General features: G+C 54.4%; 55 protein-coding genes, 5 tRNA genes and 2 pseudogenes (1 of these 62 cut by a window edge). 40 read left to right on the top strand and 22 right to left on the bottom strand.

What is annotated here, in order from left to right; all coding sequences use genetic code 11:
* From RSDT_RS04125 to RSDT_RS04120, 3 genes are all read right to left on the bottom strand, one after another.
* Nucleotides 1–657: the 5' portion of a DsbA family protein gene (locus RSDT_RS04125; protein WP_096399671.1), read on the bottom strand. 144 nt of this gene lie to the left of the window's left edge; 657 of the gene's 801 nt are visible here — the first part of the coding sequence; its start codon is at nt 655–657; its stop codon lies off the left edge, out of view.
* 128 nt (nt 658–785) lie between these two features.
* Nucleotides 786–947 (bottom strand): hypothetical protein, encoded by a 162-nt coding sequence (locus RSDT_RS07065; RefSeq protein ID WP_172414414.1) that lies wholly within the window; start codon nt 945–947, stop codon nt 786–788.
* A gap of 588 nt (nt 948–1,535) precedes the next feature.
* Nucleotides 1,536–1,612 (bottom strand) — tRNA-Met (locus RSDT_RS04120).
* A gap of 323 nt (nt 1,613–1,935) precedes the next feature.
* Here RSDT_RS04120 and RSDT_RS07410 point away from each other — a divergent pair.
* From RSDT_RS07410 to RSDT_RS04085, 11 genes and pseudogenes are all read left to right on the top strand, one after another.
* A pseudogene (locus tag RSDT_RS07410) lies at nt 1,936–2,035 on the top strand (IS1595 family transposase); the annotation flags it as partial.
* A 264-nt stretch (nt 2,036–2,299) separates the two neighbouring features.
* Nucleotides 2,300–3,019 carry a class I SAM-dependent methyltransferase gene (locus tag RSDT_RS04115; RefSeq protein WP_231941771.1) on the top strand — a complete coding sequence of 240 codons (720 nt, stop codon included), beginning with the start codon at nt 2,300–2,302 and terminating at the stop codon, nt 3,017–3,019.
* 257 nt (nt 3,020–3,276) lie between these two features.
* Nucleotides 3,277–3,363: transfer RNA gene (locus RSDT_RS04110), tRNA-Leu, on the top strand.
* Between the two features lie 192 nt (nt 3,364–3,555).
* A pseudogene (locus RSDT_RS04105) lies at nt 3,556–4,004 on the top strand (Arm DNA-binding domain-containing protein).
* Nucleotides 4,005–4,095: 91 nt separating this feature from the next.
* On the top strand, nt 4,096–5,169 hold the full coding sequence (locus RSDT_RS07205; RefSeq protein WP_197702095.1) for an HsdR family type I site-specific deoxyribonuclease: 1,074 nt from the start codon (nt 4,096–4,098) through the stop codon (nt 5,167–5,169).
* Nucleotides 5,162–5,959 (top strand): type I restriction endonuclease subunit R, EcoR124 family, encoded by a 798-nt coding sequence (locus RSDT_RS07200; protein ID WP_197702094.1) that lies wholly within the window; start codon nt 5,162–5,164, stop codon nt 5,957–5,959. The genes RSDT_RS07205 and RSDT_RS07200 overlap by 8 nt, the downstream gene beginning before the upstream one ends.
* A gap of 10 nt (nt 5,960–5,969) precedes the next feature.
* Nucleotides 5,970–6,929 carry a RhuM family protein gene (gene rhuM / locus RSDT_RS04095; protein ID WP_145954808.1) on the top strand — a complete coding sequence of 320 codons (960 nt, stop codon included), beginning with the start codon at nt 5,970–5,972 and terminating at the stop codon, nt 6,927–6,929.
* Nucleotides 6,886–7,056, top strand: a complete 171-nt coding sequence (locus tag RSDT_RS07055; RefSeq protein WP_172414411.1) for a hypothetical protein — start codon at nt 6,886–6,888, stop codon at nt 7,054–7,056. The genes rhuM and RSDT_RS07055 overlap by 44 nt, the downstream gene beginning before the upstream one ends.
* 113 nt (nt 7,057–7,169) lie before the next feature.
* Nucleotides 7,170–7,322, top strand: coding sequence for a DUF1016 N-terminal domain-containing protein (locus tag RSDT_RS07880; protein WP_145954823.1), 153 nt, complete (start codon nt 7,170–7,172; stop codon nt 7,320–7,322).
* A gap of 135 nt (nt 7,323–7,457) precedes the next feature.
* Entirely contained in the window at nt 7,458–7,598 is a 141-nt protein-coding gene (locus tag RSDT_RS07875) for an abortive infection family protein (RefSeq protein WP_197702134.1), read from the top strand.
* A 194-nt stretch (nt 7,599–7,792) separates the two neighbouring features.
* Entirely contained in the window at nt 7,793–8,650 is an 858-nt protein-coding gene (locus tag RSDT_RS04085; RefSeq protein WP_096399669.1) for a polysaccharide deacetylase family protein, read from the top strand.
* Between the two features lie 156 nt (nt 8,651–8,806).
* Here the strand turns inward: RSDT_RS04085 and nspC are convergent, their stop codons facing one another.
* The 5 genes from nspC to RSDT_RS04060 are packed head-to-tail and all read right to left on the bottom strand — an operon-like array spanning nt 8,807 to nt 14,277.
* Nucleotides 8,807–10,021, bottom strand: coding sequence for a carboxynorspermidine decarboxylase (gene nspC, locus RSDT_RS04080; protein WP_096399668.1), 1,215 nt, complete (start codon nt 10,019–10,021; stop codon nt 8,807–8,809).
* A gap of 3 nt (nt 10,022–10,024) precedes the next feature.
* The gene (locus RSDT_RS04075; RefSeq protein ID WP_096399667.1) at nt 10,025–11,227 is read right to left on the bottom strand and encodes a saccharopine dehydrogenase family protein; all 1,203 of its coding nucleotides are present in this window, start codon (nt 11,225–11,227) and stop codon (nt 10,025–10,027) included.
* On the bottom strand, nt 11,227–12,591 hold the full coding sequence (locus RSDT_RS04070) for a histone deacetylase family protein (protein ID WP_096399666.1): 1,365 nt from the start codon (nt 12,589–12,591) through the stop codon (nt 11,227–11,229). Before RSDT_RS04070 ends, RSDT_RS04075 begins: the two co-directional genes overlap by 1 nt.
* 25 nt (nt 12,592–12,616) lie before the next feature.
* Entirely contained in the window at nt 12,617–13,270 is a 654-nt protein-coding gene (gene tmk, locus RSDT_RS04065; RefSeq protein WP_096400506.1) for a dTMP kinase, read from the bottom strand.
* Complete coding sequence (locus RSDT_RS04060; protein ID WP_096399665.1) at nt 13,246–14,277, bottom strand: 3'-5' exoribonuclease YhaM family protein; 1,032 nt, start codon at nt 14,275–14,277, stop codon at nt 13,246–13,248. The genes tmk and RSDT_RS04060 overlap by 25 nt, the downstream gene beginning before the upstream one ends.
* A 59-nt stretch (nt 14,278–14,336) precedes the next feature.
* On the opposite strand from RSDT_RS04060, the gene surE reads away from it, so the two are divergent.
* Complete coding sequence (gene surE, locus RSDT_RS04055; RefSeq protein WP_096399664.1) at nt 14,337–15,101, top strand: 5'/3'-nucleotidase SurE; 765 nt, start codon at nt 14,337–14,339, stop codon at nt 15,099–15,101.
* 28 nt (nt 15,102–15,129) lie between these two features.
* On the opposite strand, the gene RSDT_RS04050 is transcribed toward surE, so the two are convergent.
* Entirely contained in the window at nt 15,130–15,915 is a 786-nt protein-coding gene (locus RSDT_RS04050; protein WP_096399663.1) for an HD domain-containing protein, read from the bottom strand.
* A 274-nt stretch (nt 15,916–16,189) separates the two neighbouring features.
* Between RSDT_RS04050 and RSDT_RS04045 the strand changes: the two genes are divergently transcribed.
* From RSDT_RS04045 to gap, 6 genes are all read left to right on the top strand, one after another.
* Nucleotides 16,190–17,230: a rod shape-determining protein gene (locus RSDT_RS04045; RefSeq protein WP_096399662.1), complete on the top strand. Its 1,041-nt coding sequence runs from the start codon at nt 16,190–16,192 to the stop codon at nt 17,228–17,230.
* Nucleotides 17,230–18,126 carry a rod shape-determining protein MreC gene (mreC, locus tag RSDT_RS04040; RefSeq protein WP_096399661.1) on the top strand — a complete coding sequence of 299 codons (897 nt, stop codon included), beginning with the start codon at nt 17,230–17,232 and terminating at the stop codon, nt 18,124–18,126. The genes RSDT_RS04045 and mreC overlap by 1 nt, the downstream gene beginning before the upstream one ends.
* Entirely contained in the window at nt 18,123–18,599 is a 477-nt protein-coding gene (locus RSDT_RS04035; RefSeq protein ID WP_096399660.1) for a hypothetical protein, read from the top strand. The genes mreC and RSDT_RS04035 overlap by 4 nt, the downstream gene beginning before the upstream one ends.
* 76 nt (nt 18,600–18,675) lie before the next feature.
* Nucleotides 18,676–20,475 (top strand): penicillin-binding protein 2, encoded by a 1,800-nt coding sequence (mrdA, locus tag RSDT_RS04030; protein WP_231941923.1) that lies wholly within the window; start codon nt 18,676–18,678, stop codon nt 20,473–20,475.
* A gap of 37 nt (nt 20,476–20,512) precedes the next feature.
* Nucleotides 20,513–21,619 carry a rod shape-determining protein RodA gene (gene rodA / locus RSDT_RS04025; RefSeq protein ID WP_096399658.1) on the top strand — a complete coding sequence of 369 codons (1,107 nt, stop codon included), beginning with the start codon at nt 20,513–20,515 and terminating at the stop codon, nt 21,617–21,619.
* Between the two features lie 74 nt (nt 21,620–21,693).
* Complete coding sequence (gene gap, locus RSDT_RS04020; protein ID WP_096399657.1) at nt 21,694–22,710, top strand: type I glyceraldehyde-3-phosphate dehydrogenase; 1,017 nt, start codon at nt 21,694–21,696, stop codon at nt 22,708–22,710.
* A gap of 16 nt (nt 22,711–22,726) precedes the next feature.
* Here the strand turns inward: gap and RSDT_RS04015 are convergent, their stop codons facing one another.
* The 4 genes from RSDT_RS04015 to RSDT_RS04000 form a co-directional block, all read right to left on the bottom strand.
* Nucleotides 22,727–24,148, bottom strand: a complete 1,422-nt coding sequence (locus RSDT_RS04015; RefSeq protein ID WP_096399656.1) for a mannose-1-phosphate guanylyltransferase/mannose-6-phosphate isomerase — start codon at nt 24,146–24,148, stop codon at nt 22,727–22,729.
* A 43-nt stretch (nt 24,149–24,191) separates the two neighbouring features.
* Nucleotides 24,192–24,851, bottom strand: coding sequence for an SPOR domain-containing protein (locus tag RSDT_RS04010; RefSeq protein WP_231941769.1), 660 nt, complete (start codon nt 24,849–24,851; stop codon nt 24,192–24,194).
* Entirely contained in the window at nt 24,848–25,507 is a 660-nt protein-coding gene (hypB, locus tag RSDT_RS04005; RefSeq protein ID WP_096399655.1) for a hydrogenase nickel incorporation protein HypB, read from the bottom strand. Before hypB ends, RSDT_RS04010 begins: the two co-directional genes overlap by 4 nt.
* 65 nt (nt 25,508–25,572) lie before the next feature.
* Nucleotides 25,573–25,926, bottom strand: a complete 354-nt coding sequence (locus RSDT_RS04000; protein WP_096399654.1) for a hydrogenase maturation nickel metallochaperone HypA/HybF — start codon at nt 25,924–25,926, stop codon at nt 25,573–25,575.
* Between the two features lie 150 nt (nt 25,927–26,076).
* Between RSDT_RS04000 and uvrA the strand changes: the two genes are divergently transcribed.
* Nucleotides 26,077–29,040, top strand: a complete 2,964-nt coding sequence (uvrA, locus tag RSDT_RS03995; RefSeq protein ID WP_096400502.1) for an excinuclease ABC subunit UvrA — start codon at nt 26,077–26,079, stop codon at nt 29,038–29,040.
* Between the two features lie 59 nt (nt 29,041–29,099).
* On the opposite strand, the gene RSDT_RS03990 is transcribed toward uvrA, so the two are convergent.
* From RSDT_RS03990 to RSDT_RS07195, 3 genes are all read right to left on the bottom strand, one after another.
* Nucleotides 29,100–29,549, bottom strand: a complete 450-nt coding sequence (locus RSDT_RS03990; protein ID WP_096399653.1) for an MOSC domain-containing protein — start codon at nt 29,547–29,549, stop codon at nt 29,100–29,102.
* Nucleotides 29,550–29,571: 22 nt separating this feature from the next.
* On the bottom strand, nt 29,572–30,063 hold the full coding sequence (locus RSDT_RS03985) for a Fur family transcriptional regulator (RefSeq protein ID WP_096399652.1): 492 nt from the start codon (nt 30,061–30,063) through the stop codon (nt 29,572–29,574).
* Between the two features lie 429 nt (nt 30,064–30,492).
* Nucleotides 30,493–30,819, bottom strand: a complete 327-nt coding sequence (locus RSDT_RS07195; RefSeq protein ID WP_197702093.1) for a hypothetical protein — start codon at nt 30,817–30,819, stop codon at nt 30,493–30,495.
* Between the two features lie 113 nt (nt 30,820–30,932).
* On the opposite strand from RSDT_RS07195, the gene RSDT_RS07190 reads away from it, so the two are divergent.
* The 8 genes from RSDT_RS07190 to RSDT_RS03960 all read left to right on the top strand — a co-directional run bounded on the left by RSDT_RS07190 (nt 30,933) and on the right by RSDT_RS03960 (nt 38,282).
* Nucleotides 30,933–31,076 carry a DEAD/DEAH box helicase family protein gene (locus RSDT_RS07190; RefSeq protein ID WP_197702092.1) on the top strand — a complete coding sequence of 48 codons (144 nt, stop codon included), beginning with the start codon at nt 30,933–30,935 and terminating at the stop codon, nt 31,074–31,076.
* Nucleotides 31,057–31,782 (top strand): helicase-related protein, encoded by a 726-nt coding sequence (locus RSDT_RS07185; protein ID WP_197702091.1) that lies wholly within the window; start codon nt 31,057–31,059, stop codon nt 31,780–31,782. Before RSDT_RS07190 ends, RSDT_RS07185 begins: the two co-directional genes overlap by 20 nt.
* Before the next feature lie 56 nt (nt 31,783–31,838).
* Nucleotides 31,839–32,366, top strand: a complete 528-nt coding sequence (locus RSDT_RS07180) for a hypothetical protein (protein WP_197702090.1) — start codon at nt 31,839–31,841, stop codon at nt 32,364–32,366.
* Nucleotides 32,367–32,384: 18 nt separating this feature from the next.
* Complete coding sequence (locus tag RSDT_RS07175) at nt 32,385–33,482, top strand: DUF3883 domain-containing protein (protein ID WP_197702089.1); 1,098 nt, start codon at nt 32,385–32,387, stop codon at nt 33,480–33,482.
* Nucleotides 33,483–33,558: 76 nt separating this feature from the next.
* Nucleotides 33,559–34,122 carry a hypothetical protein gene (locus RSDT_RS03975; protein WP_197702088.1) on the top strand — a complete coding sequence of 188 codons (564 nt, stop codon included), beginning with the start codon at nt 33,559–33,561 and terminating at the stop codon, nt 34,120–34,122.
* Between the two features lie 23 nt (nt 34,123–34,145).
* Nucleotides 34,146–35,066, top strand: a complete 921-nt coding sequence (gene xerD / locus RSDT_RS03970) for a site-specific tyrosine recombinase XerD (RefSeq protein ID WP_096399651.1) — start codon at nt 34,146–34,148, stop codon at nt 35,064–35,066.
* A gap of 62 nt (nt 35,067–35,128) precedes the next feature.
* Entirely contained in the window at nt 35,129–37,765 is a 2,637-nt protein-coding gene (locus RSDT_RS03965; protein ID WP_231941922.1) for a CBS domain-containing protein, read from the top strand.
* Nucleotides 37,734–38,282 carry a methylated-DNA--[protein]-cysteine S-methyltransferase gene (locus RSDT_RS03960; protein ID WP_231941767.1) on the top strand — a complete coding sequence of 183 codons (549 nt, stop codon included), beginning with the start codon at nt 37,734–37,736 and terminating at the stop codon, nt 38,280–38,282. The genes RSDT_RS03965 and RSDT_RS03960 overlap by 32 nt, the downstream gene beginning before the upstream one ends.
* 52 nt (nt 38,283–38,334) lie before the next feature.
* Here RSDT_RS03960 and RSDT_RS03955 read toward each other — a convergent pair whose 3' ends face one another.
* From RSDT_RS03955 to RSDT_RS03945, 3 genes are read right to left on the bottom strand one after another with little or no spacing between them, the layout of a single operon-like run.
* A complete protein-coding gene (locus tag RSDT_RS03955; RefSeq protein ID WP_096399650.1) occupies nt 38,335–40,794 on the bottom strand; it encodes an ATP-binding protein in 2,460 nt (819 codons plus the stop codon).
* A 9-nt stretch (nt 40,795–40,803) separates the two neighbouring features.
* Complete coding sequence (hemC, locus tag RSDT_RS03950) at nt 40,804–41,730, bottom strand: hydroxymethylbilane synthase (protein ID WP_096399649.1); 927 nt, start codon at nt 41,728–41,730, stop codon at nt 40,804–40,806.
* A 53-nt stretch (nt 41,731–41,783) separates the two neighbouring features.
* Nucleotides 41,784–42,029, bottom strand: a complete 246-nt coding sequence (locus RSDT_RS03945) for an FmdB family zinc ribbon protein (RefSeq protein ID WP_096399648.1) — start codon at nt 42,027–42,029, stop codon at nt 41,784–41,786.
* A gap of 394 nt (nt 42,030–42,423) precedes the next feature.
* Between RSDT_RS03945 and RSDT_RS03940 the strand changes: the two genes are divergently transcribed.
* From RSDT_RS03940 to RSDT_RS03915, 6 genes are all read left to right on the top strand, one after another.
* Nucleotides 42,424–43,296, top strand: a complete 873-nt coding sequence (locus RSDT_RS03940; RefSeq protein WP_096399647.1) for an NAD(+)/NADH kinase — start codon at nt 42,424–42,426, stop codon at nt 43,294–43,296.
* A gap of 74 nt (nt 43,297–43,370) precedes the next feature.
* Nucleotides 43,371–44,810 (top strand): Asp-tRNA(Asn)/Glu-tRNA(Gln) amidotransferase subunit GatB, encoded by a 1,440-nt coding sequence (gatB, locus tag RSDT_RS03935; protein ID WP_096399646.1) that lies wholly within the window; start codon nt 43,371–43,373, stop codon nt 44,808–44,810.
* Between the two features lie 140 nt (nt 44,811–44,950).
* Nucleotides 44,951–46,378, top strand: coding sequence for an RNA polymerase factor sigma-54 (gene rpoN / locus RSDT_RS03930; RefSeq protein WP_096399645.1), 1,428 nt, complete (start codon nt 44,951–44,953; stop codon nt 46,376–46,378).
* 28 nt (nt 46,379–46,406) lie between these two features.
* Nucleotides 46,407–46,946, top strand: a complete 540-nt coding sequence (hpf, locus tag RSDT_RS03925) for a ribosome hibernation-promoting factor, HPF/YfiA family (protein WP_096399644.1) — start codon at nt 46,407–46,409, stop codon at nt 46,944–46,946.
* 9 nt (nt 46,947–46,955) lie between these two features.
* Complete coding sequence (gene rapZ / locus RSDT_RS03920) at nt 46,956–47,873, top strand: RNase adapter RapZ (protein WP_096399643.1); 918 nt, start codon at nt 46,956–46,958, stop codon at nt 47,871–47,873.
* Between the two features lie 24 nt (nt 47,874–47,897).
* Complete coding sequence (locus tag RSDT_RS03915) at nt 47,898–48,344, top strand: PTS sugar transporter subunit IIA (RefSeq protein ID WP_096399642.1); 447 nt, start codon at nt 47,898–47,900, stop codon at nt 48,342–48,344.
* Between the two features lie 61 nt (nt 48,345–48,405).
* Here RSDT_RS03915 and ettA read toward each other — a convergent pair whose 3' ends face one another.
* Entirely contained in the window at nt 48,406–50,088 is a 1,683-nt protein-coding gene (ettA, locus tag RSDT_RS03910) for an energy-dependent translational throttle protein EttA (RefSeq protein WP_096399641.1), read from the bottom strand.
* A 199-nt stretch (nt 50,089–50,287) separates the two neighbouring features.
* Between ettA and RSDT_RS03905 the strand changes: the two genes are divergently transcribed.
* A complete protein-coding gene (locus RSDT_RS03905; protein ID WP_096399640.1) occupies nt 50,288–51,205 on the top strand; it encodes a manganese-dependent inorganic pyrophosphatase in 918 nt (305 codons plus the stop codon).
* 52 nt (nt 51,206–51,257) lie between these two features.
* Here RSDT_RS03905 and RSDT_RS03900 read toward each other — a convergent pair whose 3' ends face one another.
* Nucleotides 51,258–51,569: a hypothetical protein gene (locus RSDT_RS03900; RefSeq protein WP_096399639.1), complete on the bottom strand. Its 312-nt coding sequence runs from the start codon at nt 51,567–51,569 to the stop codon at nt 51,258–51,260.
* A 24-nt stretch (nt 51,570–51,593) separates the two neighbouring features.
* On the opposite strand from RSDT_RS03900, the gene hslU reads away from it, so the two are divergent.
* The 5 genes from hslU (at nt 51,594) to RSDT_RS03875 (ending at nt 55,410) form a co-directional block, all read left to right on the top strand.
* Nucleotides 51,594–52,907 (top strand): ATP-dependent protease ATPase subunit HslU, encoded by a 1,314-nt coding sequence (hslU, locus tag RSDT_RS03895; protein ID WP_096399638.1) that lies wholly within the window; start codon nt 51,594–51,596, stop codon nt 52,905–52,907.
* A 209-nt stretch (nt 52,908–53,116) separates the two neighbouring features.
* Nucleotides 53,117–54,136 (top strand): tRNA dihydrouridine synthase, encoded by a 1,020-nt coding sequence (locus RSDT_RS03890; protein WP_096399637.1) that lies wholly within the window; start codon nt 53,117–53,119, stop codon nt 54,134–54,136.
* Nucleotides 54,117–54,956, top strand: coding sequence for a 4-hydroxy-3-methylbut-2-enyl diphosphate reductase (ispH, locus tag RSDT_RS03885; RefSeq protein ID WP_096399636.1), 840 nt, complete (start codon nt 54,117–54,119; stop codon nt 54,954–54,956). Before RSDT_RS03890 ends, ispH begins: the two co-directional genes overlap by 20 nt.
* A gap of 297 nt (nt 54,957–55,253) precedes the next feature.
* Nucleotides 55,254–55,328: transfer RNA gene (locus tag RSDT_RS03880), tRNA-Gln, on the top strand.
* Between the two features lie 5 nt (nt 55,329–55,333).
* Nucleotides 55,334–55,410 (top strand) — tRNA-Glu (locus tag RSDT_RS03875).
* Between the two features lie 224 nt (nt 55,411–55,634).
* Here the strand turns inward: RSDT_RS03875 and RSDT_RS03870 are convergent.
* A complete protein-coding gene (locus RSDT_RS03870; protein ID WP_231941765.1) occupies nt 55,635–56,150 on the bottom strand; it encodes a septal ring lytic transglycosylase RlpA family protein in 516 nt (171 codons plus the stop codon).
* A 407-nt stretch (nt 56,151–56,557) separates the two neighbouring features.
* Here RSDT_RS03870 and RSDT_RS03865 point away from each other — a divergent pair.
* Nucleotides 56,558–56,634 (top strand) — tRNA-Glu (locus RSDT_RS03865).
* Nucleotides 56,635–56,792 lie beyond the last annotated feature (158 nt).

Raw genomic sequence — 56,792 nt, 5'->3', positions numbered from 1 at the left:
CAGCATGTCTGTTATTTTTTTACTTTTCGCATCCCGCTGCATACGTTTCACGTCCACGCCCAGATCTTCTGCTGTTTTTTTTATAAATTCCTCCCCTTCCCTGATCAAACGATCGCGTTTGGCAAAAAGCGTATTATAAAACTGCCAGGATTTTTTTTTGCTCTGTTGCGCTATACCGAGAAAGCAGGCTGCCGCCTGCCCGGCTATGCCATTTGACTCTAGAGGTATATTTTTAAAAATCAGGCTCACATCCTTGCCATATTCTTTCAGCAGCCCGTTGACAGTCACTGATGCCTGTTGACAGAAACGGCAGGTAAAGTCTGAAAACGCGATGATACGCACTTTTGCTTTAGGCGAGCCGAGCACAGGTCGCCCTTCAACTCGCACCCGCTTTTCGATTCCCATGTCTTCGCGCCACTGTGCTTCAAGATTGCGCTTGCGACGCAAATTTGATCCCTGTTGGGCTATATCCAGAACAGATTCGCTGTTGCAGCGCAATACGTCCATGACGATATCCGGCCGTTCGCGAAACACTTTTTCCAGTTGTTTTGTCAGATCGTCGGCACACGCCGGCTTGGGCCAAACGAACACCGCGCCCATCCAACCAAAAAGCGCGAGCAGCAGCGCAAGCGCCTGCCGTTTGCATGTGTGTGGCATATTTCTTTGTCTTTTATCCAGCGTTCTGACACTGTTTGATTGTTAGTGTCTTGAAGAATATACATTCTAAAAGCGCCGCTTCCCTATCCCGCGCATGGGGCCAACGCTCAACAATGTGGCTCAGCGCTTCAATGCCGTCCATAACAATAAGCACCAGCGAAAATCCGCAACGCATCCATAGCGTCCAGCGCCTCTTTTCCATCAGCGGCCGCGGCCTGCGCAAGACGCTTCGCGAGTATGCGCGTGACATTTTTCCCTTCATCCATAAGCAACACTCTGGTAGGCGCCATCTTCCCATCCCTGCTTTTCAACACTTTGCCTTGCGGGCGTTTCGCTCAATGAATATCTTTCGCGTTGATAAATGTCCAGATGCCCTTTCAGAACACTACTTGTCCTCTTTCACGGCATATTTCACTCTTGCCTTTTCGTCATCGAATTTCAGATAGAGTATATCCAATTGAAATTCAAGGAAAATTTTAATATGTCAAAAGCATGTCCACAAAACCAGGCGGCTTGACAGATAACGGATAACATAAAGTAATATGGTGATGTTTGACAACCTATGGGAAAACCCGGCTGAGGGCAAAAATCTTTAAGATCGGTCGATTGATTGTGGCCATAGCACGGATATTATCATGGCACTTGGGTTTCCTCAGAAAGATGCCGGATACATGAATTGCATCTGATATCGTCTCAAAAAATTTTTGACTCGGGGGTGGATCTATACATGCCCTGGAGGTACAAACGTCACGATTTTTGTAACATCTTGAGCTGGATTTGATAAGTTTACCCCGTTTCTCCCCAGAAAATAAGAAGCCCCGGAAGGCCACACTCCGTAGTCTCCCGGGGGCTATGTCAATCCTTATCGGATTCATTCTTGGTAGCAAGGGGGGGATTTGAACCCTCGACACTGCGGGTATGAACCGCATGCTCTAACCAACTGAGCTACCTTGCCGTGCCGCGTCTGAATAATGACGCGTCAAATTGCTTACGCAATCTTTTTTGACTTGACAAGGTTTTTTGTCACTTTTCCAAGGCAATAGAATGAATTTCTAGTGTCTAATTGCTTAAATTTTACTTTTGATCTTATGTACAGAGCCTTGGATCGACATCCGGGCAATGTACAAGTATCTAAAGCCGGAGCCGTCACGGTTTGCAACGCGGGAACGTCGCAATCGTCCCGCTCGCAATGCCCCGCGCAGGCTCCTTGAAACAGCAAAAATCTGTCCATTGTGCTTGTCCGGGATGATAAGGGGGGCAAGGTGACAGTGGAGCACGGGGGAAACCATCGTTTTCGGCTTGTTCAAACGTAATCGGCCGCGTTTACGCGGAGATTGTTTCAAACTGTTCAAAGGGCGCCCTGCAAGGTATTATCCGTTGTTGCCATATGGCGACGTTGCCATCCGGATGTTTTTTATGTACATCTCTCCAGTATGCAAGTTTTTGCCTTCTGCTGCAGGTTTGTTGGGGGGAAATGCCGGAGGCGATTGAAGGAACATCATGCACCGCATATTATCTGTTCTGTCCACAGTGATTTTTATTTTCGCCCTGTTCGGCGCGGCCGTTGGGCAGCGTTTTAACCTGTTTACTCTTGTCGTATAGCCCATATATGCGTGGAGGCTGAGATTGACGGGAAACGGGCATGTCGCAGAATAAAAATCGCTTTATGCAAGCCTCAGGCCGCCTTGCCCTGAAAGCGCGCGCGGATCTTTTGCAAAACAGTCTGGCGGTATGGCCGCGCCGCGGCAAAAGCCTTCTGGAAATAAACTGCGGCGCGGGCTTTTTTTTGCCTATGTTCAGGGACTGTGGCTTTGACGTGACAGGGACGGAGCTTGCGCCTGAATTGCGGGCCCTAGCTCTTGAAAATGTTTCTTTCAAGGCTGACGTGGCGGCAGCGGCTGACGACCACCTGCCCTTTGAGGACGATGCGTTTGATTGGGTCATTCTACATGTGGCTGTTTCAAACACGGCCGGTCTCGCCGCAAGCGTGCGCGAGGCCTTGCGAGTGGCCGCCGGGGGGCTTGCCGTCACGTTCTGGAACGCAGCGTCGTTGCCGTATGTCGCTTACACGCTGTGCGGGTGCAAGGACTTTTTGCCTGCTCCGTCGCACATCTGGTGGCGGGTGTGGCGTTTGTTGAAAAATTTGGATGTCGGCCGCCTGACGTCGCTGAGCGCGTTGGCCGGTCCTGTCTGTACATGGGACAAACAGGGCACGAGCGCCGTTTGCCATGCTTGTCTGCGTGTTTTGCCGTTGTTGGGCGCGTGGTGTCTTATCCGTATGGACATCGCTCCGGCCGGCTTTGTGACGCCGCTTCCATTGCGACTTGAAAAGGCGCGGCTCGTGCAAGCGGATGCTATGTGAATAGTGGATTCGCCATTGGCACATGTCGTTCAAACGAGCACGTTTCTCCAAAGACTGCTATATGGTGTAGTCACAAGATTGACTAGATTTAATAAAAACAGGTAACCCCCAAGCTTTGCTTGGGGCATTTCCTCATTTTAAAGACTTTTTTACATGCCCCTGCCCTGGCAGAAAGCGGCGAACACTAGTAGAGAACATTGCAGACCATTGAACATTTGCTTGTCAAAGATGGTTTGATGGGTTATGCAAGTCAACATGCCGAAGTGGTGGAATTGGCAGACACGCCAGGTTCAGGATCTGGTTCTCGTAAGGGAGTGGGAGTTCGAGTCTCCCCTTCGGCACCAAGAAATAGTCTAAAACAGTCTCAAGAAGCCCGCAATTGCTGAATAAAACGGCAATTCCGGGCTTCTCGTTTGTCCCACGAAATACCAGGATGTACCGTGACAGCTTTCTTTTTTTGGTAGATTCTTTGGTAGAGTGACTTTTAGCGATACCAACGCCGATTTTTATACCAACATGCTGGAGAGGAGGCCGCTATGAACCTGACCGACACGCATATCCGCAACCTGAAGGCCATCGACAAAGTGCAAAAGCTTTCGGACGGCGGCGGCCTGTACCTGCATTGCGCCCCTACCGGCGGAAAACTCTGGCGGCTGGCGTACCGCTTAACGGCAAGCAAAAACTTCTGAGTTTCGGCGCGTACCCCGCCGTTTCACTGAAAGACGCCCGTGCCCAGCGTGACGAAGCCAAGGAACTGCTTGCCAAGGGCATTGACCCCGGCGAGGAAAAGAAAGAGCGCAAAGCGGCCCAAGCCGCCAAAGAGGATGTAGCTTCCGGCTTGACCGAAGCGCTCCAGCCCGTGCGGAACACCAGCCTTGCTCCCGGCCTGAAAAACTGTGGGCGAGGGACGGGGATGCTCCGCAGGGGCTCCCAAGGATATGTCCATTCAAACAAAACGCCGAAAGGCGGAAATGCCGGGCCATGACAATTTTCGTCTCTTGGCGTATCATCCCGTCCCATGCTGAACCCGGAACACATATCCATCTACCCGCGTACTCCAGAAGCAGCTGGAAGACGTGAATGCCCGCATCATCATCACCACAATACAAAAGCTTGATATATTTATTTCTAAAAATAAGGGGCATAGTGTTTTCAAGCAGCGCATGGTTTTGATTTTTGACGAGTGCCACCGTTCACAATTTGGTGATATGCATATCAAGATTGTCAACGCATTCAAAAATTATCACTTATTCGGCTTCACGGGTACGCCAATTTTCACTGTAAATTCCGGCATAGGGGGAAATCCTCTTTTGCGGACCACGGAGCAGGCTTTTGGCGAAAAACTGCACACCTATACCATAGTTAATGCGATTAATGACGGTAATGTGCTGCCTTTCCGCATAGATTATGTCAATACCGTGCAAATGACAGATGGCATAGAGGACAGCCAAATCCGCGCCATTGATATAGAAAGGGCAATGGGGGCACCTGAGCGCATACGGGAAATTGTCTCCTATATCCTTGACCATTTTGATCAAAAAATCAAACGCAACATTTTTTATACCTTGAAAGGCATGCGTGTGGCGGGGTTCAATTCTTTGTTTGCCGTAGCCTCCATTCCTATAGCCATGAAATATTATACGGAATTTCAGCGGCAGCTTTCCTCCTCCGGGCGCAGCCTTGCCTTGGCGACGATTTTTAGCTTCAGCGCCAATGAAGATGATCCTGCCGATAATTTGCCGGATGAGGGCTTTGAGAACGATAAGCTCGATAAGACTTCTCGCGATTTTCTTGAGGTAGCTATAGCTGATTACAATAAAAGGTTTCATGTCAATTATGATACCAGCGCGGACAAATTTCAAAATTACTACAAAGATATATCACAGCGCCTCAAGAATAGAGAAATAGACTTGCTGATAGTGGTCAATATGTTTTTGACGGGCTTTGACGCCACAACCCTCAATACCCTTTGGATAGACAAAAATCTTAAACAACACGGGCTTATTCAGGCTTTTTCCCGCACCAATCGCATACTCAATGCTATCAAAGCCTTTGGGAATATTATCTGCTTTCGTGACTTGAAACAGGCTACAGACGACGCTATTGCACTTTTCGGAGATAAAGAGGCTGGCGGCTTAGTTCTTGCTTAAAACATATAATGATTATTACAATGGCTATAATGATGAAAATGGAGCGCATAAAACTGGATATACTGAATTAATTGATAAACTTACAACTATATATCCTCTTGGCGAACCTATTGCCGGTGAAGAGAATCAAAAGAATTTTATCAGGCTATATGGCGCAATTTTACGGATGAAAAATATTCTTTCTGCTTTTGACGACTTTGCCGGAAATGAAATTTTATCATCTAGGGATTTCCAAGATTATCAAAGTATATATATTGATTTATATCATGAGGTTAATAGGGTTAAAAACTCAGATAAAGAAAATATAAATGATGATATTATATTTGAAATTGAACTTGTAAAACAAATAGAAGTTAATATTGATTACATTCTTATGCTTGTTTTTAAGTATCATGAATATAATTGTAAAGATAAGTCTATAATAATTAACATACAAAAAGCGATTGACTCAAGCATTGAACTTAGAAGTAAAAAAGAATTAATTTTACATTTCATTGAAAAAGTCAATATATCAACAAAAGTTGATGATGAGTGGAAAAAATTCGTTCAAGAACAAAAAGATAATGACCTTGCCGCGCTTATTGCTGATGAACTTCTGAAACCCGAAGAGACTAGAAAGTTTGTTGATAATTCTTTCCGTGACGGCATGTTAAAAGTAACCGGTACAGATATTGATAAAATATTACCTCCAGTATCGCGATTCTCCGGCGGCGGTGAACGAACCGCCAAGAAACAGAATGTTATAGACAGGATGCTGAAGTTTTTTGAAAAATACTTTGGCTTGGTGTGAGAATTTTCTCGTGAAAACAATAAATGACATTAATTTTTCCATGATTATGGAGTGCGGCATGAGCGAAAACACCCCGGATCGTGTGGGAGAACTCATTCTCTATACCACGCCGGACGGCAGTTCCGCTATGCAGCTCAGGCTTGAAAACGGCACGGTGTGGCTCTCGCAAAAAGAAATGGCTCAATTATATCAGGTCAGTGTTCCTGCCATTTCCAAGCTCCTGCGCGCAATTTTCACGGAAGGGGAATTGGACGCCCATGCAGTTATTAACGAAAAGTTAATAACTGCAACTGACCGAAAAAAATACCAAATCAAGCTATACCGTCTGGAAGCTGTTCTGGCCGTTGGCTATCGGGTACGTTCCCAACGGGGTGTCCAGTTCCGCCAGTGGGCCACGGAACATTTGCGGGAATTTTTGGAAAAGGGCTTTCTGCTGGACGATGCCCGTCTCAAAAGCGGCTATCCCCAAGGCGCGGAATATTTTGACGAACTGCTCGCCCGTATTCGGGATATTCGCAGCGCGGAAAAAGTTTTTTATCGTAAGCTGCGGGATATTTTCGCCCTTTCCACTGATTATGCCCAACAAAACCAGGGGGCTTTGCACAAATTTTTCCAGACTGTCCAAAATAAGCTGCACTGGGCCGCAGCCGGAAAAACAGCAGCGGAGATCATCCAAAGCCGCGCCGATGCCGCCGAACCGAATATGGGACTGACCAACTGGACGGGCAATCGAATCCGCAAAGCGGATGTCGGCACAGCCAAATCCTATCTCAATGCCGATGAACTGGATACCTTGAACCGTATCGTGACCATGTTTCTGGATCAGGCGGAATTTCGCGCCCGGCGGCGGCAGGTTGTGTATATGGCTGATTGGGAAACGTGGCTGGATAAATTTCTGGCCGATCAGGAATTGCCTGTTCTTACCCATGCCGGTCGGATCAGCGCGGGATGCCGCCAAAGCTCACGCTGAAAGCCAGTACGAGCTTTTTCATGCCCGACGTATCGACCTGGAGGATGCCGCCGGAGATGACCTTGTGGAGTTGGAAGGCAGAACCGCCGAAATAAGCGGCAATAAAAAACACGGCGGCGCGGTATGAGTGAAAATCTTCCTGAGCAAACCCTGTTCTCCGAAATCTTCTCTCTGATTGAGCAGACCAGAAGCGCGGTCGTCTCTCAGGCCAATTATGCCCTGACCCTGCTTTTCTAGAAAATCGGCAAGCGCGTCAACGAAGAGATTTTGCAAAACAAACGGGCTGATCACGGCAAGCAAATTGTCGTGACACTGGCCCGACAATTGACGGATAAATACGGGCGGAATTTTGAGGAGAAAAATCTTCGCCGCATGCTTCAATTGAAGCTGTAGATAAAGTAAACGAATTTATCGAAAGTTGCTGTAAAACAATTCTCGAAGAGAGCGGCGGTAATATCGTCGAAGATTTGGAATATAAGCCTCAAGTCAAAGCAAGCATGAAAATAACTGTAAAAGCGATATTAGGCAATCTGCCATGGGATAGCAGGGAATATCGTCGCACTGAGAAACGCTTATGGCAGCGGACATGGGAAAAATGCAAGCGGTAAAGGGTTAATGGTGCGCTATGCTAACTTAGCTGTCGGCAGCAGAAGATACATAATTCGTTGACAAATCGTTTCCTCACAGTTATACTATCGCTAAGAGATGAAGTATGGACTTTAAAATATACAGCAAGGGATTTACGGATTATCCCGAAAAGCATTCGGACAAGGGAGAATTGATCATGACTAAATAGTGAGTTATATAGAAAAGACAGAAGTATTTTACAGGTGATGTTCGTGGAGGAACAGGGAAAGACGGCAATGAAGTTTTTGAGGCAATATGTTCTCGCGTCCCTGTGCTGTTGTCTGGCCGTCTCGGCGGCCAACCCTGTCGCCGCCCGCGTGGTAGACGCCGGCGTTATCATAGACCAGCCCATGAATGAAAACCTCTGCGCTCTCACATTTGACGACGGCCCTTCGCGTTTTACGCCCCAACTGCTCGACGCGCTTAGCGATTACGGCATCCCAGCCACATTTTTTTTGGTGGGCAGTATGGCTAAAAAATATCCGTATCTGGTCAGACGCATAGTGGCTGAGGGTCATGAGGTGGGCAATCATTCCTGGTCGCACCCCAATCTGCGCACGGTGTCCCGCGACCGCAAATTGGCGGAAATCGCCCGTACAGACGTCCTGCTGCGCTCCCTTGGGGCAGAGCCTCTTTTTTTACGGCCGCCCTACGGCTCTTTTGACAATTCCACGGTGGAAGTGGCCGAGTCATTGGGGCTTTCTATTATTCTCTGGTCTGTAGACACCAAAGACTGGCGACGACTGCCGGCAAACTATGTCGACCTGCGCAACGGACGCGGCCAAGTCTGCCCGACCGGTGCGTTGCGCGGCATTTTTCTGTTCCACGACACACACAGGGCAACAGTGGACGATCTACCGAGAATTGTTGGACAACTGCGCGCCGGCGGGTGCAGCCGCTTTGTGACGGTCAGTGAATACCTGGACGGTCTATCGAACAGAGAACCCGGCATACTGATGACGCGACGATCCGTGCAAGACATGCAGGGTGAAACGCCCCGGCGGCGCGGCTCAATGCATGGCACAGCCCGTGCCGCCGAACTGCTGCAGATTGAGATTGTACAAAGCCCTGACCCACCCGAACCAGAACAATAAAACACGCTGGCGAAAAACCGGCCGGCGCTCGTGCAGCCGCCTTTGGAGGATGTGTCTCCGCAGCCGGGACAAACGCCGATGCCTTCTTCTTCAGCCCGCGCCGCAAGCCTGGCCTCCGCGTCCTGATATAAAGCGGGCGCTCGCCGATTTCACGTTTTACGAAAGACGGCTTTTGAAATCTTCATAGCCGAATGTGCGCAAAAGACGAAAGCGCAAGCCCTGTGTTGCATCCTCCTCGCACATGCCGACGAAAGGCAAGCGCAGGCCGTTGAAAGTGGTGGTTTTGACCATGCTGTATATGGCCATATCTTCAAAAACCAGACGCTGCCCGATCTGGAGGGGTGCGGCAAAGGCATATTCGCCAAACACATCGCACGCCAGACAGGACTTCCCGGCCAAACGGCAGGTGAAGGCCGTCTCTCCCGCCGCGCCGGCGCGAACTATGCCGTCGGCGGCTTCATACAGCGCCTCCGGTCTGTAAGGCATTTCCAGCACGTCCGGAGTATGACAGGCGGCCGATATGTTCAGCACGGCCACGGGCATGTCGGCTTCCACCACGTCCAGTACAGTTGCGGCAAGCCAGCCGGCGTTCAGTGCAACAGCTTCACCAGGTTCCAGATAGATTTGAGCATGATAACGCTCACGCCATGTTATAAGAGAATCACAGAGCAGATCGAGGTTATAGCCCAGGCGTGTGATGTGATGCCCGCCGCCCAGGTTTATCCATGCGCATGCTGACAGCCAGGTGGAGAACTTCGCTTCCGTCGCCGCCAACGTGCGGGCAAGGGCGTTCGCGTCAAGCTCGCAGAGTGTGTGCAGATGCAGGCCGGAAATTCCGTCAAGCGCGGCCGGGTCAAAATGCCGCAGGCGTATGCCGAGGCGTGAACTAGGCGCACATGGGTCATAACGCGGTGTTGTGACTTCAGAATGCTCCGGATTGATTCTGAGGCCGCACGCGATAGGTTGTGAGCGCCCAATGTTGCCGGCTGTAATCATCGGCCGAAAGCGGCGCCACTGGGCTGCGGAATTAAAAACAATATAATCCGCCAGATGGAGCAGTTCCGCTATTTCTTCATCCGTCCAGGCAGCCGCAAAGGCGTGAACTTCTCCGCCGAATTCTTCGCGTCCAAGACGTGCTTCGTCAACAGAGCTCGCGCACACGCCCCACAAAGGGCCGTTGCCCGCAAAACGCGACAGCAGTGGAAATGCGGCAAAGGCCGCGAACGCTTTCAGCGCGAGCAGAATTTTTGCGCCTGTGCGCCGCTGCACCGTGTCAAGCACGGCCGCGTTGGCCGCAAGACGCGACGCGTCCAGCACAAAACAGGGCGCAGGGACAAGGTTTTTGTCAAACAGCAGCCGTGGGCAGAGCACAGCCTATGCCGCATCCACGCACTGCCAGGGCAGGCCATACGTTGCGAGGTCATGCATGAAAGGATCCGGATCAAACTGTTCCATGTTCCACACGCCGGGTCTGCGCCATGTGCCTTCGGCAATGAGTTTTGTCCCTATCATGGCCGGCACGCCCGTGGTATAGGAAACAGCTTGGGCGCCGACTTCGGCAAAGCAGGCTTCATGATCGCAGGTATTGTAAATGTAAACGTTTTTCTCCTGCCCGTCTTTCAAGCCGCGCATAAGATTGCCGATACAGGTTTTGCCCCTGGTGACAGGGCCGAGCGAAGCCGGATCAGGCAAAAGAGCCGCCAAAAACCGCACAGGGACGATGTCCCGTCCTTCAAAACGGACTGGCGTGGTGCCGGTCATGCCCACATTGCCGAGCACTTTGAGATGGTTCAGGTAATTTTCTGAAAACGTCATCCAAAAGCGCGCCCGCCGCAGGCCCTGCAAATGCGTGACAAGCGATTCCAGCTCTTCATGATACAGCAGAAAGCATTTTTTACGACCTATGCCGTCCGGAAAATCATATTCCATTGACCATGCGAGCGGGTCTGTCTTCACCCATTCGCCGCGTTCCCAATAACGGCCGCGTGCCGTCACCTCGCGAATATTGATCTCCGGGTTGAAGTTGGTGGCAAAAGGCCTGCCGTGATCGCCGTCATTACAGTCAATAATGTCGAGCACATGCACTTCGTCCAGTTTGTGCTTCATAACCCAAGCCGCAAAAACATTGGTCACGCCTGGGTCAAAGCCGGAGCCCAGCAGCGAGGTCAGCCCCGCTTTGCGAAAGCGACCGGCGTACTTCCATTGCCACTTGTATTCAAATTTTGCCGTGTCCTCTGGTTCATAATTGGCTGTATCAATATAATGCGCGCCGCAGGCAAGGCAGGCGTCCATAATATGCAGATTCTGATAGGGCAGCGCCACATTACAAACAATATCCGCCTTGACGGCATGGATGAGACTGTAGAGATCCTGCATATTGTTCGCGTTCACACGGGCTGTGCCCACGCTGACGCCAAGGCGCGCTTGAACGTTTTGCGCCGCTTTTTCACAGCGCGAAAGCGTGCGCGCGGCCAGCGTAATTTTTTCAAAAACGCCTGTTTTTTTTGCAGCTTCGGCGCATTTATGCGCAACAACACTGCCGACGCCGCCCGCGCCGATAATCAGAATATTTGCCATCACGCTTCCTTTTTATTGTGATCAATCATAAGCACATGCGCGTAGCGTGCGCTGCTGTGGCCTTTTTCCGCCAAGGCCGCGCCTTCCTCTCGGCAGCGCGGGCAGGCATGGCGCGGGATGAGAATGCACAGAGAACGCGCCACGCGTTCCGAGCTTGTTTCAATGCGTCCCAGGCCGGAACAGTCCGCGCACAGCCGCCAGCCTTCATGCTGACTTTCGCGCAGCATGTCTGTGTCGTAAAAAATATGTCTGCGCCGCGTCCACCAGCCGTCTTCTTCCTGCCCTTCTGTGGGTCTGACAGGAGGGCGACGATACATCCGCAAGGCCTTGTCGCATATGCCGGCAATACAGCGGCTTGTTTCAGGGCGCTGACGAACGGATTCCGGCCGCCAATCCGGCTCGCGAATGTCTTCAAAAGGCAGCCCCGCCAGCGCGAGGCAAATGCCCATGTTAACATACGGCAACGCACCGCGGATAGCGTACCCGCCTTCCAGCACGGCAATATCCGGATTAAGTGCACGGTTTAAGGCTGCGTAGCCTTGGGCGGAGAGCCGCATGTTGGCCAGGGGGTCGCTGAAGTGATTGTCCTGCCCGGCGGAATTAATGACGAGATCAGGTTTAAATTCAGCAAGAATCGGCAGCACGGCGTTTTTGACGGCGTACAGGTATCCCTCATCCGCCGTCTCCGGCGGCAGGGGAATGTTTATCGTACGGCCAAGGGCTCCCGGACCGCCGCATTCACCCGGAAAGCCGCTGCCGGGATACAAGGTGCGGCCGTCCTGATGCAGGGAAATGAAAAGCGTGTGCGGATCATTCCAGAATATGTCCTGACTGCCGTCACCGTGGTGCACGTCGGTATCCACAATGGCGATGCGCAGGGGACGGCCTTCCGGATGTGGCCAGTGATCGCGGACATATTCCACCATGACGGCTTCATTGTTGATGTTGCAGAAGCCGCGATTGCCGTGGACCACACGCATGGCATGGTGGCCCGGCGGCCGCGCGAGGGCAAAGGCCTTGTCCGCCTTTTTTTCCAGCACAAGACGGGCGGCCGTGACAGCCGCGCCGGCGGAGGCCAGATGCGAATCCGTGCTGACGGCCGCGACGTTCGGCAGACAAAAATGCGCACGCGCCAGATCGGCCTGCTCGGTGAAATTCGGCCGGTATTCGGTGATGCCGGGAATGTCGAAAAGGCCTTCTTCATGTAACTGGTCGCAGGTGTAAAGCAGTCGTTCTTCGCGTTCCGGGTGTGTTGCGGAAATGGCCCAGTCAAAAGCCGGAAAAAAGACCACTCCCAACCGACCGGCATGAGTGGATTCTTCATGCGGCAAAAGCTGCGGAAAGGCGTTTTGTTCAGTGCGCATAAGCTGTGATGATGACGTTGCAGGATTAATCCAGACCCTTGCCGCGCTGCCGCAAGACGTTTTCCACAGCCGAAAGACATTGCAGAACGACGTCGCCAGCCGGTCGCGCCGCATCTATAATGACAAAACGTGAGGATTCTTCGGCAGCAAGGGCAAGGTAACCTTGACGCACAACTTCGTGAAAGGCCTGACTTTCCGCGTCAAAACGCCCTTCGGAAAGCACGGTGCCTTCCTCCCGGTTACGCTGCACGGCCCGCGTAAGGCCGCAGTGTACAGGCAGGTTCAGAAGCAGGGTCAGGTCCGGCAGAAGGCCGCCGGTGGCCATTTCATTAATGCGGCGCAGATGCTCAGGGTTAAGGCCCCGTCCATAGCCCTGATACGCCAGTGTTGAATCAGTATAGCGATCACAGAGCACAATCTGACCAGCCTTCAGCGCCGGGCGTATAACCTCGCGCACATGCTGCGCCCGGTCAGCAAGAAAAAGATAGAGCTCGGCCCGGCAGGAAAGCCCGCTTGTACGGGCGTTCAGCAGAATCGGACGCAGGCTGTGCCCAAGGGTACAGCCGCCGGGCTCACGGGTAAGCAGGGGTTTATACCCGGAGTGCTGCAAATATTCTGCAAGCATGCGTATCACTGTAGATTTGCCGGAACCGTCTATGCCTTCAAAAGAGATAAACATGCTTCCCTCGGCGCTTTTTTGCGGCCTGTGGCGGCTGGGGTTTCAGGCGTGCGCGCGGCCCGGTGCATCTGCCTGCCCAGTGATGACTGCCACGGCGTCCAGTCTTGCCCGTCTTCGCCCAGATGAGCGAACAGACCCCGGCATTGCGCCATTTTGGCGTCCAGATTGTCGGCATGGTGCAGGGCAAAAGCTTCAGGCGTGTGGGGCGGTCGCGCGGCGCCGAATTCCGGTTCGCCGTGATGGCTTAAAATAAGATGTTTCAAATGGCGTTGGAGGTCTTCTTCAAGACCAGAGGCGGCCATATGCGGGACAAGCAGTTCAATGCCCAGTTCCAGATGCCCTAAAAGACGTCCCTCACATGTATAATCGTTGGTGATGCCGCCGGAAAATTCGCGAATTTTGCCGAGGTCGTGAAAAAGCGCGCCGCAGAGCAGCGTTTGCCGGTCTAATTCCGGGTATTGCTCCGCAATGCGCCGGCAAAGTTTGAACACGCTCAACGTGTGCTCCAAAAGACCACCCATGTACGCGTGATGTATGCTTTTGGCCGCCGGGCAAACACGGAAGGCCGAGCGCAGCTCCTGATTTTTGAAAACGGAAAACGCCAGTTTGCGCCAGGGGGAGTAGTGAAATTCTTCCTTTACCAGCGCGAGCAATTCTTCCAGCATGGCGTCAGGATCATACGGTCCGTGCGGCAACAGAGCGGCCTTGTCCGCTTCTTCAGCCTCCCTGGGGGAAAGGATGCGCATCTGATCTACCGTGAGCTGTATCTGTTCACGGTACAGACCGGCCCGACCCTCTGCCCAAACGAGGGAACCTGTGGGGATATTGCTGAACTCGGCGCTTAAAGGATGCCATATTTTGGCTTCCAGGCTGCCGCTGGCGTCGTCCAAGGTCAATCGCCAATAGGGCCCGTTGCGCGACTGGCTCTGAACCGCATGACTGACTACAAACAGACCGCGCGCTTCCGCAGCCGGGGTAATGTCTTTGACGTAACAGCCTTTTTCCATAATACTCTTCCATTGTGCAGTTTACGCATATATTTTCCTTCTTTCCGAGGTATTGTCAAATGGACGTTCTTTTGACCAACGACGACGGCATCCGCGCCAGAGGCATCAGAGCGCTCTATGCGGCGCTGCTGGAATCCGGCCACAATGTGCGTGTGGTTGCGCCCATGCGTCAGCAGTCAGGCGTGGGGCATTCTCTCACGGTTTTTGAGCCTGTGCGCGTCGTGGAAATTGTGGAGCCCGCCTTTTTCGGTCTCGGCGTGTACGGCACTCCTACAGACTGCGTCAAGCTGGCGCTGGCGCGTCTGTTGCCCCAAAAACCGGATCTTGTCATCTCGGGCATCAACGCCGGCCCTAATGTCGGGCCGGACATTCTCTATTCCGGCACTGTGGGGGCAGCCACAGAGGCGGCGCTTGAAGAACTTCCGAGTCTTGCCGTGTCTCACGACGACCATAAGGCGAGCGTGGATCTGCTGCCGCAGGCGAGGCATGTTGTGGCGCTCGCCGCCCGTATAGACTGGACCCTGCTTGCCGCGCGCAGGGTGGTGAACGTTAACTATCCGGCGGGCGGGCTTGACGCGGCAAAGGGGATAAAACCCTGTCCGCAGACCAGCGCCGTGTGGAAAAACGTTTACCTTGAGCACAAAGATCCGCGAGGCGCTCCCTACTGGTGGCTGGAAGGCGAAATTCCGCTGCACACCATCAACGCAGGTTCAGACAAGGAGATGCTTAACAGGGGCTATATCACCATAACCCCGCTGCGTTTTGAATTTACCGACCATGAAGGGCTCGCGGCGCTGAGCGGTCTTGCCGCCGACACGCCGTAACCGGCTGTTTATTGCCGTTGCTGTTTGCTTACTTCGCCCCAAGCCGTTTCAGCAGCAGTTTCCGTGCCGTGCCGTATGGCGGCGCGTCAGGCAGTGCCGTAAGTATGCGTGCGGCGTGCCCGTCTTCTATAAACTGACGTCTGCTGCTTTGAAAATGCAGGTCAAAAAACCATGTGCCGAGCAATACGCGAAAATCATTCACACTGCGCAGTTCGCAATAGGCCGCGACGCGGCCTTCCACGGCGGCTTTCAGTACAGCCGCTCCGCACAGCGCCGGCTCGTCCGGCAAATTTAGCACAACGGTCGGCTTGTACGGCGCTTGGCCGGACAGATGCTCAGCCATGATACGCAGAATGTCCAGCTTGTCCGCGTCGCGCACAACATGCGCGACCCTGCAGATTTTGTCCGGCAAACCGGCGGGCAGGGCGAAACGGTTGTGCAGTCCGACAGCCGCAAGCACCATGCGCTGCACAACGGCGCCCTCTTCTGCAAGACGGGCTTCACGCTTGAGAATTTTAACGCCCAGAAGGCCGTGATTGCAGGATTCCTTGTCTTTGAACGTGCGGTATTGCAAATATTGCTCAAAACGAGCCATATCATGATAAAGCGCCGCCAAAAGACAGGCCCTGGTCTGATCGGGCGTGAAAGACACGCTTGCCGCAATGCGACGGGCGATGGCAAAAACCGTCTGTGTATGCCGGATTTTTAAATCAAGAGGAGCAGGGTCTTCCTGTTCTTTGGCGCACTCGCGCGCGGCGTACTGCAGGAACCACTGTTCATGAAAGCTTATGTCGTTTGTAAAAATTTTCGTCATGTGCCTGTGTACAGCCTTCGTTGACTTTTGACAATGCGGAAATGACGGCGTTTTTCAGTCATGAGATTATAGCCCGCAAAAATGCACCTGATCTGAACAGCGGCAAGAAATGATACTCGCCATTGTTTCAAATGCAGCCACAACGTAAAAGATTTTGAACTTTACCTTCTCTGTCTTGACTTTATGTTGGTTTTCGCTGCAAACTGATCACGCTTGAATAATAATCCCGTTTTTCGGGCTGATATATAACAGCGCAACGAGGCAAGCAAGTACAATGTCCAAACTTCTGGATTTCGCACTGGGGTTATTTTCCAATGATCTGGCCATAGATCTGGGCACTGCCAATACCTGCGTCTACGTCAAGGGGCAAGGCATTGTCTTGCGCGAACCCTCGGTCGTAGCCGTAAAAAAAGACTCGCGCGGCAATAGCGTGGTGCTGGCCGTGGGGCATGACGCAAAACGGATGCTGGGCAAAACTCCCGGCAACATCTGGGCTATCCGTCCCATGAAAGACGGCGTCATCGCGGACTTTGAAGTGACGGAGGCCATGTTGCGCCACTTTATCGCCAAAGTGCACAACGCACGCAGGCTGGTACGGCCGCGAATCATGATCTGCGTGCCCACCGGCATCACGCAGGTGGAAAAACGCGCTGTCAAGGAATCGGCCCAATCGGCCGGCGCCCGTGAGGTGTATCTGATTGAAGAGCCCATGGCCGCCGCCATCGGCGCGGATTTGCCCATACAGGATCCCACGTCCAACATGGTGGTGGACATAGGCGGCGGCACCACGGAAGTAGCCGTTATTTCCCTTGCCGGCATTGTCTATTCGCGCTCGGTAAAAGTCGGCGGCGACAAAATGGACGAAGCCATCATGATCCACGTGAAGCGCAAATACAACATGCTCATCGGCGAATCCTCGGCTGAAGAAATCAAGGTCAAAATCGCCTCGGCCTATCCTCTTGATCCTGAGCAGCAAATAGAGGTCAAGGGCCGCGACCTTGTCTCCGGAATCCCGCAGAACAACATTATCACCTCACAGGAAGTGCGTGTGGCCATTTCCGAACAGGTTGACAGCATTGTGCAAGCTGTGCGCGTAGCGCTTGAGAACACCCCGCCGGAGCTGGCCGCCGATATTGTGGATCGCGGCATTGTGCTGACCGGCGGCGGGGCACTACTGAAAGGGCTTGACCAGCTTTTGCGTGAAGAGACAAAGCTGCCCATCACCGTGGTGGACGACCCGCTCTCCACTGTGGTTGTCGGCACAGGCAAGGCGCTGGACAATCTGCATATTCTCAAAGACGTGTGTATTGATTAGTGACGTCGCGGCGTGTTCTAATTCTCGCGGGAATACTGCTCATCCTCTTCCTGGGTATGTACACTTGGAACCAGCGCACCCGCACGCTGGACGATATTGCCGCCAACATCGGTCTTGAGCTCGCAGGTTCCGCCTTGGCACCGTTGCGTTCCATACAGGACTCGGTTGCGGGCTTTTGGCGGCGTTATTTTGATATCGTCAATACACGGGAAGAAAATGAACGTCTCAAAACCGAACTTCGGAATATGGAATCCCGCTTTCAGGCCGTGGGCGAGGACCTTGCCGAACTCAAACGTCTGCGCGAACTCATAGACCTGCCCAAGTACGCAAGCTTGCGGCCGGTGGGCGCGCGCGTGATTGCCGGCCGCATGGGGCCCAACGCCGTGCTGGACAGCATTACCATAAACCGCGGTTATGTAACGGAAGCGCGGCCCGGCACACCGCTTGTCACCCACAACGGCCTTGTGGGGCGTGTGCTGCGGGCAAGCCCGCACACGTCCACCGTGCTGCTGCTGACAGATCAAAACAGCCGCATCGCTGTCTTTTCCCAGACAAGCCGCGCCTTCGGCATTCTGGCGGGCCGTGGCCCCGGACAAAACCTTGAAGTCAACTTCGTGCAGCGCGACGCCAATATCAAACAGGATGAAGTGCTGCTTACATCCGGTCTGGACAAAAAATACCCCAAGGGTATTCCCGTGGCCCGCGTGACCAGCGTTGCTCCCTCTGACTACACGCAATTCATGGCCGTGGAAGCCGAGTCCATGGTGGACTTGCGTCACCTTGAAGAAGTGATCCTGCTTGCTTCTGTCGACGTCGCGCGTCCGCCGGAGGCGCCTGACCACGGCCCCATACGGCCCATGGGCCAGCCCGCGCCGCCGGCGGCCACAGCACAATGAACAGAGCACGCAACCTGTGCTGGTGGGCTCTGTTCATCCCTGCCGCCATCGTGCTGCAGGCGTTTGTGCCCGGCCTGGACGTTCTGGTCGCAGGTCTGCTCATTCTGCTGCAGGAGCGTGACTACAAAAATATGTTCTGGCTGCTGCCGCTCTTTATCAGCCTCCAGGAAGGCATGGGCACGCGTTTTTTTGGCGGGACCGTTGTGTGGTACGCCATGGTGATAGTGCTTTTCAAGCTGGGGCAATGGCTGTTTGAGGTGAAAAGCTTTATCTTTGTTTTTCTGCTTTCCGCCTGTCTTGCAGCGCCCTGTTATGCCATCGACTGGCTTATGGCACCATTGCAAAATTTGACGTTCAATATCCAGGAAACACTTGATAAAAGCCTTGTTCAGGCGCTTTTTCTGCAGGTTGTCTGGCGCGTGCTCTCCATGACGCGGCAATGGCTCAGAACTGATGACGATGCTGAAAAATAATAACACGCCGCCTTCGTCGGACATCGCAGAAAATCAGCCCCGCGGGAGCGTGTTTCGCGCTTGGCTGAAAATTTATATGGAAAACGAACGCTACCAGCCGCCGCGCAACGGCGTTATTCTGTTGCAGGTGCTGGTGGGCATGCTCTTTTTTGTATTGGTGACGCGCCTGTGGTATCTGCAAATCCACCACGGCGACGAGTTCGCGCGGCAGGCGCATGGAAACCGCCTGCGCCATGAACGTATTTTCGCGCCGCGCGGCCGTATTCTGGACAACAACGACAAGGTGCTGGCAGACAACCGCACAGCCTGGGCTCTCTCCCTAGTGCGTGAAGACTGCCGTGACATCCCGGTCACACTGACGCAGATCAGCGTTTGGTCCGGCATCCCCCTTTCACAGATATGGGAAAAATACCAGCAGGATCGTTTCAAGGTAAAAGCCTTTGAGCCGCTTCTGCTGCTCACCGACATCAATTTTGATCTGGTTGCCCTCATTGAATCAGAAATATACGCATGGCCGGGCCTAAAAGTTGTCGTGCGGACAAAGCGCAATTATCCGGAAAAAGATATGTTTGCGCATGTGCTCGGCTATGTGGCTGAAGTCAATGAAAAAGAAATGGCTGCCGATGAAACGTTGGCCATGGGCGATCTGGTGGGCAAACAGGGTCTGGAACTGGAACTGGAAAAACAGCTGCGCGGCCAGAAAGGCCTGTATGATGTAGAAGTGGACGCCCACGCGCGCATGCTCGGCAAAGCCCTGCGCGAAGAACCGCGCAGCGGGAATGAAATGAACCTCTCCATCAACCTCGCCCTTCAGCAGGCGTCTTGGGAGGCGTTTGGCGGCGAGGCCGGCTGCGCTGTCGTCATGGAGCCGGATTCCGGCAAACTGCGCGCGTTTGTTACCTCGCCCGCCTATGACAACAATCTTTTCTCGACAGGCATCTCCAAGCGTGACTGGGACGCTCTGCGCACAAGCAACCGCTTTCCGCTGCAAAACCGCGTAATACAAAGCGTTTATCCCCCCGGTTCTGTCTGGAAGCTGCTTATGACAGCCCTGTTTCTGGAACGTGGTATATCCCCCCGTGAAACTGTGTTCTGCCCCGGCGAAGTTACGCTGGGCAATCAGGTTTTCCGCTGCTGGAAACACGGCGGACACGGCAGCGTCAATATGGAAAGCGCCATCACCAATTCCTGTGACGTTTATTTTTATCTCATGGCCGAACGGATCGGCATTGACAAGATAGAAGAATTCGCCAAGGCCAGCGGCTTCGGGCGCCCCACCGGCATCAGCCTGCCGCATGAACGTTCAGGCCTTGTTCCTTCCCGGGAATGGAAGTGGCGCCGTTTCGGCAGAGCCTGGGTGCGTGGAGAAACATACAACACTTCCATCGGGCAGGGATTTACTCTGGTCACGCCCGTGCAGATCGCCGTGTATGTTTCGGCGCTGCTGAACGGAGGCGATATGCTCAAACCCCAACTTCTGGAAAACGACGGACGTGTTGTCACAGGGCGGCTGCCGGCAAAGGCGGAGACCAGAAACTTTATTGTCGGCGCAATGCGAAAAACAGCGTCCGCCGGCACGGCGCACGTTGTTTACCGCAGAGACGCAGACATGGGCGGCAAAACCGGCACAGCCCAGGTGGTCAAGCTGAAAATGGGCGCCGGTGACCGTCGGTTGCGAACGTCTGAAATGGAATACACACAGCGTGACCATGCCTGGATAGCCACCTGGGGTTCCAAAAACGGCAGAACCTATGTTGTTGTTGTGATGGTGGAGCACGGCGGCGGCGGCTCCAGCGTGGCCGGGCCGATAGCGAAAAAAATTTACGATCACATTTTCGGGCCCGCGCAAGACACGCCTGCGCGCGGCGCGCAATGAGTATAAAGACCGCATCTGCCGAGACGGTTTGCACATTATGGACAGACGCCTTTTCAGCTATATAAACTGGGGTCTTTTGATCTTCATGCTTTTGCTGTATCTGCTCGGCGTGGGCAACCTCTATTCCGCCAGCGGCACGCGTGTGGGCGGCGGCATGGTTTTTTCCGGGTTTTATCAGCGTCAACTTATCTGGGGCATGTGCGGCCTTGTGTGCATGATGGCGGCCATGAGCTTTGACTACCGTCAGTTACGCAATCTGGCCTGGCCGTTTTTTCTCGTTTCCATTTTGCTGCTCCTGCTCGTGCCGGTGGTGGGCAAAACCATTTACGGCGCAAAGCGCTGGATTCCACTTGGGTTTATGAGCATCCAGCCTTCAGAAATAGCCAAATTCGCCGTGCTCGTTCTCTCGGCCCGCCTGCTGGCGCGCGACGAAAGTCCCCTTGGCTGGAAAGATTTTTCCACTGTGCTCTGCGTGGCGCTTGTGCCGTGTACCCTCATCATCCTGCAGCCTGATCTGGGCACAACGCTGCTGCTGCTGCTTATCTTGGGCGGCATGATACTCTTTCGCGGTCTGCGCGGCTACGTGCTCAAAACCTGCCTTCTGGCAGCGCCTACTGTGGCCGCTTTCATGTGGTTTGCAGGCATGCACGACTATCAGCGGCAGCGCATCCTGACATTTTTAAACCCCGGTCACGACCCGCGGGGCACAGGCTACCATATATTGCAGTCGCGCATCGCCATCGGCTCCGGCAGGCTTTGGGGCAAAGGCTTCACAGAAGGCACACAGAGCCAGCTGCGTTTTTTGCCGGAACGCCATTCCGACTTTGCGGTGGCCGTGTTCGGCGAAGAATGGGGTTTTGTGGGCTGCGTCATACTGGTTACACTGTTCTGCCTGTTTTTGCTTTCCATTTTTTCCACGGCGGTGCAGGCCAAAGACCGCTTCGGCAGTCTGCTGGTTGTCGGGATATTCTTTTATTTTTTTTGGCAAATTTTCATCAATATAGGCATGGTGATCGGGCTGATGCCGGTTGTGGGCATTCCCCTGCCCTTTATCAGTTATGGCGGCAGCGCGACATTGCTCAATTTCACGCTGCTCGGCATTGTGCTCAACGTTTCCATGCGGCGTTTCATGTTCAAAGGGTAAACAACGCCCCCGGCTCCGCATGCGTCCCTGCATATCGGGTCCGGGTCAATTATGAAGACTAACGAGGTACGTACATGAAAAAAATCAACGTGGGCATCAACGGTTTCGGCCGCATCGGCCGGCAGGTTTTCCGCGCTTTGCACAGGAGCTGTCAGGATCATGTGCAGGTGACGGCCATCAATGACCTCTTTGACGCGGAAACAAACTTTCACCTTGCGGAATACGATTCCGTCTACGGCAGGGGGTTTTTTGACGCGCGGGTCAACGGTCAGGACGTGACCGTCGGCGACTGGAACATACGCTGCTTTGCCGAAAGCGACCCCGCCAACATAGGCTGGCGTTCCTGCGATGTGGATATTGTCGTTGAGAGCACAGGCATTTTCCGCAGCGCAAAACAGGCGGAGGTGCATCTGGCAAACGGCGCGAAAAAAGTCATCATCACAGCGCCCGCCAAAGAGGAAGACATCACCATCGTTATGGGCGTCAATCAGGATCAGTACAACCCGTTCAAACATCACATCGTTTCCAACGCCTCCTGCACAACCAACTGTCTGGCGCCTGTTGTGCTAGTGCTGCAACGTGAATTCGGCATACAGACAGGCAATATGGTCACCATCCACTCCTATACCAACGATCAGCGCATTCTGGACATGGCTCATAAAGATCCGCGCCGCGCGCGCGCGGCAGCCTGCAACATCATACCGACGTCCACAGGCGCGGCGCAGGCGGTTGCCAAGGTGATTCCCGAACTCAAGGGCAAGTTCAGCGGCTATTCCCTGCGCGTGCCGACGCCCACAGTTTCGGTGGTGGACTTTTCCGGCATTCTGGAAAGACAGACAGACACGGAAACCCTGCTCGGCAAGCTGAAAGATGCCTCTGAAGGCTTCCTGAAGGGCATTTTGGAATACAACGATAAGCCCTTGGTGTCCATGGATTTCAAGGGCAATCCGGCTTCTTCCATCCTCGAGGCGTCCTACACCACCGTGCAGGACGGCCGCATGGTCAAGGCCGTCTCCTGGTACGATAATGAATGGGGCTACTCCAACCGCGTCTGTGACCTTGTGCGCTTTATGCAGAACAAAGGGCTGTAATTCAGAAAACATGAAGTCACGGCATAAAACGGCCGTAGTGGTCTTCAAAACGTACAATATCATCTTCGTCGAGATATGCACCGCTCTGAACCTCAATAATTTCAAGCGGCATCCTGCCGGGGTTGCACAGACGGTGTTTTACGCCAAGGGGAATATAGGTGGACTGGTCTTCATGCAGAAGAACAACATTGTCTCCCACAGCGATTTCTCCCGTTCCGCTCACCACAACCCAATGCTCCGCGCGGTGGTGGTGCATCTGTAGGGAAAGCGCCGCGCCGGGGTTGACCATAATGCGTTTGACCTGAAACCTGTTGCCGAGCGCCAGGGTTTCATACCAGCCCCAAGGCCGCAACACGCGCAGGTGGACGTCTTTTTCCGCTCTTTTCTCATCGGCAAGGCGTGCAACGAGTTTTTTGACATCTTCGGTGCGTTCTTTATCCGCCACCAGAACCGTATCGCCGGTCTCCACCACAATCATGTCGTGTATTCCCAGAGCTGCAATAAGCCGCCCGCTGGAATGCAGATATGTGTCCGCCGTGTCTTCGGCAATGATATCCCCCACACGGACGTTGCCGTTTTTATCCTTGTCTGACATTGCATACAGCGCCGCCCAAGAGCCGAGGTCGCTCCAGCCGACGTCAAGCGGCACCATGGCCGCATACGCGGTTTTTTCCATGACGGCATAGTCAATGGAGTCAGACGGACATGCCGAAAAAGCGGTATTGTCAAGGTGTATAAAATCTGTGTCAGTGCGCCGCCCTTCAAAGGCTGCGAGGGAATGCGCATATATTTCGGGAGCGTAGCGCTGCAGTTCCTGAAGATACAGTTGGGGGGCGAACAAGAACATGCCGCTGTTCCAGTAATATCCACCGGTGGCCAGCATGGCTTCTGCGTCTTTTCGACAGGGCTTTTCCACAAAGCGCCGCAGCGTGTAGCCTGTCTCAAGCGCGTCGCCGCGTTCAAGCCAGCCGTAGCCGGTTTCCGCTTTTGTCGGCTGAATACCGAAGACCACAAGGCGGCCGTTCAGGGCGATGTCTGCGGCTTTGACCACTGCCTGCGCAAAAAGGGTTCTGTCCTTTATCGCATGGTCGGACGGCAGCACCAGAAGAAAGGGCGGGGATGTTTCCGCGTGCAGCGCGGCCAGCGCTGCGACGGCTATGGCCGGAGCCGTATTGCGTCCGAGAGGTTCAAGGATGATGCGTCCGGCATGGCCCGGATATTCGGCCTGCAACTGCGCTGCGGCGAGAAAACGCTGCTCTTCATTGCAGATGACCAGCGGCGGCGGCATGTCCGGCATGTCCTTGACCCTGATCAGCGTGTCGCTGAAAAGGCTGCGCCGCCCGCCCAGATCCATAAACTGTTTGGGATAGTGGCTGCGTGAGAGCGGCCAGAGCCGCGTGCCGAAGCCCCCGCACAATATCACGGGACAGAATTTCACGATATGCTCTCCAAATTATGTATGCATCACGCCGAACATTTCGTCAGGGGGCGACAAGCGGCTTACGGCTGCGCACGACAGGTTTGCCCAGACGCATGTCTGCCATAAGTTGCGTTATTTCGGCGGCCCTTGTTTCATCGCCGCGCAGCAAGACCAGAACAAGAAATCTTTTGCCGTCACGCTGCATGCGTGTGCGCAGTCCTTTGCCTTCCAGTCGCTGGCGCAGCGCGTCCACGCTGTCTTCATTTTTGAGTGCGGCCACCTGAAAAACATAGTCGTTCATGGATTGCTGCTGCGTCGGTTGCGGGGAGGGGTTTTCAGCCGTCCGCGGGATTGCGTCGGGCTGCGCCGCAGGTTGTGGCGTTGCGGTCACGGGTTTGAAAGACTGCGTTCTGGGCGCCGTTGTCGGGGTATCCCGTAATATGCTGGCAAAACGCAATTCTTCGGGTGCAAGTATCCGCTGGTTTTCATTGCTGTTTCTCTGCTGCGTATTGTACCTGTCGTCCGTCTTGTCCGTCGTAGCGGCGTTCACTGCGGCATGTTGCCCGTCAGCGCTGTCCGCGTGGGTTCTGCCGCGCATGACTCCTGCCAGATAAGCAAGAACAATGGCCGCCACAACGAGAAAACACGCCGCAAAAAATGACGGCAGGCGCAGGCCGTCATTGCTTTTGTCTTGCTCCGTATCAGGCTGTCTGAACGTCATGCGGTTTTTTTCTCCATGCGCGCCTTGCGCAGCCAGTCATACCAGCCGGAAAGCCCTTCGCCGCTGCGGCAGGAAAGCTCAAAAATCTCCAGGTCCTTATTCAGCTTTGCGGCAAAGGCGCGGGCGCGGGCGCGGTCAAAATCGACGTGGGGCATCAGGTCGATTTTGTTCAAGACCATAACTTTGGCCAGATTGAAGAGCAGGGGGTATTTTTCCGGCTTGTCGTCGCCCTCGGCCACACTCAGCAGAGCCACCTTGGCGTCTTCTCCGCAATCGAACTCGACCGGACAGACGAGATTTCCCACATTTTCAATAAAAAGAATATCCATGCCTTTAAGGTTCAAACTATCCAGCGAGGATAAAATCATATTGCTGTCCAGATGGCAGCCGCCGTCGGTGTTGATCTGCACGGCCTGCGCGCCGGTGGCCGCCACCCTTTGCGCGTCGTTTGTGGTCTGCAAATCTCCTTCAATGACTGCCATCCGAAATTCGTCGGCCAGGTCGCTGAGCGTGCGTTCCAGAAGCGAGGTTTTGCCGGCGCCGGGAGAACTGATCATGTTGAGTGTGAGGATGTTGTGCCTGTTCAGTCGCGCGCGCACCTGCCCCGCCGTTTTTTCATTCGCTTCCAGAACATTGCGTATTACGGGTATTTGCATGTTGTTCTCCTTAAAAACGGGGAAATGTTTTTGTGCGCCCTTGTCGTCGCGCGCCGGTGGTCCGGCTACAGGATTTCCAGACGGCTTAAAATCAGTTCTTTGCCTTGTTCCACAATATGACCGAACAGTTCGCCGCAGCCGGGGCATGGCAGGTGGAGCGCGTCCTGATCCTGCCCGCCGAAAACCCTGCCGCAAAAGGGGCAGCGCAGGCGTAGCGGCAAACAGGCGAGTTCGAGGCGCGCTCCCTCATGCGGCGTGCCCTGTATCATGGCGTCAAAACAAAATTGCAGCGCCTTCGGCACAACTCCGGAAAGCGCGCCGTATTCCACCCGCGCCATGAGCAGACGGGCACAGTTCCGGCGGAAGATTTCTTCTTCCGCCATGCAGAGCAGGCTTTGTACCAGAGATATTTCATGCACTCCGCATAACTAGCTGAAAGTTCAGGCCGCGTAAAGAGTGCATGTTTTCGGAGAGATTCTCTTTTGCAATGATTTGATGCCGGTAATCCGTAACTGCTCCTCTCTGCGGGCGTCTTGCAAAACAGCCCAAAGCCGCTTACATACATGCGCATGAACATAGCCGACGAACGCGTTATTCATATTGAAAAGGCCAGGCAGCACAATCTCAAAAATGTAAGCCTCGACATTCCCCGCGACGAGCTTGTGGTGATCTGCGGGCCGTCCGGCTCCGGCAAATCCACGCTCGCTTTTGACATTGTGTACGCCGAAGGCCAGCGCCGCTATGTGGAATCCCTGTCGGCCTACGCCCGCCAGTTTTTGCCCAAGATGGACAAGCCGGATGTGGAGAAGATCGAGGGTCTTTCCCCTGCCATTTCTCTGGAGCAGCAAAGCGTTTCGCGCAATCCCCGCTCCACTGTGGGCACGGTGACGGAAATTCACGATTTTCTGCGCGTTTTTTTCGCGCGCTTGGGGCGCATGTACTGTCCTTCCTGCGGCCGCTCTATTGAGGCCCGTGCCGGCGACGAAATCATCAGTGACATTCTGGCCCTCCCGCAAGGCGCAAAGTTCATGTTGCTGGCGCCACTCATAGAGATGCAGAAAGGCACGCACGCGAACAGGTTTAAAAAACTCAGGGCCGAGGGTTTTGCCCGCGTGCGCGTGGACGGCGGCTTTTGCACGCTGGACGACGTGCCCATTCTGGACAAAAACAAAAAACACTCTATCGACCTTGTTGTGGACCGTCTGGTGAACAAGGATGGCATACGCAGCCGTCTGGCAAATTCCGTGGAACTGACCCTGCGCTATGGCGACGGCCGCCTTGTGCTGCACGAGCTCGGATCAGCGCAGACAAAAATCAGGGAAACCATCCATTCCACAATTTCGGTCTGTCCGTACTGCCGCATATCTCTGCCTGCGTTGAGCCCGCAGCTTTTTTCCTTCAACGGCCCGCAAGGAGCCTGCCCGCGTTGCGTTGGTCTGGGCAGCGTGGACTATTTTGAGCCGCGTCTCATCGCGCCCAACCGGGGGCTGGCGCTCAATGCGGGCGCGCTGCTGCCTTGGGCGGCGGAAAAATCCTTCCGACGGTATGAAACGGCGCTCGCGGCACTGGGGAAACGTTTTAAATTTAAACTTTCAACACCGCTGGACCAATTTTCCGACACAGCCCTGACCGCCCTGTTTTACGGCGAAGACGAAAGCGGCAAACCGGCCGTCGGCTCGCCGGGCCTGCGCCGCAACTGGATGGGCGGCAGCGTGGCTTTGGGCGCCACAGGCGACTATCAGAGCGAACATTTCAAAACAGCGCAACATATCAATATTGATCCCGGCAAGATGAAAAAACGCTGGCCCGGCGTGGTGCCGCTTTTGGAAAAAGGCATGGAATACGGCAACGCCTGGCGGGAAGAACTTTTACGTTTTCGTCAGTCCACAAACTGCCCGGACTGTGATGGCGCGCGCCTCAAGCCGGACGCCCTTGCCGTGCGGGTAGACGATCTGAACATTGCCGCTTTTTGCGCCCTTTCTGTGGAACGCGCGCTTGCATGGCTTCACGGACGCAACTTCAGCGGACGCCGCACGCGCATTGCCGAACCGCTGATGAAAGAACTCACCCACCGTCTTTCCTTTATGTACAACGTCGGCCTGGAGTATATCTCCCTCGGCCGCTCCATGGTCACTCTGTCCGGCGGAGAAGCCCAGCGCATCCGTCTGGCCTCGCAGCTCGGCTCCGGTCTTGTGGGCGTGACATATGTTCTGGACGAGCCTTCCATCGGTCTGCACCCGCGCGACAACGAACGCCTGCTCGACACTCTGCGCTCTCTGAAAAAACGCGGCAATACAGTGCTCGTTGTGGAGCACGACGAAGCCACTATCTGCGCGGCCGACACGGTTATTGAACTCGGGCCTGGCTCCGGCGCGCAGGGCGGCGAAATCATGTTTGCAGGAAGTGTTGAAGCCTTGCTCGGCAAGGCGAACACGCTCACGGCCCGCTATCTGCGCGGGGAGGAATTCATCGCGCTGCCGGACAAACGCCGTGCAGGCAAAGGTGAAATTGTGCTGCACAACGTCACCACCAACAATCTGCGCGGCATTGACTGCCGTATTCCCCTTGGGGTGATGACCTGCGTGACGGGGGTTTCCGGCTCCGGCAAAAGCTCGCTCGTTGTGGACACGCTCTACAAACATCTGGCGCTGCAACTCGGCCTGCGCGTGGACCAGCCGGGCACCATCGGCGGGATCACATACACCGGCGGCATACACCCCGTTGAACGTCTTGTGGCCATTGACCAGACGCCCATAGGCCGCACGCCGCGTTCCAACCCCGCTACCTACGCCAAGATTTTTGACGAAATCCGCTCCATCTTTGCCATGACGGCGGATGGGCGGCAGCGCGGCTACAAGCCCGGCCGTTTCAGCTTCAACGTGCGCGGCGGCCGCTGCGAAGCCTGCAGCGGAGATGGCCAAATACGCGTGGAAATGCATTTTCTGCAGGACGTGTATGTGATCTGCGACGTGTGCAAGGGCAAACGCTACAATCACGAAACCCTGGAAGTGCGCTACAGGGGGCTGAATATCGCGGAAGTGCTGGACCTGACGGTACATCAGGCGCGACAGCTTTTTGGAAATTACCGGACTCTTGAACGCCGCCTCGCTGTGCTGGAAGAAGTGGGTCTGGAATATCTGCGCCTTGGACAACCTGCCACAACGCTTTCCGGCGGCGAAGCGCAGAGAATCAAAATATCGCGCGAACTCGGCAAAAGATCCCTGCCCGGCAGTTTGTATATTTTGGACGAACCCACCACAGGCCTGCACATGCACGAGGTCGGCAAACTCATCAAGGTGCTGCACGCCCTGGTGGACAAGGGCGCCGGCGTTGTCGTGATTGAGCACAATACGGACATGATACTCGCGGCGGACCATGTGCTGGACATGGGGCCCGGGGGCGGGGAAAACGGCGGGCTGATTGTTTCCGCGGGAACGCCGGAAGCCATTGTGGCCGACCCGGACTCCGTGACAGGCCGCTTTTTGATGCGGGAGCGGACTGACAGGCGCAGACACCGCCTGCGCGGCACATAACGCGCAGACCAAAGAATTGTGCCGCGCTCCGTTATGACCGGGCAAGTTGAAACAGCGCGTTATTGCCCTTGGATTTCCGGCGGCAAAACCGCAAGATCAGCGCCCGTTGTTATCACGCCGCCGCGCAGCACTTTGGCAAAGACCCCCTGCGTCGGCATGATGCACTCGCCCACGGCGTGATATATCTGACAATGGTTGTGACATTCCTTGCCTATCTGCGTCATTTCAAGCAAAGCGTCTCCGCATGCGAAACGCGTGCCCACGGGCAGCGTTACAAGATCAATATCCCGCACCACCAGATTTTCCCCAAAACAGCCGAACGGCGCGACAAAGCCCCGACGGCGAAAATCCTCAATGCGATCCGAAGAAAGCAGACTCACCTGTCTGTGCAGGTTGCCGGCATGGGCATCGTGTTCAAAGCCGTAATTTTCAACAAGCACTGCCGAATTCACCGGCTTTTTGGGCGTCCCTTTGCGTTTGCTTATGCAGATTGCGAGAATTTCACCCATATCTCTGTCTCCCCCCGGCAGGTTACTTGCGCAAATCTTCCGGCTCGGCAGCCCGTCCTTTGTCGTTGCCGACGCCGTTGCGGCAGTCCGCGCAACAGCCGTAAAGATTGTGCACATGACCGCTCAAGGTGAAATCACGGCTCGCCGCCAGCTCACGTTGGAGCGCTTCAATGCGCTGATTGCAAATTTCCAGAATTTTTCCACAACTCAGGCAGACGATATGGTCATGGTGGCTGTTCGGCTTTGCCACTTCATAGCGGGCTATGCCGTCGCTGAAATGTATTTCCGAGGCAAAGCCGGCCTCGCAAAGCAGCTTCAGGGTGCGATAGACGGTTGTCTGACCTATGCCCGGATCCTGTCTGACGATGTGCTGATAAAATTCCTCCAGCGAATGGTGGCCGGGCAGATCAAAAAAGGCGGCGGCAATAGCGCAGCGCTGTGAGGTGGTGTTCAGCCCCTTGCGGTTCATGAACTGCAAGAAACAGTTCAGAAAATCATTCGTTACGGACGTCATACTTTCTCCATGCCTCTTGGCGCAATCCCGCGTTTTCCGTCACGGCCCCTGAAGCATCTTCACCGGCAATGGAAAGAACCATCACCGCTTTTGCTCAAAAATATACCAGAATGATTACTGTTAACTTTTTATACTCTTTGCCGTGCGGCCATGTAAAGGGGAAAAGCCGCCTTGCCTAGGGCATGTAGACCAGCAAGGCGTCACTCTAAAAATATTTTGAAAACGTTTTGCCCACTCTGATATCAATAATTTTACTGAATTGGAGCGAACAGTTTTGGACGATTCCGGCCATGCGGCTGTAGTTCATTCTTTGTTTATATCGCTGCTGATGGAGGTATTGGGATACATTCCATGGTTGTGAAGCATATCGCAGGTGCGGGCATAGGTAAAATTTTGGTGGATATTACAGACCATTTTAGTTATCCTGCATCAGTATGGCGCGGTATGTTCAACAATAAGACCGGCAACGGGGCAGGTATGGCGTAACTGGAAAGAATTATTGTCGGGAGCAGCGTTCTCGGCATAGGCGGCAAAGAGCCTGTGATGGTCGTGGCCGTCAAATGGTACGGCACGGCTGTTTTGGAAATTACCTTCAAGACAGCAAAGGGCATCTGGGCAGTCAACTTCTCTACAGAGAAAATGAAGCGGCGATTGAAGTTCAGGACAACAGCCTGCCCTGGAGTTTTGACGCGGACGCAAACCTGCTGCGCCTTGTTTCCGATTGCCCATATTTTCGACCCGTATCTTGCCGTCCATACCTCTGATATAGAGCCGTTGCCGCACCAGATTTCCGCAGTATATCAGGAAATGCTTGGCCGTTTACCGCTGCGGTACATTCTTGCCGATGACCCAGAGCCGGAAAGACCATAATGACCGGCCTGTTCATAAGGGAGCTGATTGCGCGCGGGGCTGTGAAACGCTGCCTGATTGTCTCCCCCGGCAATCTGGCAGAACAATGGCAGGATGAACTGTACCGCAAATTTCAGCTGCGTTTTGTCATCCTCATCAATTGACCGTATTGAGTCCGCCGTATCCGGCAATGTTTTTGTGGAAACGAATCTCTGCATAGCCCGTTTGGACAAGCTATCCAGAAATGAGGAAATTCAGGAAAAACTGCGCATTACAGATTGGGATTTGATTGTCTGCGAGGAAAAATTCGGCAAGCAGGCGGCTGAATATGCCTTTTCAGATGACTATGACGAAGACGATTTGCCGTCCGGTGAATTGGAAGCCACGGAAGAAAATGTGGCGGATCAGGCGTCCGCCGCATCCACTATTCGCGAACTTGAGGCTGAAATCTCCACCTTGAAACAGCTTGAGAGCATGGCGAACGCAGTTCGCGTAAGCGGCGAAAACCGCAAATGGGAGGAGCTTTCCGGGCTGTTACAGAATGACAAGGCCATGTTCGACGGCGAAGGACTACGCGAGAAGCTCATTATTTTTACGGAACACCGGGACACCTTGCGCTATCTTACGGAGAAAATCCGTTCTTTGTTCGGACATGACAAATCGGTTGTGGTCATTCACGGCGGTGTGCTGCGGGATGCACGCCGCAAGGTGGAGGAACTCTTCAAACAGGACAAAGACATGCGTATTCTGATTGCCACGGACGCGGCGGGTGAAGGTATCAACCTTCAGCGGGCGCATTTGATGGTCAATTATGACCTGCCCTGGAACCCAACCGCCTTGAACAGCACTTCGGCAGAATCCACCGCATAGGACAGACCGAAGTCTGCCACCTTTGGAATCTTGTCTCTCAGGAAATTCGTGAAGGCATGGTGTTCCAGCGCCTGTTCGACAAGCTGGAACAGGAACGTGAAGCCTTTGGCGGCAAAGTTTTCGACATTCTCGGCAAGGTCACGTTCAACAATCGCTCTCTGCGGGAATTGCTGATTGAAGCAATACGCTACGGCAGTGACCCTGAGGTGCACGTCCGTCTTTCCCGGGTGGTGGATCGCGCTCTTGACCGTGAGGCGCTACGGGCATTGCTGGAAGAACGCGCGCTGACCGAGGATATTATGGATGTTCATGCGGTTATGGCAATCCGTGAGGATATGGAGCGACTTGAAGCGCACAAGCTACAACCGCATTTTATTGAGGCTTTTTTTATCGAAACCTTTCGCAGTGTGGGAGGCAAAATTCGCCGCGCGAGAACAGACGTTATGAAATCACCGCCGTGCCCTTTGCCGTGCGCAACCGGGATATGCAGATTGGTTTCGGCGAACCTGTGCTGCAACGCTATGAACGGATTTGTTTTGATAAAGCCTTTCGCGCCGCGCAAGGGTCTCCGCCCGCATCGTTGATCTGCCCCGGCCATCCGCTTGCTGGTAGCAACCATTGATCTGCTCCGTGAGCGCAATATAGACGTGCTCAAGCGCGGTTCTGTCTTCATTGACGATAACGACTTTGGTATGGAAGCGCGTTTGCTGTTCTATATTGAAGATGCAATTCAGGACGGTGTAATCCTGCCGAACGGCGGCAAGCGTGTCATCTCCAAACATATCCATCTTGTGGAGATTAAGGAAGACGGTACGCCTCTTCATGTCGGATATGCCCCGTATCTGGATTACAGGGCGGCAATGGCTGATGAGCAAGCGTCCGTGCAGAGTTTTATCGGCAAACAGACCTGGCTGCAAAAAGATGTGGAAGACTTGGCGCATGGCTATGCTATTGCCAATATCATCCCTGCCCATTTTTCCGAAGTGCGGACGCGCAAGGAACACCTGATTGGAAAGACAGTCAGCCTGACCGCCGAGATACAGTATTGGGATTTCCGGGCCGCCGATTTGAAGCAAAAGGAAGCTGCCGGAAAAGTTAATGCCCGGCTCAATTCACAGCTTGCGGCAAGACGCGCCGAGGAACTGGCGGCGCGATTGCAGAAACGGCTTGCTGAACTCGAAACGGAAAAGCTGATTTCCGCCATGCCGCCTGTGGTGGTCGGCGGCGCGTTGGTCATTCCGCGCGGGTTGCTGAACCGGCTTATGGGCACGTCTCCCGCCGATATGCCTGAGACGCCTGATACGGCGACACGGCAGGCGGTTGAACACGCCGCCATGCAATCGGTTATGGATATTGAAAAAGAGCTTGGATTCATCCCGCGTGATGTCAGTGCCGCAAAATGCGGCTATGACGTGGAATCTTTCATACCAGAGGATCGACGCGGCGAGGCCAACGCCTGCTTGCGCTTCATCGAAGTGAAGGGTCGCGCGAAAGGCGCGGATACCGTTACAGTGACAAAAAATGAGATACTGACCGCGCTGAACAAGCCGGAAGAATTTATTTTTGCCCTTGTCGAGGTGGATGGAGACAAAACGCGGACGACATATCTGAAAAAACCTTTCCGCGCGGGAAGTAAGAACAATTATTGTCCTGGTTTGCCGCAAGCGTCCCGCCGACGCGCCCATCTGCACTCGCCGTGAGTTTATTAATGTACTCAAGCGGGAGTTAAAACCTGTACTGAAAGACCTGCAACGCTCCAACATCGCGCCGGTGGACTTGGCGCAATCTGCCATCGGGCAGGGCATGGGCGTGTATTCCCGCTTTGCCAAAGTGCTGGAAGCCGACGGTACAGCCATGAGTGTGCGCAGCGCCCTGCAAATCATTAATCATGAGCTTGACCTCTACTTTACAGAACAGGACGGAGAACTTGACCGCGACAGCCGCTTTTGCGTTGACCTCTATTCACAGTATGCCTTTAATGATATGAAGTTTGGCGAGGCCGATGTGCTGGCCCGTGCCAAAAACACCTCGGTGGAAAAATTGGTAAGGCGTGAAATCCTTTACGCTGAGAAAGGCGTGGTACGCTTTTTGGAGCGCAGCGAATTGCCGGAAAAAGTGAAAAATACGGAAGACTGCATCTGGCTTTTGGCTCAACAACTCACCAAGGCGATGAAAAGCGGCGGCATCGTGTCCTTCATTATCGATGAGGAGCATAAACTGTTTTACTATCGCGGCTTGAAGGATTTTTCCGAAACGCCGGGCTGCTTGCTCGACACCTGCCGCTCGGCGCAGGATGCGTATGAAAAAATGCTTGTCTATTTCACGGAAGTAAAATTATAAAATTTAAAGGGTCACGAACAGCTATGGAACACCTGAGCGAGCTGATTGATCCTTGGTGTGACTGCCTGCATGCGCAACGGGGGCTTTCACCGCGCACGGTGGAGGCCTATACCTTGGACATGGAAAATTTTTTTCTGTTTTCCGCGGAGCTTGCCCAAAGCGGCGTCTCCCCCGCCCCGCCACCCGTTCAGACCGGGCCGGACGAGCAGCATATCTTTCTCTACCTCGCATGGCTGCGCAGCCGCGGCAACACGTCACCGACGCTGGCGCGACGTCTGGCTGCCCTGCGCGCTTTTTTCAGTTTTGCCGTGGAGGAGGGCGTCATCACCGCAAACCCCATGACATTGCTGGAAAACCCAAAAATGCCGCTGCACCTGCCGGAAGTGCTGAGCCGGGAAGAAATGGAAAGCCTGCTGAACCAGCCGGACATGAAAGAAAAATGCGGGCGGCGCGACCGTTGCATTCTGGAATTGCTGTATGCCGCCGGTCTGCGGGTTTCCGAGCTGTGCAGTCTGGCGCTTGCCGATCTGGATTTGCAGCGCGGGCTTGTACGCGTGTTCGGCAAAGGGGCCAAAGAACGCCTTGCGCCGCTGCACGGCCTGATGCAGAAAATGCTTGACGAATATCTGCGCGACTGGCGGCCCCTGTTCATGCCCGCCGGCAGCCGCATCTTCATCAACCGGTCCGGTCACGGCCTGACGCGCCAGTATATCTGGAAAATCGTTAAAAAATATGCGCTGCTTGCCGGAATACGGCGGCATATCTCTCCGCATACCTTCCGGCATTCCTTTGCCACCCATCTTCTGGAAGGCGGGGCGGATTTGCGCGCCGTGCAGATGCTGCTCGGACATGCCGACATAAGCGCCACAGAAATCTATACCCACGTTCAGGCAGAACGCCTGCGCAGCGTGCACCGTCAATTCCACCCGCGAAGCAGGATGTAAGAACCATTGTGAACACACTTGTCACCTGCCACACGAATGCGGATTTTGACGCCCTGGCCGCCATGCTGGCCGCCCGGCATCTCTATGCGCCGTGCGGGCTGCTCTTCCCCGGCACACAGGAACGCCCCCTGCAAAAAGTCTATGCGGAGCTCGACAAAACCATGTACGGCTTTGTGGAAGCAGACAATCTGCGCTGGGACGATTTTGATAGGCTGGTTCTGGTGGACACGCGGCAACACGACCGCGTGCGCCATGTCGCGCCCCTGCTGGAACGCAAACGCCTTGTCGTGGAAGCATGGGACCACCATCCTGATTCACTCGACGATATTACGGCTGACGCCGTCCATACCGCCCCGATGGGGGCCGTCACCACACTGCTCGCCCGGCATCTGCAACAAAACGGGGCGCGTCTGACCTGCGGGGAAGCCACACTGCTCGGCCTCGGCATTTACAGCGACACAGGCTCCTTCACCTATCCCTCCACCACGGCGGAAGATTTGCTGGCAGCGGCCTGGCTGCTTGCGCAGGGCATGGACGTCAATCAGATCAACGAAATGGCCTCGCACGAACTGACCAGCCTGCACATACAGGCCTTGAACAGCCTGCTCGAATCGGCCCGCACCTATACCATAAACAACTGTCAGGTGGTTCTGGCAGAAGCTTCCCTGGAGCACTATCTGGGTGATTTTGCGAGCCTTGCGCACAAACTGATGGAAATGGAAAAACTCCCTGTCCTCTTTGCCGTCGGACGCATGGGCGACCGCATTCAGGTGGTGGCGCGCAGCCGCAATAAAGCTGTGGATGTGGGCGAAATCTGCAAGGCGCTGGGCGGAGGCGGGCATGCTCACGCCGCTTCTGCGTCCGTGCGCTCCATGCTTCTCCATGAAGTGCGGGATGCCATACTGCGGTGTCTGAAAGAAAAAAGCAGCCCCGGCAAAACGGCGCGCGAATATATGGTTTCGCCGGCTGTGGGCATTGACGCCACGGCGACCATACGCGAGGCGGATGCACTCATGCTGCATTTCGGCCTCAAGGCGGTGCCGGTATTCCAAGCAGGCTCGCGCGTCTGCGTGGGGCTGCTGGACGCACAGACGGCGTCGCGGGCAGGCGCCCACGGCCTCGGCAATGAACAGGTGGACGAATATATGCAACGCCGTGTGCACACGCTGCCGCCACAAGCCTCACTGCAGGATTTGACAGACGTCATCGTGGGCGCGCGCCAGCGTCTGACGCCTATTGTGGAAAACGATCAGGTGATCGGCGTTGTCACGCGCACGGACCTCATCAATTTTTTTGCCGGTGACCCGGGTCAGCTCTCCGTGCAGAAACACCGGCGCAAAGAACGCAATATCAGCAGATACATATGGGATCGTCTGTCCGCTGAATCACGTAATCTCCTTAATCTTGCCGGAGAACTGGGGGAAAAACTCGGTTTGCAGGTCTATGCCGTGGGCGGTTTTGTACGGGATTTGCTGTTAAACAGGCCCACCCGGGACATAGACCTGGTTGTGGAGGGCAACGGCACAGCGCTGGCAAGGGCTCTGGCATCTGAACTGAACGGGCGCGTGCGGGAACATCAAAAATTTTTGACGTCTGTCGTGATTTTCCATGACAGGGAAGGGCGCGAGTCACGCATCGACGTTGCCACGGCACGGCTGGAGTATTATGAATACCCGGCCGCGCTGCCCATAGTGGAACTTTCTTCCATCACGATGGATCTCTTCCGCAGGGATTTTTCCGTCAATGCTCTGGCGGTGCGCCTTGACGGAGAACACTATGGACAACTTGTGGATTTTTTCGGCGGCTATCAGGACATCAAGAACCACACCATTCGCGTGCTGCACACATTGAGCTTTGTGGAAGACCCCACGCGTTGTCTCAGGGCCTTGCGCTTTGAACAGCGCTATAAATTCAATCTTGGCGCGGGAACAGAAAAACTTATCAAGAACGCGCTCTCCCTGAAATTGATGGATCGTCTTTCTCCGGTGCGTCTGTTTAATGAATACAGACATATTTGCGATGAGGCGGATCCGCCGGCCTGTTTTATACGCATGAACGAAATCGGCATATTACAGGCAATAAATCCGACGCTTACCCTGAACCCGGGCAAGGTCGCCCTGCTGCGCAGACAGCGGGAAATGTTCGCCTGGTACACGCTGCTCTATTCCAATGACACAGCGCAGCCCTGGCTTGCCTATTTCTACGGGCTCAACACAGGTCTGCCCTATAAGGAAACCTCGGAAAATTATGACCGCATGGGCCTGCCGCAAATAACAAAAAAGGAAATCCTGCAACAGCGGGAACAGATGCGCATGTTACGGGACAAATTGAAAAAATGGCAGCGGAAGGATGATACGGGAAGCGCAAAAATAAGCACGTTGCACGCAATGCTTCGTCCCGTCTCTCCAGAGTGCCTGCTCACGCTGATGGCGACGGCGGACAATCCCGGCCTGCAAAAAAATCTGTCTCGCTACATCACACAATGGCGCCGTGAAAAACCGGACATCACAGGCGACGATCTGCACCGCCTCGGCCTTGCTCCAGGCCCTTTTTACAGCTATATTTTGCAGGCTGTACTGGCCGCTAAGCTGGACGGCGCGGCCGGCAGCGTGGAAGGGCAGTTCCGTCTTGCAAAAAAACTGATACGTGAAGCGGAGGAAGGTTCCAATGAGCAACGACATCAGAATGAACAGGGCTGAAGCTGAACAGGGTTCTTCCGCAGGGTGTCCCGGCGAAGCCGGACTGTTTCACGCCGTTGTGTGCACCGCTGTTGGACGCATACACATTGAGGCCGATACAGACGCCATCCATCGCCTGTATTTTTGCGGCGACAAACCGCGCACTTCGCCATCCTGCGCTGTTCTGAACGAAGCCTGTGCACAAACGCTTGCCTACATAAACGGCAAACTTCGCGCCTTCGACCTGCCCGTCAAAACTCGGGGAACCCCCTTTCAACAGGCGGTCTGGCGCGAGCTTTGCGCCATCTCCTACGGTCAAACGCGCACCTACGGGGAAGTGGCGGAACATCTCGGCAACCGGAACAGAGCCCGCGCCGTCGGCGGCGCGGCCAACGCAAACCCGGTTGCCCTGATTATTCCCTGCCACAGGATGATCGGCGCAAAGGGCGCCCTGACAGGTTTTGCCGGAGGGTTTGCCGTAAAACAGGCGCTGCTTGATCTGGAACAGCGTTTTAACGGCGGCAGCGCAACCACATAACCGTATTCGCCAAAAAGATCTTCGGCAGCCTCAAGCAAGAGTTTTTTGTTTTTCATATACCTGTTCCGGCTCGCTGTTCAGCCCGCCGCACACGCTTAAACGCGTTTTGCGCGGCCGCGCCAAGACGTTCCAGACGTTTATCCACCAGTTCATAAAGACTGCCGGGGGTAAATCCGCCGTTTTTCCGACGCTGCCCGGCGGACAGCCCGGTGAGTAAAAAAAGCGCCTCTTCAATGCGCCGCACCGGCCAGATGGCGAAGCGCCGCTGTTCCACTGCGTCCAATACATCCGGCGCCAGCATCAGGTGATCCACATTGTCGGCGGGAATGATCACACCTTGTGAACCTGTCAGCCCGTGTCTGGCGCACACTTTGTAAAAGCCCTCGATCTTGCGCGTCACGCCGCCCACAGGCAGTATCTGCCCTGAATGGCTCACCGCGCCTGTAAACGCGAGATCAAGCCGGACAGGCACATCCGCCAGAGCGGAAAGCAGTGCCGCCAGTTCCGCGCCTGAGGCGGAATCCCCCTCAATGCCCGCATAGCTTTGCTCAAAATACAAGGAACCTGAGAGAATCAGCGGCTTGTTTTGGGCAAAAAGATTTGTGAGGTAGCTTTTCAGGATCATCATGGCCTTGGTGTGAATGGGGCCGCCAAGTTCCGCCTCTCGTTCCAGATCGATAATGCCTTCATGCCCCACGCCCACTGTGCAGGAAATGCGGTGCGGCAGGCCGAATTCAAAATCGCCGTGCCAGGTGACGGAAAGACCGTTGACCTGACCAACAGCCGAACCGCTGGTGCGCACCTTGATCAGCTCACGGTCGTATTCCTCCATAAAAATTTCTTCCACCAGATTGGCGCGCCAGGTGCGCCCCGCATAGGCCTCTTCAAGCACGGCGGCGCTGACAAGGGCAAAACCGCGCAGTGCGGCAATGGCGGCCGCCTCAATCATGACTTCGCGCAGCAGAGGAAATTTCAGGGAAAGACGACGTTGGTCTTCACACAGGTGCGAGCCCAGATCAATCAGCCAGGCGAGAGCTGAACGGTCAAAAGGACACAAGCCTGTTTCGGAAATAATGCCGGCAATATATTTAAGATATAGACGAATATTTTTCGCGTTGCGCTCCGCAGCATCGGCCAGATGGGCTTTAATCCGAAAAAGCTTGGAAAAACGATCGTCATTGACAAGCAGGGTCTCGTACATCTCTTCCCCGCCGATCAGAAGCACCTTGAGATTCAGGGGCAGGGGATCGGGCGTGATGCCCTTGGGGCGCGTGGCCGATTCCGGGATCTCGTCCATATCTTCAATACGCGCCGTATTGGCGTGCAGCGCGCGCAAAAGACCTTCCCAGGCGGCAAGGTGCTGCAGAATATTTTCAACATGCAGCAGCAGAAAACCGCCGTTTGCCCTGTGCAGGCTGCCGGCCTTGATCAGGGTAAAATTCGTGACAAGCGCGCCCATTTCCGACTCGCGCTCGACGCAGCCCAGCAGATTGACCGCTGTCGGGTGGTCTTCCACCACAATGGGCACGCCGGCAAGTTCGCTGTTGTCCACAAAAAGATTGGCTTCATAGCGGTAAAAAATGTTCTCCTGCATGCCGGCCGCATGCGCATCGCCGACAGACGACGCCTGCGCGCCGTCACGCGCAAGAAACGCCTCTGTATTTTTTAAGATATCCTCATGCAGGGCGGCAAAGTATTCCCCCAGACCCGTCACGAAACAAATTTTCAGCATATGGTCGCGTACGGGCGTCAACAATGCGGCCAGCACCTGCGTCATGACCTGCTGTTCCAGACCGCGTTCATTGTCATGAAAAGATTCAAGCGCCTTGTTCATGCGACGCATAAAGCCGGCCATGGACTGCACCAGACTGTCGCCCCGCCGCTTGAGATTCAAACGAACGGTGTTGTCCAGCCGGTCAAATTCCTCCTCACTCAGGCGTTTGCCATCCACCAGCGGGTGCAGCGTCAGAGCGCCGTTGTCGTCCATATCCAGAGTAAAACCCTTATGCACGGCAACAGAATTCATTTTGTGCAAAAGCCCCATGCGCACATTCTGAAATTGATTCAACAGCTTTGTGTGCTGCCTGACGTACGTTGTCGCCTCAAAACGACGTGTCAATTCTTTTTGAATATTTTCAATAAGTTCCCTTAACGACTGCCTGAATTTTTTGCCCTGCCCCGCAGGAAAAATCAGCAAAACAGGACGATCGGGATCCTTGAAATTATGCACGTACACCAGATCCGGCGGTGTTGCCGACTTGCGGGCCCTGGGGCGCAGCCACGACAAGAGCAGATGGCTGCGGCCCATATCTGCCTCGCCGGAAAGGTATACATTGTAGCCCGCGGCGGATATTTGCAGGGCCAGATTCAAGGCCTGCATGGCCCGCGGTTGAAAAGAATTGACGCCGTTGTTGCGGGGCAGCGGAACAGCACGGCTGTCCTCCCACGGAATGCGTCCGGGATCAAACGTGGCATGCAGGCGAGAGGCCGGCAATGTAACGGGAATAGGCATACGGTCAGTTCATCCCAAAAGTTTGTCCAAAATGTCACGGGCGCCCATTTTCAGCAGATTATCGGCCAATTGTAGCCCAAGAGCACCAGCGTCCGAGGCAGTGCCGGATATGTCGCCACGCAGCACGCGGCTGCCGTCCACCTCGGCCACCAGGGCGCTCAAAAACAGCGTTTTTTTATCAAGCAGCCGCGCATGCGCTGCCACAGGCACCTGACAGCCGCCCTCAAGCCCTGCCAGCAGGCTGCGTTCAGCTTCCACGCAGCATCTTGCTGAACGGTCTTCCAACGCACGCAGCACGTCTTTAAGCTCGTCGTCATCAGCGCGGCATTCAATGCCAAGCGCCCCCTGACCGGCGGCGGGCAAAAAACGGGAGACATCGAAAAAATGCATGTGCGGCGCGGCAAGATTAAGGCGTCGAACAGCCGCAGACGCCAGAATAATGGCGTCGTAACCTCCATCCTGCATTTTACGCAGGCGCGTCTCCACATTGCCGCGCAGATTTGCAATGTGCAAATCCGGCCTTACCTCCAGCAGCTGCGCCTGCCGTCGCAGGCTGCCGGTGCCCACGCTCGCCCCTTCAGGTAATGCCTCCATATCAGCGTGCCTGACGGAAAGAAAGCAGTCTGAGCTGTTTTCGCGCGAAGGCACGCATGCGAGCGTCAGTCCCGCCGGCAGCAGCATGGGGACATCCTTGATGCTGTGTACGGCCAAATCCGCCCGACCGTCCAGAAGCGCTTCTTCAATTTCCTTGACAAAAAGTCCCTTGCCGCCGACCTTGGCCAGAGGAACATCCAAAATGACGTCCCCTGTCGTTTTGATCACGCAAAGGGAAATATCAGCAACAGGGCACAGAGCCCTGAGCCGGTCTCTGACATAATGGGCCTGCCAGAGCGCCAACCTGCTGCCGCGCGTGGCGATGACAAGCTGTTTCTGCATGTCTTCCTGACGTTAATATTGCAATGAAGACGGCGAAAAATGACTCCGGCCGGCTAATGTCCGCAGCTCGCGCAATTGCCGCCGGAACACCCCGCGCAGCCGCCTGACCCTGAAGAAGATGCCCCATACCCTCCTTCTCCTTCATCGGCTGAACCACGAGATGGATAACGGGCCGAACGCGACATGAGTCTGCGCGTTTTGTCAAGGCCGCAGTCCGGGCAGGTGGGCGTCACACCGCCGAAAACAAGCTCTTCAAATTCATGGCCGCACTTTTTACAAATGTATTCGTAAAGGGGCATATCAACCTTTATTGTTTTTTGTTGCAGATACGGCTTGATGCCGCCGGATTTTCAAAAAGATAATTATCCGTCAGCCGGTAGAACAAATCCCTGCGGCGGTGTGCACTGCCTGAATAAGAAGTGTCTTCCATGATGATACCGCGAGATAAAGTTTACGTTCGATTTATCGCAGCCAGTATTATGTCAAAGAAGCCGCGCTGACAAGACGCTTCCGTAATTTAGCATAATCCGCTACAAATACAGAGTGTTATCCATAATCAGGCATAGCATGTTTATTGTATGCATTGCCGCACTGCGGCAAACAGATTGATGACGCAATACCTGTCAACATTCCCTCAGCGTATCGGGGAAATGGACTTGCGGTCACCCCTATGATAACGTATTTTGCCAAGTCATGCAAAATACCTCACGCCGCCGCGTGCTCCTTGTCTGCAAGACAGGGCATGAACGCGCTGCCCTTCTTGGTTTTGAAATACTTTGCTGGCTGCGCCGCCGGGGGCATCCCGCCGCCATGATTGACGCCGGTTGCGACAGTCCGGCATATCAGGCGAATGACCTTTTTTTTGTCATCGTGCTTGGCGGCGACGGCACCATGCTCGGCGTGGTGCGACGCCTTGCCGGACGCTCCGTTCCATTGCTGGGCGTCAATTTCGGCCGTGTGGGTTTTCTGACGGACGTCCGGCCCGAACACTGGCAAGAGCCGGTTGCGGCCTGTCTTGAGGGCATGGCCGCTGTGCGCTCCCGCATGGCGTTGCGCTGGTCTGTCGCCAGTGCCGGCATGACAGCGGCGTCCGGAACGGCGCTGAACGACGTGGTGTTAAGCCGCGGTGCCCTTGCGCGTCTTGTCTGCATCGATATTTCCATAGACGGACAGCATATGGGCGTTTTGCGCGGCGACGGCGTTATCCTTTCCACGCCCGTGGGCAGCTCCGGCTATTGCGCGTCAGCGGGCGGGCCTTTGATCCACCCCGCTTTTGAGGCGCTTATTCTCACCCCTGTCTGCCCTTTTCTCAGCGCGTTTCCTCCCGTTGTCTGCCGGAGCAGCGCCGTATTCAGCCTGCGCATCCTGCACGGCTCCACAGAATGTCACATCACCGCGGACGGACAGGAAGGCAGAATCTTGCAGTCAGACGACCTGCTTACCGTGACAGGGCTGCCTGACGCAGTATATCTGATGGGAGACGAACCTTCCTTTTTGGAACGCCTGCGCACACGGGGCGTCATAACGGACGACGCGGGGCAGGGCCGCCGCAGGGAGAAGGCCTGAGCCGCTCAGTCTGCACCGCATACGGCGATAACACAATACACGACAACATGCCCGTCGTAAAAATGGATTGACATATGACTGTATGTGAAGTCGTCATCGGCCTGGAAGTGCACATCCAACTTGCCACAGCCTCAAAATTGTTCTGCCCGTGTCCCACCATGTTCGGCCAACCGCCAAATACCAATGTCTGCGAAATCTGCCTCGGCATGCCGGGCGCGTTGCCGTCACTCAACCGGCAGGCTGTGCATTACGCGGCGCTTGTGGGACTTGCCGCAAACTGTACGATCAACCTTTATTCTGTCTTTGCGCGCAAAAACTATTTTTATCCTGATCTTCCAGCAGGATATCAAATTTCTCAATTTGACCTTCCTGTATGTGAACACGGCTGCCTGAGCATTCGGGCGGACGGGATTGAAAAAAACATCGGCATTACGCGCATTCATTTGGAAAATGATGCGGGCAAAAATATCCACGCGCAGGACGAAAACGTCAGCTATGTCGATCTGAACAGGGCGGGAACACCGCTCGTGGAAATTGTTTCAGAACCGGACATACGCTCGCCCGCCGAAGCCGTGGCGTATCTGAAAACCCTTTACGGCATTGTGACCTATCTTGGTGTGTGTGACGGAAATATGGAAGAAGGCAGCTTCCGTTGCGACGCCAACGTTTCCCTGCGTCCGGCGGGAAGCACGCGTTTCGGCATCCGCTCTGAAATCAAAAATCTTAACTCGTTCAAAAATGTGCAGCGCGCCATAGAATATGAAATCGCCCGCCAGCAGGGCATCCTGGATGACGGAGACGCCGTGACGCAGGAAACACGTCTCTATGATGCCGTCAAAAATGTTACCATTGCCATGCGCAGCAAGGAAGAAGCTCACGACTACCGCTACTTCCCCGATCCGGATCTCCTGCCGGTCACAATCAGCGGGGAAGAACTGGACGCGTGGAAAAACGAAATGCCTGAACTGCCGCATACGCGCCTTGAACGCTTTAAAGCGATGACCGGCTTGCCTGAGGCGGACATCGAGATGCTTGTGCAACACCCGAACATGGCGGATTTTTTTGAAACAGCGGCAGGCTTGTCTGACGCCAGAAAGACGGCAAACTACATGCTCGGCCCCCTGCTGCGTGAATGCCATGCCCGCAATCTGCCGGCTGATCCGGCAAAATGGGCCATGCGGCCGCAAGCTCTTGCGGAGCTTGTGCGCATTGTGGATCAGGGGCTGATCAGCGCCAAAATTGCCAACGATATTTTTGCCGAAATTTTCAGCACCGGTGCCATGCCCGAAGCGTATATCAAAGAAAAAAATCTTGGGCAGATTTCTGATTCCGGCGCGCTGGGAGCGGCCGTCGACGCGGCTGTTGCCGCTCACCCCGCAGAGACGGCCTCGTACAGGAGCGGCAAAACAAAACTGCTCAGCTTCTTTGTGGGTCAGGTCATGCGCGCTACAAAGGGCAAAGCCAACCCCGCCCTTGTCAATGAACTTCTTGTACGCAAGCTGGGTCGGCACTGATTTTCCTGTGATATCATAATTTAATTCACAGCGGATTAAAGCTAACAACCGGCCATTGCATATTTTTTACAATATGGCACACTCTTTGATAACAACTGGACAAATGTATTTTTTGAACACATTTCCAACAAAAAAACAGCATGGCACTCGAACTCAGCCAACAATTAAAACTCAGCCAGCAAATCTTTATGACGCCGATGCTGCAGCAAGCCATCGGGCTGCTGCAACTTTCACGTCTGGAGCTGCTGGAGACAGTGCAGCAGGAACTTGTTGACAATCCTTTTCTTGAAGAAGACTCCGGCGAAGACGACGCGGCGGAAAACAATCCTGAAATCCGCCAGGACGGCATTGACGAAGACGGCTACGGCAGAGAAATCAACTGCAATGCCGACTGGGAGGACTATCTCGGCGAGTTTGCCAGCACCCCTTGCCTCTTGCAGGCGCGCGAGTTTGAATCGTCTGAGGAAATTGCCCCGCTTGAGGGACGCTGCTCGGCAAAACCTACGCTGGAAAGCCATCTGCTTTGGCAATTGTGCCTTTCTACCATGAGTGAAACGCAAAAAAACATCGGCGAGGCGATCATCGGCAATCTCTCTTCATCAGGCTATTTGCAGGCGGCACTCAAAGAAATTGCGGACATGGCCTCATGTACAGTCAGCGAGGCGGGCGCGGTCTTGGAACGCGTGCAGCTTTTCGACCCTGTGGGCGTTGCCGCGCGAAGCGCGCGGGAGTGTCTGCTCGTGCAGCTCAAAAATCTGCGTTATGACCGTGACCCTGTGCTCGTTGAACTTGTTGAATCGCATCTCGAAGATATTGAAGCAAAACGATACAGGCCGTTGTTGCGCAAATTCAGGCTGGATATGAATAACCTGAAAAAATACCTTGATATCATTCAGAGTCTTGACCCTATGCCGGGAGCAAGTTTCGGCGGTGGCGAACCAACGTATGTCAGCCCGGACGTCTATGTTTACAAAATCGACAATGAATTTGTAATCCTGTTCAATGAAGACGGGTTGCCGCAATTACATCTCTCTTCTCTGTATCATGCAAAAATAAAACTCACATCAGAACAGGAAAAAGAATATTGCAGTGAAAAAATGCGTTCAGCGGCATGGATGATTAAAAGTCTTTATCAACGTCAACGCACGCTGTATAAAGTTATGGAGAGCATTGTTCGTCATCAGCAGGATTTTTTTGAATACGGCGTTACAAAACTCTCCCCATTGATTCTTAAAGATATTGCCGATGATATAGATATGCATGAATCCACAATCAGCCGTATTACAACCAACAAATACGTTGCGACGCCGCACGGAATTTTTCAATTAAAATTCTTTTTCAACAGCGGTCTTGAACTGGACGACGGTAGCCAGGTGGGCTCGGAAAGTGTGAAAGCACAGATAAAAAAATTTATTGCCGAAGAAGACGCAAATACCCCCCTGAGCGACGAACGCATCGGCGAAATGCTCAAGAGATCCCTCAAGGTCAACATCGCCCGGCGCACTGTCGCCAAGTATCGCACATCGCTTGATATTCCTTCTTCTTCAAGACGCAGGAAATATTTTTGAAGCCACGTACCACTTAAAGGAGCACAGGATGAATATCTCTTTCGCCTTCAAGAATTTTGAGGTTTCCGACCATCTCAAAAAATATGCCCGCCGCCGCATTGAAAAACTCGGACGTTTTTTCGGCAAATCCGCAGGGTTTGAGGTAAGCGTCGTGCTGACCGTGGATAAATTCCGCCACCGATGTGAAGTGACGGTTCGCGGCGAGGGCCTGCATATCAACGCATCCGAACAAACCACCGATATGTATTCGGCCATAGATCTGGTCACCGACAAGGTTGAGGCGCAGATAAAGCGTCAGGTTTCCCGCTTCAAGAAACAGCGGCGCAAAACCGCAAAATCGGATGTGGACGTCTTTACCTACAATTTTGACGCACAGGCGGAAGATACGACAGAAGTGAGCGGAACAAATCGCTTTGTCCAAAAACCCATGCACATTGACGAAGCCATAATGCAGCTTGATGTTATCGGCAGTGAATTTCTGGTTTTTTTCAACGACGAAAACAGCCGCATCAATGTTGTCTACCGAAGACGGGCCGGCGGCTATGCGCTGATTGATCCTGTATTATAGGCCGGCGATATGAAAACACTGGTCAAATCTTCCCGGCGTGACCAAACGGAAGGCTGCGCCGCAAAGGTGTGCATTGTCACCGGCCTGTCCGGCGCCGGCAAAAGCACGGCCCTGCAGGTTTTTGAAGATTTGAACTATTTTGTCGTGGACGGCCTGCCGGCAATTCTCACCCTTGAAATGGCAAACTTGATAGAACTCCACTCTATGTCGCATTTCAAGGGAATTGCCCTCGGCATGGACATGCGACAGGCCAATTTCCCGGATGAAATCAATGAGACCTTAAACGCCATGAGCAGAAAAGGCATTCGGCCCTTGTTGATTTTTCTGGAAGCCAAGCCGCAAGAACTGTTCCGCCGATACGCCACGACACGCAGACCCCATCCGCTGGAACGCGAGGGCATGTGCCTGGAAGCCGCGCTCACGGCGGAACGCGAAAGCCTTGTGCCTTTGCGTGAAATGGCGGATATAGTCATAGACACGTCGCGTTATTCCATACACGACCTGCGCAGGGCAATACAGAAACGATGGAGCGGCAGCCACAGCAAATTGCGCTCCATACGCGTCAATCTCATCTCCTTCGGCTTCAAGTACGGCGTGCCGCGCGAAGCGGATACAGTGTTTGATCTGCGTTTTCTTCCCAACCCGTATTTTGTGGAAGAGCTGCGTCCTTTGAGTGGCAAGGATCAGGCCGTGGCCGACTATATTTTTGCCTCGCCCAAAACTGCTGAATTCCGCAGCAGGCTGATTGGCCTGCTTTGTTGTATGCTCCCGCTGATGGAATCCGAGGGTCGCTACAGGGTGGCCGTGGCCGTGGGATGCACAGGCGGACGCCACCGCTCTGTTGCCGTGGCCGAAGAAATTTTACAGGTTCTGCGTCAGTCGGACTACCCTGTTTCACTGGAGCATCGTCATCTTGAACTCGGCTGACAATTTCTATCAGGAGCGCGCGACATGGCTGAAGAAAACGAAGCAAGGCAGATCGGAATCATTATTGTGTCCACTGCCGACTACGGCTCAGCCATGCTGCGCACGGCGGAATCCATTTTAGGGCCACTCAGTGACTGCAGCTCAATCAGTGTGGACGAGGAGGACAGGGTCTCCGAAATCGTCCGCCGGCTGGACGACGCGGCAAAGCGTCTCAACAAGGGCAACGGCGTAATCATTCTTACAGACATGTTTGGCGGCACGCCTACCAATCTGGCACTTGCCCTGCTCGCGGGCCATCAGGTGGAAGTGGTGACCGGAGTGAACCTGCCCATGCTGTTAAAAGTTTTTACCTCCCGCGACAAAAATCTCGACGAGCTCGCACGCGCTGTCGCGAAAGCCGGCGTCAACGGTATTGTGGTCGCCGGCAGCCTGCTGCGCGAAAAGGCGCGCGACAAGCCCGCCGAGCCGTAAAACCGGCACATGCGGCTCTCGCCGCTGCGCGTCATTGCTGCGCATTCTCTACCCCTGTGGGCTATCGCGTCAGTTTGCGAAATTTAATCCTGTGCGGCGTGTCCGCGCCCTTGCCCATGCGCTTTTTGCGATCTTCCTCATATTCCGAATAATTGCCTTCAAAATACACCACGCCGGAATCTCCTTCAAAGGCCATGACATGCGTTGCCACGCGGTCCAGAAACCAGCGGTCGTGGCTGATCACCAGCGCACACCCGGCAAAGTTCTCCAGAGCGTCTTCCAGGGCGCGCATGGTGTTGACGTCAATGTCATTGGTGGGTTCGTCCAGCAGCAGCACGTTCGCGCCTGATTTGAGCATGAGGGCCAGATGGAGGCGGTTGCGTTCGCCGCCGGAGAGAATGTCCGTTTTTTTCTGCTGGTCCGCACCGTGAAAATTAAAACGCGTGCAATAGACCCGCGCGTTCACGTCACGTCCGCCGAGCCTGAGCGTGTCCTGTCCGCCGCTGATGAGTTCGTACACGGTTTTGCCAGGCGCAAGAGACGCGCGCGCCTGATCCACATAGGCAAAAGACACGGTCTCTCCCACATGCAGCGTGCCGGAATCCGGTTTTTCCTCTCCGACAAGCATCCTGAAAAGCGTCGTCTTGCCGGCGCCGTTCGGCCCGGTAACGCCAACAATGGCCCCAGGCGGAATCAGGGCGCCGACCTTGTCCATCAACAATTTGTCGCCCAGGCTCTTGCTCACATTCTCAAGCTCTATCACTCTTTTGCCGAGACGCGGCCCGGGGGGAATGTAAATTTGTAGATCAGGCGCGCAGTTTTCGCTTTCGTGTGAGAGCATGGCCTCATAGGCGTTGATTCTGGCCTTGCCCTTCGCGTGGCGTCCCTTGGGCGACAGGCGTATCCATTCCAGTTCGCGGGCCAGGGTTTTCCGGCGTTCGGCCTCGGTCTTTTCCTCTCCGGAAAGCCGTTTCTGCTTCTGTTCAAGCCAGGAGGAATAATTGCCCTTCCAGGGAATGCCCCTGCCGCGATCCAGCTCCAGTATCCAGCCGGCTACATTGTCCAGAAAATACCTGTCGTGCGTCACCGCGATGACCGTGCCCGGAAAGGTGGAAAGATAGCGCTCAAGCCAAGCCACGGACTCGGCGTCCAGATGGTTTGTGGGCTCGTCCAGCAGCAGAATATCGGGATTTTGCAATAACAGACGGCACAGGGCCACACGGCGTCGCTCGCCGCCGGAAATTTGAGAAACAGGCATGTCGCCGGGCGGGCAGCGCAGGGCGTCTATAGCCATTTCCAGCCGGGAATCCAAATCCCAGACGCCCTTTGCGTCCATGCGCTCCTGCACTTCAGCCTGTCTGGCGATAAGGACGTCCATTTCTTCCGGTTCCATGGGCTCGGCAAAGCGGGCGTTGATGGCCTCAAACTCTTTTGCAATGGCCGAGAGCCCGCTGACGCCTTCCTCCGCCACTTCACGCACCGTGCGCGTCTCGCCCTTCAGTGGCTCCTGCTCCAGATAACCGATGCTGTAGCCGGGCGCAGGAACGGTTTTGCCGTCAAATGCCCTGTCCTCGCCGGCCAGAATTTTCAACAGGCTTGATTTACCCGCGCCGTTCAGGCCGAGCACGCCGATTTTCGCTCCGTAAAAATAAGAAAGCGATATGTCTTTCAGCACTTCTTTTTGGCCGTGCCGCTTGGTGACACGTACCATGGAATAGATAATTTTGTCGGGATCGTTACTCATTGTTTTCCTCGCTCGAATAGTGGTTCCTTTCATACGCGCAAGAGCGTATTTTTACAAGCAAAGGGCGAAAAGTAGAATCAGTGGGAGACGCAGGAGATAAAGTTCGAAAAGTCTCTTGGCATACAGAAAACTTGGTGCTAAAAAAGGAAGCGGCGCATTCCGGCAGCAATTCTCTGAAACAGAACGGAGGAAGACAAACATGTCCGCATTAGCTCTTGGTCACATGAACCCCGATACAGACAGCATTGTTGCGGCGTTGGCCGCGGCGGAACTCTATGGCAAACGCGGCTTTTCCGTTACCCCGGCGGCCCAGGGGCCTCCCGCGCCGGAAACCGAATTTGTGCTTAAAAAATTCGGTCTTACCGCGCCGCAGGTCGTCAAGGACGTCGCCGGCAAAGAGATATGGCTGGTTGACTACTCTGACCTGCAGCAGGCTCCGACCGGCATGGACTCTGCCACTGTGCTCGGCATTGTTGATCACCACAAGCTCGGCGACGTGACGACCTCTTCGCCGCTGGAAGCCTGGATATGGCCCGTAGGCTGCACCAACACCGTGCTCAGAAGCATGTATGCTTTTTACGGCGTGGAAATTTCGAAAAATATGGCCGGCGCCATGCTCTGCGCCATTCTTTCCGACACGGTTATTTTCAAATCGCCCACGTGTACGGACGTGGACAAAAAAGCGGTTGAATCGCTGGCGAAAATCGCCGGCATCAGCGATGTCAAGGCGCTCGGCATGGAAATGTTCAAGGTAAAGAGCGCGGTTGAAGGCGCATCCATGCATGATCTGGTTCACCGTGATTATAAAGATTTTGATATGAACGGCAAAAAAGTTGGCATCGGCCAGCTTGAAGTTGTGGATCTTTCCATTCTCGCCGCTGTGAAGGCCGGTCTGCAGGCTGAAATTGAAAAGGTCAAGAGCGAAGGCCGCCACAGCGTCTTTTTGCTGCTGACGGACATTATGAAAGAAGGCTCGGAAATGCTGATCGTCTCCGACGACCCGTTTGTTGTGGAGAAAGCCTTCGGCGTCAAGCCGGCCGGCAAAACCGTGTGGCTGCCTGGTATTATGAGCCGCAAGAAGCAGGTTGTGCCCAACTTTGAAAAAGCCTTCAAGTAAACGCGAGGCCTGAGAACGCAAAAAATCCGGCTTTACCGAGTTTTTTGCGTTCTTAGGCGCTGCCGTGCCACGCCAATAAACCTGCGACAGCCAGCGCCTGCCCCACAGCCAGCGTGAGATCGTAATCCAGCGCTCCCGAGGCCAGCACAAGACATGCCCCCGCGTACAAAAAAGCTTTCCAGCGAAACCGACAAAACACAAGCTGCATCGCCGCCGCAAAGAAACAGGGCAGGGGAAAGCTACAACGGGCAATCACCGACCAGCGCAATCTGCATATACGCTCCCGACGCCGGACACCCGCCGCCCGCAGCAGTGCGGCCGCGCTTGCCAGACGCGGCTGAAAACATATATGTAAACATATCACATAGGCAACAGGCAGGGATACGGCATGAGCGCATTGACTCCCCGTGAAATTGTGGCGGAGCTTGACAAATTTGTCATAAAACAGGAACAGGCAAAACGCATGGTGGCCGTAGCTGTGCGCAACCGCTGGCGACGCAGCCGTTTGGCCCCTGGGTTGCGCGACGAAGTGGCTCCCAAAAATATCATCATGATGGGACCGACAGGCGTCGGCAAAACAGAAATTGCGCGGCGGCTTGCGCGCCTTTCTGGCGCGCCCTTTCTCAAGGTGGAGGCCACAAAATTTACTGAAGTGGGCTATGTGGGCCGTGATGTCGAATCCATGGTGCGCGACCTTATGGAGATAGGCGTCCACCTTGTGCAGGAAGAGGAAAACGGGCGTGTGCGCAAAGCGGCCGAGGCGGCGGCGGAGTCCAGCCTTATGGATCTGCTCCTGCCGAATTCCTTTGCCCAGGAAGAACGTGGCGCGACCCGCGAAAAATTGCTCCGGCAATTCCGCCTCGGCTTTCTGGACGATCGCGAGGTGGAAATAGAAGTGACCGAACAGAGCGGCCCGGCTATCGACATTTTCGCCATTCCCGGCATGGAGCAGATGGGCGGGCAGATAAAGAGCATGTTCGGCAAGGCCTTTCCGCCGCGGCAGCGAAACCGGAAAATGAAAATTCGCGACGCTTTCAACGTGCTTGTGCAGGAAGAATCCGGCAAGCTGGTGGATCAGGAAGCCATTGCCGACATGGCCAGGGAACGCGTGGAACAGAGCGGCATCATTTTTATTGACGAAATCGACAAGATTGCATCTTCCTCGCAAAACCGCACCTCCGACATTTCACGCGAAGGCGTGCAGCGCGACCTGCTGCCCATTGTGGAAGGCAGCTCCGTCAACACAAAATACGGCATGGTGCGCACAGATCATATCCTTTTTATCGCGGCCGGAGCTTTTCACTTCAACAAGCCCTCGGACATGATTCCGGAGCTGCAGGGCCGTTTCCCCCTGCGCGTGGAACTGCAGGCGCTGGGCAAGGATGAATTTCTGCGCATCCTCACCGAACCTGACAACGCCCTGACCAAACAGTATGCGGCACTGCTCACTACAGAGGATATCGCCCTGAGCTTTACCGATGACGGTCTGGAAGAAATCGCGGCCTTTGCTGAAGAGACCAACTCCCGCTTGGAAAATATCGGCGCGCGCCGCCTGTATACCATCATGGAAAAAATTCTGGCCGACATCTCCTTTGACGCTCCGGACATGCCCGGCGCGAAGGTGCTGGTCAATCGCGACTTTGTCACAGGACACCTGGAGGACGTGATAAAGGACCAGGATTTGCGCCAGTATATTTTGTAACGCCGCCACGAGGAGTGAATACTCCACCTGCTGAAGCAAGTGGCCTCAATTAACAGCTAAAGCCGGCGACATCGGTCTCGCCGGTACAGATCTGCAGTAACTTCAACGCCGTTGCAAAATGAAAGTTTTTACCCCACTCACACTTTGTTTGGCTCCACAGCTCAAGAAAAAGAAATGGGGTTTTGACCCTCTCAAAATGGGACAATAAAATGTCCCCTTCCCCTGACGCAAGCCTGCCGACAGGACGAGACAAGCCCTGGCTGGCGCCGCTGGCCGGCTTCAGCGACCTGCCCTTTCGTTTGCTTTGTCGGGAATACGGCGCGGCAGTGTGCGCGACGGAGATGGTCAGCGCCAAGGGGCTTGTCTACGGAAACCCCGGTACGCATGACCTGCTGGCCACACTGCCGGAAGACCGGCCTCTGGTTGTGCAGCTTTTCGGCGCGGAAGCGGATTTTTTACTTCGGGCAGTCACTCTGTTGTGTGAATCCGGCTACAACTGGTTTGACCTGAATATGGGATGTTCTGTGCCCAAAGTGCTGCGTCAGGGTGCCGGGGCTGCTATGCTTGGCAATCCGGACAATGCCCTCCGTGCTGCAAAAGCCATGCTGACAGCCGCAGGGAAAAGCAAGGTCGGTTTCAAGTTGCGGCTTGGCCTCGGCACCGACCAGCCGCCCTTGAGCGGACTTGTTGATTTTGTTCTGCGCCTCGAAGACATGGGTGCCGGATGGATTACTCTGCATCCGCGAACGGCGAAACAGGGCTTTGGCGGCACGATGAACCATACCGTTCTGGCAAAACTTGCACAACGTCTCTCTCTGCCGCTGCTGGCAAGCGGCGACCTGTTTTCCGCTGAAGACGGCATACGCTGCCTTGAACACAGCGGCGTTGCCGGTGTTATGTACGCGCGGGGGGCAATGCACAACCCCGCTGTTTTTGCAGATCACCTCGCGCTTTTTCGGGGTTGCCCCCCCCGCAACCCGGACGCCGGGCGCTTGCGCGCCTTGATTGTGCGCCATATAACCCTTGCGCGCCGACTCAGTCCCGGCAAGGCAGCTCTGCTGAAAATGCGAACAGTGATTCCCCGCTATGTTCGCGCTCTGCCCGGCGCGCGCACGTTGTGCGACAGGCTTTGTCGCTGCAGCGACTGGCGGGAGCTTGACAGGGCGTTGAACTTCTTTTGGCCTGCTGTTGAACAACAGGAAAATGCACATGAACGTCATACGAGCTAAAACCGCTGGTTTCTGCATGGGCGTTTCCCTCGCCCTGCAAACACTGGACAGCACCCTGCACGAAAAAAACAGGATATGCACTCTCGGGCCTATTATACACAACCCTCAAGTGCTCGCGGCATATGAAGCACAGGGCGTTGTTTGCGTCCGGGATGCCTCACAACTGCGGTTCGGCGACCGAGTAATCATTCGGGCCCACGGCCTTCCCCTGCAGGACGAAGCCGCCGCGCGTGCGCGCGGCGCGATTGTGGTGGACGCCACCTGCCCCAGAGTAAAAAAAGCGCAATTGTCCATTGCGCGAGCTACACGGCATGGCGCGAGCCTGTTGCTGTTCGGCGAAGCGGAACACCCGGAGGTGCGTGGCCTTATTTCTTATACCCATGCCACGGCGCATGTTTTCAGCAACCGGGAAGAACTTGAGCCCCTTTGCTTTGGAACACGCCCCCACTGTGTGCTCGCTTCACAAACCACACAGGATTGCAATACGTTTATACAACTGGAACGGATATTACGCGCGCGTTTTCCTGATCTTGTGGTGCTCTCCACCATCTGTGACGCAACCAGCAGCCGTCAGGAAGAAGCGCGTGCCATAGCAGCAAACGTGGATGTTATGGTGGTTGTGGGCGGCAGACAGAGCGGCAACACGCGCCGTCTTGTCGACGTGGCTGCGCTGAGCGGTATTGAAACCTTTCTTGTAGAAAGCGCTGACGAGCTTGACGCAAAAAAATTTTTACAGAAAACGCGCGTAGGCCTAACTGCCGGCGCATCTACTCCAAAAAGTCTTATTGACGCAACAGAACTCTGGCTGACATCATTGTAGCTCTATTTTTTGCTGCAACCGCTTTTTTGAGAGGGGATATGGCACAAACCGAACAGGGAACATTTCACCTTCGTGATGATTTTTAATATTTTATTAAATAAAAATAATTGATTACAGGCATCAAGCAAATTATTGAAAAAGTGAATCTCTCGAAACAGGCGTAATCTTGACAGCAGGAGCACAGACAGGTTAAAAAATCTTGAGAAGGCTATGCAAGTGTCACCACAACAACGTCAGTCAACCTGTGCGGACGTCGCAAAAAGGCAGCATAACTACTATTTTTTACAAATTGTGCTTTGGGCTGTCGTTCAATTGGCAGGACGGCGGATTCTGGCTCCGCTAATCAAGGTTCGAGTCCTTGCAGCCCAGCCACTCGCGTCCCCATCGTCTAGTCGGCCCAGGACAACGGCCTTTCACGCCGTCAACAGCGGTTCAAATCCGCTTGGGGACACCAGAAAATTTAAGTGGTTACGAGCAAAAATCGTAACCACTTTCTGAGAAAATCCATTCTGTCCGACAAGGGTCAATGCGGTGCCTGTTTGCGTGGATATGAAAGGGGCGTCCTGCTTTGGAGGAACCTCTGCAGCTTTACCGATGCAACCAAAAGCAGGAGCACAATACAGGACAATACATACACAACAACGACATGCGAAACGGCATTCATAATGAGTCAGATTTTTATTTGTTCTCGCCTATGACAACTTCAGCCTCGGGGTGTGCCTGACGCAAAGCCTCGTGCAAGACAGCAGCGTCAGCAAATGCCCTAAAGGGTCCGGCCATTTCAGAATCTCTGGCGTTGCTGTAGCGCACATAAAAGGCCTCATCAGCGTTCAGCGGCGTACCATGCTCATCACTGATAACGTTCAGATTCACCCTGCCAACGCCGCGATTGCTCAAATCAAGCTGAAGCGCCGCCGCGTAGGAGAGATCAATAATACGACCGCGCCAGTAGGGGCCGCGATCCGTGATACACACAATGACACTTTTGCCGTTGTCCTGATCAGTCACTTTCACAACCGTGCCTATGGGCAGGGTGCGGTGGGCCGCGGTAAAAGTAAACATGTCATAGTCCAGTCCGCTGGCTGTCGGACCACCGTGCGCCTTGCCGCCGTACCAAGTGGCCATGCCCGCCAGCAATTCGCCATTTTCTTTGGCGCGCCTAAACCAAACCTCGCGGCTGTCAGTCCTGCTCATGGAATCTTTGGCAACACTCTTGCTTTTACTATTTGCTGCGGTGGACTTGCCCTTGACGTTATGTTTTGTGGAATCGCTTTTTGCGACATTTGTTGATTTATGTTTTTTAACCGTGTAACTTTTTGTGCTTATATCTTTGCGAAGGGCCGCATCGGATATTACGGGTAATGCGAGCGCAAAACAGATAAGAACAAACAATATGAATAAGTTGCGAATGTAAATCATAGTACCTACCTTGATAGACTTTCTTTCATGCTTATGTTTTTTGTAACTGCTTATAATCTGCTTGTCAAATTTTATAACCGGTTAACATATCGATCAAACTTCCAATATTAAAAGTCTTAGAGAGATCATGATTGAACGGAGCTAAACAAAGGTCTGTCCATCCTTGCAGCCCAGCCACTCTCGTCCCCATCGTCTAGTCGGCCCAGGACAACGGCCTTTCACGCCGTCAGCAGCGGTTCAAATCCCTTGGGGGACGCCAAATTTAGGTATAACGAAGAACGCCAAAGTCTGAAAAGCCTTTGGTGTTCTTGCTTTTCTGGCTTAGTTATGTTCCCCAAAGTCCAGCTTTGACCCCTTGCATCCGGCAGTTTTGTAGGTATATTTATAGGTATCGAACGCCGGAAAAACTTTGATACC

Source organism: Candidatus Desulfovibrio trichonymphae (genome assembly GCF_002355955.1).
Lineage (GTDB): Bacteria > Desulfobacterota > Desulfovibrionia > Desulfovibrionales > Desulfovibrionaceae > Desulfovibrio > Desulfovibrio trichonymphae.
This window is presented reverse-complemented; position numbering and strand designations above follow the sequence as displayed.

What these genes read in the sequence shown, in the direction of transcription:
- RSDT_RS07065 (WP_172414414.1), bottom strand. Translation starts at nt 947, where the DNA reads ATGGCGCCTACCAGAGTGTTGCTTATGGATGAAGGGAAAAATGTCACG.
- RSDT_RS04115 (WP_231941771.1), top strand. Translation starts at nt 2,300, where the DNA reads ATGTCGCAGAATAAAAATCGCTTTATGCAAGCCTCAGGCCGCCTTGCC.
- RSDT_RS07055 (WP_172414411.1), top strand. Translation starts at nt 6,886, where the DNA reads ATGCCGGTCGGATCAGCGCGGGATGCCGCCAAAGCTCACGCTGAAAGC.
- RSDT_RS04085 (WP_096399669.1), top strand. Translation starts at nt 7,793, where the DNA reads ATGAAGTTTTTGAGGCAATATGTTCTCGCGTCCCTGTGCTGTTGTCTG.
- RSDT_RS04075 (WP_096399667.1), bottom strand. Translation starts at nt 11,227, where the DNA reads ATGGCAAATATTCTGATTATCGGCGCGGGCGGCGTCGGCAGTGTTGTT.
- RSDT_RS04070 (WP_096399666.1), bottom strand. Translation starts at nt 12,591, where the DNA reads ATGCGCACTGAACAAAACGCCTTTCCGCAGCTTTTGCCGCATGAAGAA.
- tmk (WP_096400506.1), bottom strand. Translation starts at nt 13,270, where the DNA reads ATGTTTATCTCTTTTGAAGGCATAGACGGTTCCGGCAAATCTACAGTG.
- RSDT_RS04060 (WP_096399665.1), bottom strand. Translation starts at nt 14,277, where the DNA reads ATGGAAAAAGGCTGTTACGTCAAAGACATTACCCCGGCTGCGGAAGCG.
- surE (WP_096399664.1), top strand. Translation starts at nt 14,337, where the DNA reads ATGGACGTTCTTTTGACCAACGACGACGGCATCCGCGCCAGAGGCATC.
- RSDT_RS04050 (WP_096399663.1), bottom strand. Translation starts at nt 15,915, where the DNA reads ATGACGAAAATTTTTACAAACGACATAAGCTTTCATGAACAGTGGTTC.
- RSDT_RS04045 (WP_096399662.1), top strand. Translation starts at nt 16,190, where the DNA reads ATGTCCAAACTTCTGGATTTCGCACTGGGGTTATTTTCCAATGATCTG.
- RSDT_RS04035 (WP_096399660.1), top strand. Translation starts at nt 18,123, where the DNA reads ATGAACAGAGCACGCAACCTGTGCTGGTGGGCTCTGTTCATCCCTGCC.
- mrdA (WP_231941923.1), top strand. Translation starts at nt 18,676, where the DNA reads ATGGAAAACGAACGCTACCAGCCGCCGCGCAACGGCGTTATTCTGTTG.
- rodA (WP_096399658.1), top strand. Translation starts at nt 20,513, where the DNA reads ATGGACAGACGCCTTTTCAGCTATATAAACTGGGGTCTTTTGATCTTC.
- gap (WP_096399657.1), top strand. Translation starts at nt 21,694, where the DNA reads ATGAAAAAAATCAACGTGGGCATCAACGGTTTCGGCCGCATCGGCCGG.
- RSDT_RS04010 (WP_231941769.1), bottom strand. Translation starts at nt 24,851, where the DNA reads ATGACGTTCAGACAGCCTGATACGGAGCAAGACAAAAGCAATGACGGC.
- hypB (WP_096399655.1), bottom strand. Translation starts at nt 25,507, where the DNA reads ATGCAAATACCCGTAATACGCAATGTTCTGGAAGCGAATGAAAAAACG.
- uvrA (WP_096400502.1), top strand. Translation starts at nt 26,077, where the DNA reads ATGAACATAGCCGACGAACGCGTTATTCATATTGAAAAGGCCAGGCAG.
- RSDT_RS03990 (WP_096399653.1), bottom strand. Translation starts at nt 29,549, where the DNA reads ATGGGTGAAATTCTCGCAATCTGCATAAGCAAACGCAAAGGGACGCCC.
- RSDT_RS03985 (WP_096399652.1), bottom strand. Translation starts at nt 30,063, where the DNA reads ATGACGTCCGTAACGAATGATTTTCTGAACTGTTTCTTGCAGTTCATG.
- RSDT_RS07195 (WP_197702093.1), bottom strand. Translation starts at nt 30,819, where the DNA reads ATGGACGGCAAGATACGGGTCGAAAATATGGGCAATCGGAAACAAGGC.
- RSDT_RS07190 (WP_197702092.1), top strand. Translation starts at nt 30,933, where the DNA reads ATGACCGGCCTGTTCATAAGGGAGCTGATTGCGCGCGGGGCTGTGAAA.
- RSDT_RS07180 (WP_197702090.1), top strand. Translation starts at nt 31,839, where the DNA reads ATGGTGTTCCAGCGCCTGTTCGACAAGCTGGAACAGGAACGTGAAGCC.
- xerD (WP_096399651.1), top strand. Translation starts at nt 34,146, where the DNA reads ATGGAACACCTGAGCGAGCTGATTGATCCTTGGTGTGACTGCCTGCAT.
- RSDT_RS03965 (WP_231941922.1), top strand. Translation starts at nt 35,129, where the DNA reads ATGCTGGCCGCCCGGCATCTCTATGCGCCGTGCGGGCTGCTCTTCCCC.
- RSDT_RS03960 (WP_231941767.1), top strand. Translation starts at nt 37,734, where the DNA reads ATGAGCAACGACATCAGAATGAACAGGGCTGAAGCTGAACAGGGTTCT.
- RSDT_RS03955 (WP_096399650.1), bottom strand. Translation starts at nt 40,794, where the DNA reads ATGCCTATTCCCGTTACATTGCCGGCCTCTCGCCTGCATGCCACGTTT.
- hemC (WP_096399649.1), bottom strand. Translation starts at nt 41,730, where the DNA reads ATGCAGAAACAGCTTGTCATCGCCACGCGCGGCAGCAGGTTGGCGCTC.
- RSDT_RS03945 (WP_096399648.1), bottom strand. Translation starts at nt 42,029, where the DNA reads ATGCCCCTTTACGAATACATTTGTAAAAAGTGCGGCCATGAATTTGAA.
- RSDT_RS03940 (WP_096399647.1), top strand. Translation starts at nt 42,424, where the DNA reads ATGCAAAATACCTCACGCCGCCGCGTGCTCCTTGTCTGCAAGACAGGG.
- gatB (WP_096399646.1), top strand. Translation starts at nt 43,371, where the DNA reads ATGACTGTATGTGAAGTCGTCATCGGCCTGGAAGTGCACATCCAACTT.
- rpoN (WP_096399645.1), top strand. Translation starts at nt 44,951, where the DNA reads ATGGCACTCGAACTCAGCCAACAATTAAAACTCAGCCAGCAAATCTTT.
- hpf (WP_096399644.1), top strand. Translation starts at nt 46,407, where the DNA reads ATGAATATCTCTTTCGCCTTCAAGAATTTTGAGGTTTCCGACCATCTC.
- rapZ (WP_096399643.1), top strand. Translation starts at nt 46,956, where the DNA reads ATGAAAACACTGGTCAAATCTTCCCGGCGTGACCAAACGGAAGGCTGC.
- RSDT_RS03915 (WP_096399642.1), top strand. Translation starts at nt 47,898, where the DNA reads ATGGCTGAAGAAAACGAAGCAAGGCAGATCGGAATCATTATTGTGTCC.
- ettA (WP_096399641.1), bottom strand. Translation starts at nt 50,088, where the DNA reads ATGAGTAACGATCCCGACAAAATTATCTATTCCATGGTACGTGTCACC.
- RSDT_RS03905 (WP_096399640.1), top strand. Translation starts at nt 50,288, where the DNA reads ATGTCCGCATTAGCTCTTGGTCACATGAACCCCGATACAGACAGCATT.
- hslU (WP_096399638.1), top strand. Translation starts at nt 51,594, where the DNA reads ATGAGCGCATTGACTCCCCGTGAAATTGTGGCGGAGCTTGACAAATTT.
- RSDT_RS03890 (WP_096399637.1), top strand. Translation starts at nt 53,117, where the DNA reads ATGTCCCCTTCCCCTGACGCAAGCCTGCCGACAGGACGAGACAAGCCC.
- ispH (WP_096399636.1), top strand. Translation starts at nt 54,117, where the DNA reads ATGAACGTCATACGAGCTAAAACCGCTGGTTTCTGCATGGGCGTTTCC.
- RSDT_RS03870 (WP_231941765.1), bottom strand. Translation starts at nt 56,150, where the DNA reads ATGAGCAGGACTGACAGCCGCGAGGTTTGGTTTAGGCGCGCCAAAGAA.